57 protein-coding genes and 1 tRNA gene (2 of these 58 cut by a window edge) are annotated in these 55,146 nt (G+C 61.0%); 31 read left to right on the forward strand and 27 right to left on the reverse strand.

The features are described 5' to 3' along the window. On the reverse strand, positions 1-159 hold the beginning of the coding sequence (locus AB1E34_RS11545; protein WP_372572570.1) for a cytochrome P450. The gene continues 1,023 nt to the left of window position 1, outside the view; the window shows 159 of its 1,182 coding nt (coding positions 1-159); its start codon is at positions 157-159; its stop codon lies beyond the left edge, outside the window. A 49-nt stretch (positions 160-208) separates the two neighbouring features. Here AB1E34_RS11545 and AB1E34_RS11550 point away from each other — a divergent pair, with 49 nt between their 5' ends. The 7 genes from AB1E34_RS11550 to AB1E34_RS11580 all read left to right on the forward strand — a co-directional run bounded on the left by AB1E34_RS11550 (position 209) and on the right by AB1E34_RS11580 (position 8,413). Continuing rightward, positions 209-1,942 carry a sensor histidine kinase gene (locus AB1E34_RS11550; protein ID WP_372572497.1) on the forward strand — a complete coding sequence of 578 codons (1,734 nt, stop codon included), beginning with the start codon at positions 209-211 and terminating at the stop codon, positions 1,940-1,942. Further along, entirely contained in the window at positions 1,939-3,168 is a 1,230-nt protein-coding gene (locus AB1E34_RS11555) for a sigma-54-dependent transcriptional regulator (protein ID WP_372572498.1), read from the forward strand. Before AB1E34_RS11550 ends, AB1E34_RS11555 begins: the two co-directional genes overlap by 4 nt. A 102-nt stretch (positions 3,169-3,270) precedes the next feature. Continuing rightward, on the forward strand, positions 3,271-4,608 hold the full coding sequence (locus AB1E34_RS11560; RefSeq protein ID WP_372572499.1) for a hypothetical protein: 1,338 nt from the start codon (positions 3,271-3,273) through the stop codon (positions 4,606-4,608). A 52-nt stretch (positions 4,609-4,660) separates the two neighbouring features. Next, positions 4,661-4,969, forward strand: a complete 309-nt coding sequence (locus AB1E34_RS11565) for a hypothetical protein (protein WP_372572500.1) — start codon at positions 4,661-4,663, stop codon at positions 4,967-4,969. A gap of 286 nt (positions 4,970-5,255) precedes the next feature. Next, positions 5,256-6,251, forward strand: a complete 996-nt coding sequence (locus AB1E34_RS11570; RefSeq protein WP_372572501.1) for a DctP family TRAP transporter solute-binding subunit — start codon at positions 5,256-5,258, stop codon at positions 6,249-6,251. A 108-nt stretch (positions 6,252-6,359) separates the two neighbouring features. Beyond that, positions 6,360-7,037, forward strand: coding sequence for a TRAP transporter small permease (locus AB1E34_RS11575; protein WP_372572502.1), 678 nt, complete (start codon positions 6,360-6,362; stop codon positions 7,035-7,037). Beyond that, complete coding sequence (locus AB1E34_RS11580; protein WP_306194901.1) at positions 7,037-8,413, forward strand: TRAP transporter large permease; 1,377 nt, start codon at positions 7,037-7,039, stop codon at positions 8,411-8,413. The genes AB1E34_RS11575 and AB1E34_RS11580 overlap by 1 nt, the downstream gene beginning before the upstream one ends. 101 nt (positions 8,414-8,514) lie before the next feature. Here AB1E34_RS11580 and AB1E34_RS11585 read toward each other — a convergent pair whose 3' ends face one another. Continuing rightward, the gene (locus AB1E34_RS11585) at positions 8,515-9,501 is read right to left on the reverse strand and encodes an autotransporter outer membrane beta-barrel domain-containing protein (RefSeq protein WP_372572503.1); all 987 of its coding nucleotides are present in this window, start codon (positions 9,499-9,501) and stop codon (positions 8,515-8,517) included. 145 nt (positions 9,502-9,646) lie between these two features. Here AB1E34_RS11585 and AB1E34_RS11590 point away from each other — a divergent pair, with 145 nt between their 5' ends. Then, on the forward strand, positions 9,647-10,585 hold the full coding sequence (locus AB1E34_RS11590) for a DMT family transporter (protein ID WP_372572504.1): 939 nt from the start codon (positions 9,647-9,649) through the stop codon (positions 10,583-10,585). Between the two features lie 23 nt (positions 10,586-10,608). On the opposite strand, the gene AB1E34_RS11595 is transcribed toward AB1E34_RS11590, so the two are convergent. Beyond that, complete coding sequence (locus tag AB1E34_RS11595; protein ID WP_372572505.1) at positions 10,609-11,556, reverse strand: TAXI family TRAP transporter solute-binding subunit; 948 nt, start codon at positions 11,554-11,556, stop codon at positions 10,609-10,611. 124 nt (positions 11,557-11,680) lie between these two features. Next, positions 11,681-12,430, reverse strand: coding sequence for a triose-phosphate isomerase (tpiA, locus tag AB1E34_RS11600; RefSeq protein WP_372572506.1), 750 nt, complete (start codon positions 12,428-12,430; stop codon positions 11,681-11,683). 146 nt (positions 12,431-12,576) lie between these two features. Here tpiA and AB1E34_RS11605 point away from each other — a divergent pair, with 146 nt between their 5' ends. Both AB1E34_RS11605 and AB1E34_RS11610 read left to right on the forward strand, forming a co-directional pair. Then, the gene (locus tag AB1E34_RS11605; RefSeq protein WP_372572507.1) at positions 12,577-13,383 is read left to right on the forward strand and encodes a class I SAM-dependent methyltransferase; all 807 of its coding nucleotides are present in this window, start codon (positions 12,577-12,579) and stop codon (positions 13,381-13,383) included. An 81-nt stretch (positions 13,384-13,464) separates the two neighbouring features. After that, positions 13,465-14,745: a tetratricopeptide repeat protein gene (locus tag AB1E34_RS11610; RefSeq protein ID WP_372572508.1), complete on the forward strand. Its 1,281-nt coding sequence runs from the start codon at positions 13,465-13,467 to the stop codon at positions 14,743-14,745. Between the two features lie 3 nt (positions 14,746-14,748). On the opposite strand, the gene AB1E34_RS11615 is transcribed toward AB1E34_RS11610, so the two are convergent. From AB1E34_RS11615 to AB1E34_RS11625, 3 genes are all read right to left on the reverse strand, one after another. Continuing rightward, positions 14,749-15,114: a HesB/IscA family protein gene (locus AB1E34_RS11615; RefSeq protein ID WP_372572509.1), complete on the reverse strand. Its 366-nt coding sequence runs from the start codon at positions 15,112-15,114 to the stop codon at positions 14,749-14,751. Positions 15,115-15,237: 123 nt separating this feature from the next. After that, a complete protein-coding gene (locus AB1E34_RS11620; protein WP_372572510.1) occupies positions 15,238-16,446 on the reverse strand; it encodes a glycerophosphodiester phosphodiesterase family protein in 1,209 nt (402 codons plus the stop codon). 125 nt (positions 16,447-16,571) lie between these two features. Next, on the reverse strand, positions 16,572-16,934 hold the full coding sequence (locus AB1E34_RS11625; RefSeq protein WP_372572511.1) for an SUF system Fe-S cluster assembly protein: 363 nt from the start codon (positions 16,932-16,934) through the stop codon (positions 16,572-16,574). Between the two features lie 181 nt (positions 16,935-17,115). Here AB1E34_RS11625 and AB1E34_RS11630 point away from each other — a divergent pair, with 181 nt between their 5' ends. Beyond that, positions 17,116-17,298 (forward strand): hypothetical protein, encoded by a 183-nt coding sequence (locus AB1E34_RS11630; protein WP_306194884.1) that lies wholly within the window; start codon positions 17,116-17,118, stop codon positions 17,296-17,298. Positions 17,299-17,355: 57 nt separating this feature from the next. Here the strand turns inward: AB1E34_RS11630 and AB1E34_RS11635 are convergent, their stop codons facing one another. Together AB1E34_RS11635 and AB1E34_RS11640 are read right to left on the reverse strand one after the other, a co-directional pair. Further along, on the reverse strand, positions 17,356-17,634 hold the full coding sequence (locus AB1E34_RS11635; protein ID WP_372572512.1) for an NfeD family protein: 279 nt from the start codon (positions 17,632-17,634) through the stop codon (positions 17,356-17,358). Continuing rightward, the gene (locus AB1E34_RS11640) at positions 17,631-18,524 is read right to left on the reverse strand and encodes an SPFH domain-containing protein (protein ID WP_372572513.1); all 894 of its coding nucleotides are present in this window, start codon (positions 18,522-18,524) and stop codon (positions 17,631-17,633) included. Before AB1E34_RS11640 ends, AB1E34_RS11635 begins: the two co-directional genes overlap by 4 nt. A 206-nt stretch (positions 18,525-18,730) precedes the next feature. On the opposite strand from AB1E34_RS11640, the gene AB1E34_RS11645 reads away from it, so the two are divergent. The 6 genes from AB1E34_RS11645 to AB1E34_RS11670 all read left to right on the forward strand — a co-directional run bounded on the left by AB1E34_RS11645 (position 18,731) and on the right by AB1E34_RS11670 (position 24,680). Further along, positions 18,731-19,642, forward strand: a complete 912-nt coding sequence (locus AB1E34_RS11645; protein ID WP_372572514.1) for a nucleoside hydrolase — start codon at positions 18,731-18,733, stop codon at positions 19,640-19,642. A 67-nt stretch (positions 19,643-19,709) separates the two neighbouring features. After that, a complete protein-coding gene (gene tgt / locus AB1E34_RS11650) occupies positions 19,710-20,840 on the forward strand; it encodes a tRNA guanosine(34) transglycosylase Tgt (RefSeq protein WP_372572515.1) in 1,131 nt (376 codons plus the stop codon). A 99-nt stretch (positions 20,841-20,939) separates the two neighbouring features. Beyond that, a complete protein-coding gene (locus tag AB1E34_RS11655) occupies positions 20,940-21,347 on the forward strand; it encodes a DUF6636 domain-containing protein (RefSeq protein ID WP_372572516.1) in 408 nt (135 codons plus the stop codon). A 257-nt stretch (positions 21,348-21,604) separates the two neighbouring features. After that, positions 21,605-24,019: an endopeptidase La gene (lon, locus tag AB1E34_RS11660; protein ID WP_372572517.1), complete on the forward strand. Its 2,415-nt coding sequence runs from the start codon at positions 21,605-21,607 to the stop codon at positions 24,017-24,019. 178 nt (positions 24,020-24,197) lie between these two features. Further along, complete coding sequence (locus tag AB1E34_RS11665) at positions 24,198-24,587, forward strand: HU family DNA-binding protein (protein WP_372572518.1); 390 nt, start codon at positions 24,198-24,200, stop codon at positions 24,585-24,587. Positions 24,588-24,605: 18 nt separating this feature from the next. Next, positions 24,606-24,680, forward strand: a tRNA-Val gene (locus tag AB1E34_RS11670). 116 nt (positions 24,681-24,796) lie between these two features. Here the strand turns inward: AB1E34_RS11670 and AB1E34_RS11675 are convergent. The 9 genes from AB1E34_RS11675 to AB1E34_RS11715 form a co-directional block, all read right to left on the reverse strand. Then, complete coding sequence (locus AB1E34_RS11675; RefSeq protein WP_372572519.1) at positions 24,797-25,519, reverse strand: porin; 723 nt, start codon at positions 25,517-25,519, stop codon at positions 24,797-24,799. 181 nt (positions 25,520-25,700) lie between these two features. Next, positions 25,701-26,846, reverse strand: coding sequence for an iron-containing alcohol dehydrogenase (locus AB1E34_RS11680; protein ID WP_372572520.1), 1,146 nt, complete (start codon positions 26,844-26,846; stop codon positions 25,701-25,703). A 4-nt stretch (positions 26,847-26,850) separates the two neighbouring features. Beyond that, entirely contained in the window at positions 26,851-28,227 is a 1,377-nt protein-coding gene (locus tag AB1E34_RS11685) for an aldehyde dehydrogenase family protein (protein ID WP_372572521.1), read from the reverse strand. Positions 28,228-28,230: 3 nt separating this feature from the next. Continuing rightward, complete coding sequence (locus AB1E34_RS11690) at positions 28,231-29,595, reverse strand: glutamine synthetase family protein (protein ID WP_372572522.1); 1,365 nt, start codon at positions 29,593-29,595, stop codon at positions 28,231-28,233. A 32-nt stretch (positions 29,596-29,627) separates the two neighbouring features. Next, positions 29,628-31,271: a Na/Pi cotransporter family protein gene (locus AB1E34_RS11695; RefSeq protein ID WP_372572523.1), complete on the reverse strand. Its 1,644-nt coding sequence runs from the start codon at positions 31,269-31,271 to the stop codon at positions 29,628-29,630. A gap of 135 nt (positions 31,272-31,406) precedes the next feature. Further along, positions 31,407-32,441, reverse strand: a complete 1,035-nt coding sequence (locus AB1E34_RS11700) for a TRAP transporter substrate-binding protein (protein WP_372572524.1) — start codon at positions 32,439-32,441, stop codon at positions 31,407-31,409. Positions 32,442-32,504: 63 nt separating this feature from the next. Beyond that, positions 32,505-33,830: a TRAP transporter large permease gene (locus AB1E34_RS11705; protein ID WP_372572525.1), complete on the reverse strand. Its 1,326-nt coding sequence runs from the start codon at positions 33,828-33,830 to the stop codon at positions 32,505-32,507. Beyond that, positions 33,830-34,369, reverse strand: coding sequence for a TRAP transporter small permease subunit (locus tag AB1E34_RS11710; protein WP_372572526.1), 540 nt, complete (start codon positions 34,367-34,369; stop codon positions 33,830-33,832). The genes AB1E34_RS11705 and AB1E34_RS11710 overlap by 1 nt, the downstream gene beginning before the upstream one ends. Continuing rightward, positions 34,366-35,151: an N-formylglutamate amidohydrolase gene (locus AB1E34_RS11715; protein ID WP_372572527.1), complete on the reverse strand. Its 786-nt coding sequence runs from the start codon at positions 35,149-35,151 to the stop codon at positions 34,366-34,368. The genes AB1E34_RS11710 and AB1E34_RS11715 overlap by 4 nt, the downstream gene beginning before the upstream one ends. A 102-nt stretch (positions 35,152-35,253) precedes the next feature. Between AB1E34_RS11715 and AB1E34_RS11720 the strand changes: the two genes are divergently transcribed. From AB1E34_RS11720 to AB1E34_RS11735, 4 genes are all read left to right on the forward strand, one after another. Next, complete coding sequence (locus tag AB1E34_RS11720; protein WP_372572528.1) at positions 35,254-36,120, forward strand: MurR/RpiR family transcriptional regulator; 867 nt, start codon at positions 35,254-35,256, stop codon at positions 36,118-36,120. Positions 36,121-36,260: 140 nt separating this feature from the next. Next, positions 36,261-37,082 carry a bestrophin-like domain gene (locus AB1E34_RS11725; protein WP_372572529.1) on the forward strand — a complete coding sequence of 274 codons (822 nt, stop codon included), beginning with the start codon at positions 36,261-36,263 and terminating at the stop codon, positions 37,080-37,082. A 162-nt stretch (positions 37,083-37,244) separates the two neighbouring features. Beyond that, positions 37,245-38,519, forward strand: a complete 1,275-nt coding sequence (locus tag AB1E34_RS11730) for a Hint domain-containing protein (protein WP_372572530.1) — start codon at positions 37,245-37,247, stop codon at positions 38,517-38,519. A 68-nt stretch (positions 38,520-38,587) separates the two neighbouring features. After that, a complete protein-coding gene (locus tag AB1E34_RS11735) occupies positions 38,588-39,445 on the forward strand; it encodes a class I SAM-dependent methyltransferase (protein WP_372572531.1) in 858 nt (285 codons plus the stop codon). Positions 39,446-39,548: 103 nt separating this feature from the next. Here AB1E34_RS11735 and AB1E34_RS11740 read toward each other — a convergent pair whose 3' ends face one another. Continuing rightward, on the reverse strand, positions 39,549-40,163 hold the full coding sequence (locus tag AB1E34_RS11740) for a L,D-transpeptidase (protein ID WP_372572532.1): 615 nt from the start codon (positions 40,161-40,163) through the stop codon (positions 39,549-39,551). 149 nt (positions 40,164-40,312) lie between these two features. Further along, positions 40,313-41,812: a CoA-acylating methylmalonate-semialdehyde dehydrogenase gene (locus AB1E34_RS11745; RefSeq protein WP_372572533.1), complete on the reverse strand. Its 1,500-nt coding sequence runs from the start codon at positions 41,810-41,812 to the stop codon at positions 40,313-40,315. Between the two features lie 104 nt (positions 41,813-41,916). Between AB1E34_RS11745 and AB1E34_RS11750 the strand changes: the two genes are divergently transcribed. The 4 genes from AB1E34_RS11750 (at position 41,917) to AB1E34_RS11765 (ending at position 44,198) form a co-directional block, all read left to right on the forward strand. Beyond that, complete coding sequence (locus AB1E34_RS11750) at positions 41,917-42,813, forward strand: LysR family transcriptional regulator (RefSeq protein WP_372572571.1); 897 nt, start codon at positions 41,917-41,919, stop codon at positions 42,811-42,813. Positions 42,814-42,872: 59 nt separating this feature from the next. After that, positions 42,873-43,307 carry a CBS domain-containing protein gene (locus tag AB1E34_RS11755; RefSeq protein WP_372572534.1) on the forward strand — a complete coding sequence of 145 codons (435 nt, stop codon included), beginning with the start codon at positions 42,873-42,875 and terminating at the stop codon, positions 43,305-43,307. A 69-nt stretch (positions 43,308-43,376) separates the two neighbouring features. After that, entirely contained in the window at positions 43,377-43,871 is a 495-nt protein-coding gene (gene coaD, locus AB1E34_RS11760; protein WP_372572535.1) for a pantetheine-phosphate adenylyltransferase, read from the forward strand. Between the two features lie 12 nt (positions 43,872-43,883). Next, entirely contained in the window at positions 43,884-44,198 is a 315-nt protein-coding gene (locus tag AB1E34_RS11765; protein WP_372572536.1) for a hypothetical protein, read from the forward strand. Positions 44,199-44,201: 3 nt separating this feature from the next. Here the strand turns inward: AB1E34_RS11765 and AB1E34_RS11770 are convergent, their stop codons facing one another. Both AB1E34_RS11770 and gap read right to left on the reverse strand, forming a co-directional pair. Then, positions 44,202-44,345 carry a hypothetical protein gene (locus AB1E34_RS11770; RefSeq protein WP_372572537.1) on the reverse strand — a complete coding sequence of 48 codons (144 nt, stop codon included), beginning with the start codon at positions 44,343-44,345 and terminating at the stop codon, positions 44,202-44,204. Positions 44,346-44,417: 72 nt separating this feature from the next. Then, a complete protein-coding gene (gene gap, locus AB1E34_RS11775; protein WP_372572538.1) occupies positions 44,418-45,419 on the reverse strand; it encodes a type I glyceraldehyde-3-phosphate dehydrogenase in 1,002 nt (333 codons plus the stop codon). Between the two features lie 178 nt (positions 45,420-45,597). Between gap and AB1E34_RS11780 the strand changes: the two genes are divergently transcribed. Then, entirely contained in the window at positions 45,598-46,563 is a 966-nt protein-coding gene (locus tag AB1E34_RS11780; protein WP_372572539.1) for a DUF808 domain-containing protein, read from the forward strand. 223 nt (positions 46,564-46,786) lie between these two features. After that, on the forward strand, positions 46,787-47,224 hold the full coding sequence (locus tag AB1E34_RS11785) for a hypothetical protein (protein WP_372572540.1): 438 nt from the start codon (positions 46,787-46,789) through the stop codon (positions 47,222-47,224). A gap of 91 nt (positions 47,225-47,315) precedes the next feature. On the opposite strand, the gene tkt is transcribed toward AB1E34_RS11785, so the two are convergent. After that, entirely contained in the window at positions 47,316-49,337 is a 2,022-nt protein-coding gene (tkt, locus tag AB1E34_RS11790; protein WP_372572541.1) for a transketolase, read from the reverse strand. A gap of 254 nt (positions 49,338-49,591) precedes the next feature. Here tkt and AB1E34_RS11795 point away from each other — a divergent pair, with 254 nt between their 5' ends. From AB1E34_RS11795 to AB1E34_RS11805, 3 genes are read left to right on the forward strand one after another with little or no spacing between them, the layout of a single operon-like run. Continuing rightward, positions 49,592-50,374: a hypothetical protein gene (locus tag AB1E34_RS11795; RefSeq protein WP_372572542.1), complete on the forward strand. Its 783-nt coding sequence runs from the start codon at positions 49,592-49,594 to the stop codon at positions 50,372-50,374. After that, positions 50,374-50,772: a cell division protein ZapA gene (locus tag AB1E34_RS11800; RefSeq protein ID WP_372572543.1), complete on the forward strand. Its 399-nt coding sequence runs from the start codon at positions 50,374-50,376 to the stop codon at positions 50,770-50,772. The genes AB1E34_RS11795 and AB1E34_RS11800 overlap by 1 nt, the downstream gene beginning before the upstream one ends. Next, a complete protein-coding gene (locus AB1E34_RS11805; protein ID WP_372572544.1) occupies positions 50,769-51,077 on the forward strand; it encodes an MliC family protein in 309 nt (102 codons plus the stop codon). The genes AB1E34_RS11800 and AB1E34_RS11805 overlap by 4 nt, the downstream gene beginning before the upstream one ends. Here the strand turns inward: AB1E34_RS11805 and grxD are convergent, their stop codons facing one another. The 4 genes from grxD to purL form a co-directional block, all read right to left on the reverse strand. Continuing rightward, a complete protein-coding gene (gene grxD, locus AB1E34_RS11810; protein WP_306194814.1) occupies positions 51,078-51,440 on the reverse strand; it encodes a Grx4 family monothiol glutaredoxin in 363 nt (120 codons plus the stop codon). It abuts the gene before it with no gap. Next, positions 51,427-51,720: a hypothetical protein gene (locus AB1E34_RS11815; protein ID WP_372572545.1), complete on the reverse strand. Its 294-nt coding sequence runs from the start codon at positions 51,718-51,720 to the stop codon at positions 51,427-51,429. Before AB1E34_RS11815 ends, grxD begins: the two co-directional genes overlap by 14 nt. Before the next feature lie 183 nt (positions 51,721-51,903). After that, positions 51,904-52,140, reverse strand: coding sequence for a BolA/IbaG family iron-sulfur metabolism protein (locus AB1E34_RS11820; RefSeq protein ID WP_306194810.1), 237 nt, complete (start codon positions 52,138-52,140; stop codon positions 51,904-51,906). Positions 52,141-52,271: 131 nt separating this feature from the next. Beyond that, complete coding sequence (gene purL, locus AB1E34_RS11825; RefSeq protein WP_372572546.1) at positions 52,272-54,431, reverse strand: phosphoribosylformylglycinamidine synthase subunit PurL; 2,160 nt, start codon at positions 54,429-54,431, stop codon at positions 52,272-52,274. A gap of 237 nt (positions 54,432-54,668) precedes the next feature. Between purL and AB1E34_RS11830 the strand changes: the two genes are divergently transcribed. Continuing rightward, positions 54,669-55,146, forward strand: partial view of a hypothetical protein gene (locus AB1E34_RS11830; protein ID WP_372572547.1) — the 5' portion only. It continues 269 nt past the right edge of the window; the window shows 478 of its 747 coding nt (coding positions 1-478); it begins with the start codon at positions 54,669-54,671; its stop codon lies off the right edge, out of view.

The raw sequence follows: 55,146 nt of genomic DNA on the forward strand, positions 1-55,146 counted from the left end.
GTCTTTCAGCAAAGTCTGCACGGCCTCGTGGCTGAAGGCGGCGACCTTGCTGTACTCCTCCCAATAGGCCAGCGGGCCCGCGGCGCGCATCCGCGCGTAGAACGGGTAGGGGTTTTGCACAAAGGCGGCGTCGGTGGGGCTTTGGCGGCATGTCTTCATCTCGCGCACCCTTGCCTTGCGCCGCGCGCAATGCAAGACCCTATGGACGATGCGAAGGCTCTGGATCATCGTTGGTTTCCTCATACTGGTGGGCGTTCTGGCCGCCGGGGTCTGGACCTATGGCTATCGGCAGGCCGTCGGACAGTTGGCCGAGCGGGCCGAGGCCGATCTGAAACTGGCCAGCGACCGGCTCAGTGCGCAATTGCAGCGCTATCAGGAAACCGCCGTTCTGCTGGCCGAACACCCGGCGCTGGAATATCTCGACCTGCCCGGAGGCCGCGCCGCCGCGCGCGATCTGCTGCTGGATGTGGCCGACAAGACCTCGGCGCTGGATGTGATGTATGCGGATCGTTCGGGCCGTGTGCTGGTGGCCGCGCGCGATGAGACAGCGCATACGCTCAGTGGCGCGCCTTATTTCGAACGAGCGCTGCAAGGCGCGCTGGGCAGCGATCACGGGGTGATCGCGCCCTTTGATCAGCGGGCGTTCTACTACGCTGCGCCCGATTTCGGACCCGATGGCAAGGTGCGGGGCGCGTTGGTGGTTGTGGTGGATATCGACAATACCGAGTTCGACTGGCGCGGCAGCTCTCCGGCGGTTCTGTTCGTCGACGAGGCGGGCGAGGTTTTTATGTCCAACCGGCCCGAATTGCTGTTCTGGCGGCGTGACGGCGCGGAGGCTGGGCTGCAACCCGCCAAGGGGCCGCCGCGGCCTTTCGACACCGATCTGTTGGGCAGTTTCGAAATCTGGACGCTGGATTGGGGGCCGTATCTGCCGCGCCAGGCGCTGCATCTGGTGCAGGACCTGCCCGTCATCGGGATGAGCGGTGAGGTTGTGGTGGATCTTGCCCCGGCGCGGCGGCTGGCCTGGCTTCAGGCTGCGACAGTTGCGGCGATTTGTCTGGCCTTTGGTGCGCTGCTGTTTCTGGCCACCGAGCGCCGCCGCACCTTGGCCGAGGCCAATGCGGTGCTGGAAAGCCGGGTGGCCGAACGCACCCAGGCGCTGTCCGAGGCCAATACCCAACTGCGCCGCGAGGTGGTCGAGCGGCAGGAGGCCGAGGCCGCGCTGAAACAGGCGCAGGCGGAACTTGTGCAGGCGGGCAAACTCAGCGCGCTGGGGCAGATGTCGGCGGGGATCAGTCATGAGTTGAACCAGCCGCTGATGGCGATCCAGCAATTTGCAGATAATGGCAGCGCGTTTCTGGACCGGGGCAGGTCGGAGAAGGCGGGCGAAAACCTGGGCCGGATCTCGCAACTGGCCACGCGCATGGCGCGGATCATCAAGAACCTGCGCGCCTTTGCCCGCAATGAAAGCGAACCGATGGGCCGGGTTGATCTGGTTCAGGTCATCGACACCGCCGTGGAACTGACCGCCGCGCGGCTGACGAATGACGGAGTCGAACTGAAGTGGGCTGCGCCCTCAGCGCCGATCCCAGCATGGGGCGGTGAGGTGCGGCTGGTACAGGTCTTCGTAAATCTCATCAACAACGCCGCCGATGCCATGACCGGGCAGGACACACGCCGCATCAGCATTGATATCGAAGAGAGCGACAAGCTGACCGTAACCGTCCGCGATACCGGTCCGGGAATCGAAGACCCGGAAAAGATATTCGAGCCGTTTTATTCGACCAAGGCGGTGGGGTCCTCCGAGGGGATGGGGCTGGGCCTGTCGATCTCTTATGGTCTGGTGCAGAGCTTTGGTGGCAACATTCAGGGCAGCAATACCGATAGCGGTGCCATGTTCACGGTTCAGCTTGACCGGTTCAGAGAGGAAGAGGCCGCATGATCCGTACCGTTTTGCTGGTCGATGATGATGCCGCCGTGCGCGAGGCGCTGGGCCAGACGCTGGAGCTCAGCGATTTTCAGGCGATCACGGCGGGGTCTTTTGTGGCGGCCAAGGATCACATCACGCCCGGGTTTCAGGGCGTGATTGTCTCGGACATCCGGATGCCGGGCCGCGACGGGTTCCATCTGCTGAACTACGCGCGCGAGATCGACGCGGAATTGCCGGTGATCCTGTTGACCGGTGAAGGGGATATTCCAACCGCTGTCAGCGCGATGGGGCAGGGGGCGTTTGATTTTCTGGAAAAGCCCTGTGCGCCCGCCGATCTTGTGGCGGTGCTGCAGCGGGCTTTGAAAACCCGTGCGCTGGTGCTGGAGAACCGGTCCTTGAAGCAGCAGTTGGAGACCGGCGACCCGGCGGCGCGAATGCTCTTTGGCTCGTCACAACAGGCCGAAGCGCTGCGTATGCGCGTGCGTGCTGTGGCGGCAGCCGGGGCCGAAGTGCTGGTCACTGGTCCACCCGGCAGCGGAGTGTCCAAGGTGGCTGAGGTGGTGCACCTGATGTCCGCCGCTGCGCAGGGTCCGTTCGTGAAACGCTCCGCTGCGGATCTGACAACCGCCGATCTTGGCACCGCGATAAGTGATGCGGCGGGTGGGTCGCTGTTTCTGGATGAGGTTTCGGCCCTGCCGGGACCAACGCAATATGCCGCACTTGAGATGATCGAGCAGGAGATAGGCACCCGGTTGATCGCGGGCACAACCGCCGATCTGGCCGCTTTGGCTGAGGAAGGCCGCTTCAACCCCGAACTTTTCTACCGGCTTGACGGGATGCGTGTGCGCATCCCCGCGCTCTCTGAACGGCCCGACGACATTCCGGTGATCTTCCGCCATTACGTGGCGCAGGCCGCCGAACAGGCGGGGATCGAGCCGCCCGAGGTCACGCCGGACCATCTGGCGGCCCTTATGGCGCAGGACTGGCCGGGCAATGCGCGCTCGCTGATGTCGGCGGCGATGCGCTTTGTGCTGGGCATGCCCGAGGATGTGGCCCAGGCGGCAGAACTTGGTCTGGCCGAACAGATGGCGCGGGTGGAACGCTCTTTGCTGATCGCAGCCCTTGGGCGGCACAATGGCAAGGCGGCGCAGGCGGCGCAGGCCCTGAAACTGCCGCGCAAGACCTTCTATGACAAGCTGGCCAAATACGCGATCCGCCCTGAAACCTTCCGGCGTTGAAGCCCCCGCATGCAGGGTGGCTTTGCGCCGGGTTTTGTCTATTCTGACCCGGCAGGGGTGCCGTGACAGCGCCTCAGACCCGGTTATCTCAGAGAGGTTGGCGTGGCGAAGAAATCCAAATCCGAACTGGCGGTCGAAGCGAAAGAAGTTGCGAGCATCATCGCCGCCGCGCGCAAGGCCCGACACAATTTCGCGCTGTTTCACGGCAAGGACGACCTGATTTTCAAGGCCCACAAATCCAAGAACAAATCCGCCTGCCGAAAAATGGCGAAGGATGAGGGTGCCGGCGCCAAGGGCGCGGTGGGCGCGCTGGAGGTGGAGGAGAAATTCGTCAACCTCATCGTCGAAGACCCGGATTCGACCCCCGCCAATTTCGCCAAGACCTTCCGCGCGTACCTCTCTGCCCGCGGCCTGAAAATGAAAGTGCGCCTGCTGTCCGAAGACGGCGACGTGATCGATGATGGTGCCGAGGGTGATGAAGAGGCTGCGGACGCACCGCCCGAACTGGGCGATGACATCGAACAGGTGCTTGAAAAGATCGCAAAGCACTTCGAGGCGATGAAAACCTCTCTGCTGCGCTGCTTGAACTCTGCCCCGGCTGACTACCGCGAACGGGTCGTCAAGGCGGTCGAACTCTACAAGAAGGCCATGAAGGCCAAAAGCCCCGACACCGCGCTCAAGGCACTGGCGGCGCTGCGCAAGCTGGTGGCCGCAACGCCCTCGCCGGTGATCATCACCGACCGGCTCTCCAGCGCGGGCGACGATCCTGAGGCGCTGGGCAAGCTCGACGGGCTGGTCAATACCTGCGCGGCGCAGGTGACCAGCGACCCGGCCTTTATGGACCGCGCTTTTCCCGAGATGCGCGACATGCGCAAAGCGCTGAAAACCGCGATGAACAAGAAACCGCCGCCCTCCAACATTGCCGAACTCAAGGCGATGAAAGAGGCGCTGGACACGATGTTCTACGATCACGTCGACAAACCGCCGCGCGCGCATGGGCCTGAATGCCACGGTCCGGGCTTGACCACCCAGCAGCAGGAAGACCGCATCCTGAAAAAGAAGAATCCGCGCACCGGCAAGAAATTCAAAGGAAAGCCAGTGCACAAGGCATCGAACTTCCTCGACGAAGCGGCGTTTGTGGAAAGCCAGATGGTGCTGCGGACCCAGGCGCTGGATCATATCGACGATAACGGCATCAAGCCGCCGCCCAAAGGCGCCAAGCCCGTCAGGCTGCCCCCGATGAAGGCCAAGCTGGTCGATGTGCTTGGCCCGAATTGGCAGACCTCGGTGCAGGGCGTGAAACGCAAGAAGCAAAAAGGTCAGAAAGACACCTGCGTCGATGCGACCTGGGGCCCCGATAGCAACTGCAAGGCCATTTATGATCTGCTTGACGATGGCACCTTGCGTCTGGTGACACTTTATCCCAACCCGATCGCATAGCCGGTCCCGCCGAAAGGACCGGCCGTGAAACCAATTGATGGAGACCCCAGACATGGCTGACCGCACCCCCCAACAGGTTCTGAGCGATATGGCCAGCGGCTATCTCAACCCGCAGGCTTATGATGTTGAGGAGTTGAAGGGGTTTCTGGAAGAAGCCCATAACGCGGATGTGCGCACGGCCTTCCAATCCGCCCTTGCGGAGACCCTGAGCGGTAACGGCATCGGGCGGGGCGACTGGGAAGAGCTGACCGATGACGAGTTCGAGGATGATGCCGAATGGCGGGACTATCTGACCGCGCTTCAGGCGTTCCTGTTTGAAGATGGTCCATACCCGATCCCCGATGAGGACGACGAAAACTGAAGGGCTTGGTTTTTCCGCAAGGATCGAATCGCCGGGCCAAGGCGGATCCCGGGACTGTGCGGAAATCCGCACAAGCGGGGTCTGGCCTGTGCGAGAATCCGCACATCTGACAAATGCCCATCTTTGACGCACCTTCAGAACATCACGCAATAATCTGAATCCATTTAGGAAAAATCGTTTCGCTTATTCCCACGTTTCACAGGGTTGAGCAGGGAGTGGGGATTGGCTTCACTCGTACGCGATCAGGGCTGAGCCTCTGAATCGGACAATATACGGGAGGATACCGATGAAATTCCTGGCAACCGCCGCCACCGCGCTGGCACTGACTGCCACCGCCGCGTTTGCGGCCTGCGACGATGGTGAGATCGTGGTGAAGTTCGCCCACGTCACCAACACTGACAAACACCCCAAGGGCATTGCTGCCTCGCTGCTGGAACAACGCGTCAATGACGAGATGAACGGCACCATGTGCGTCGAGGTCTATCCGAACTCCACGCTCTATAATGACAATAAGGTGCTGGAGGCGATGTTGCAGGGCGATGTGCAACTGGCCGCGCCCTCGCTGTCGAAATTCGAGAAATTCACCAAGCAGTTCCGCCTGTTCGATCTGCCCTTCATGTTCGTCAATGTCGATGCCGTGGACGCGTTCCAGGCCTCGGATGACGGTCAGGCGATGCTGGACAGCATGCAGCGCCGCGGCCTGCAGGGGCTGGCCTTCTGGCATAATGGCATGAAGCAGATGTCGGCCAACAAGCCGCTGGTGGAACCCACCGATGCCGATGGTCTGAAATTCCGCGTCCAAAGCTCGGACGTGCTGGTCGCCCAGATGGAAGCGATCGGCGGCAGCCCACAGAAAATGGCGTTCTCGGAAGTTTATGGTGCGCTGCAGCAGGGCGTTGTGGACGGGCAGGAAAACACCTGGTCCAACATCTATGGCAAGAAGTTCTTTGAGGTGCAGGACGGCATCACCGAGACCAATCACGGCATCATCGACTATCTGGTCGTGACCTCGGTGGACTGGCTCGACAGCCTTGAGCCTGAAGTGCGCGAGCAATTCCTGACCATCCTTGGTGAGGTCAGCGATACGCGCAACAAAGAAGCAACCGCCGTGAATGATGCCGCCAAACAGTCGATCATCGATGCAGGCGGCACCATCCGCGTGCTGGAACCGGCTCAGCGCCAGGCCTGGGTCGATGCGATGAAGCCTGTCTGGGACAAGTTCTCGGATGACGTCGGTCAGGACAAGATCGACGCCGCACAGGCAATCAACGCCGGGTTCTGATCCGGCGCATCACGCGCGGCGCCGGTACTGGGGAGTGATCGGCGCCGCGCCCTTGCAAGTCCTTGGACGGACCTGCCACCAAACACACAAACAATCGGGGACAGTAAAATGTCTGGTTCGACTGCCGGTCCGTCCGGCTTCATCGACCAGATCGAGGAGACCGTGATCGCGGTGCTTCTGGGTCTGATGACGGCGGTGACATTCGCCAATGTGATCGCGCGCTTCGTATTCAACTCCAACATCCTCTGGGCGCTGGAACTGACCGTGTTCATGTTTGCCTGGCTGGTGCTGCTGGGCGCGTCTTACGCGGTCAAGAAACATGCGCATCTGGGCGTCGATGCAATCCTGAACATGCTGAGCCCCGCGCCGCGCAGGGTGCTGGCGCTGATCTCGGTCACCTGCTGCCTGCTGTTCTCGCTGCTGATGCTCAAGGGCGCCTATGACTACTGGGCCGTCTTTGCCGATCTGCCTCCGACCTCGGGCCGCTGGTTCCCTACCGGCCTTGACCTGAAAGCGCGCTCACAGAGTTTCTATGAGGTGCAGGACGTCCCGATGGTCGAATGGCTGCGCTGGCTGGAAGGCGCGATCAACTACGACGAGGCCTATGAGAAGCTGCCCAAGGTCGTCCCTTATATCGTGCTGCCGATCTCCATGCTGCTACTCGTAATCCGCTTCGTTCAGGCGGCCATTGCGATCTGGAAGGGTGAGACCGACCGGATCGTGGCCAGCCATGAGGTTGAGGATGAACTGGAAGAGGTACGCCAGCAGCAGGGAGGGCACAACTGATGGAAGTTGTCATTCTCTTCGGCATGGTCATTGGCCTGCTGCTGATCGGTGTTCCCATCGCGATCTCACTGGGCCTGAGTTCCACCATCTTCCTGCTGATCTATTCCGACAGCTCGCTTGCCTCGGTCGCAGGCACGCTGTTCGAAGCCTTCGAGGGCCATTTCACCCTGCTGGCGATCCCGTTCTTCATTCTGGCCTCGTCCTTCATGACCACTGGCGGCGTGGCGCGACGGATCATCCGCTTTTCCATCGCGTGCGTGGGGCACCTACCGGGCGGTCTGGCGATCGCGGGTGTCTTTGCCTGTATGCTGTTTGCCGCGCTTTCCGGGTCCAGCCCGGCCACCGTGGTCGCCATCGGTTCCATCGTGATCGCCGGGATGCGGCAGGTGGGCTACTCCAAGGATTTCGCCGCCGGTGTCATTTGTAACGCAGGTACCTTGGGCATCCTGATCCCGCCCTCCATCGTGATGGTGGTCTATGCCGCCGCGGTTGAGGTCTCGGTGGGCCGGATGTTCCTGGCTGGTGTCATTCCCGGTCTGATGGCAGGTCTGATGCTGATGGTTACGATCTATGTGATGGCCAAGGTCAAGAACCTGCCCAAGGGCGACTGGCTGGGCTGGGGCGAGATCTTTGCTTCGGCGCGTGAGGCGGGCTGGGGCCTGTTCCTGATCGTGATCATTCTGGGCGGCATCTATGGCGGGATTTTCACCCCGACCGAGGCCGCCGCCGTGGCCGCCGTCTATGCCTTCTTCATCGCGAGCTTCGTTTACAAAGACATGGGGCCGCTGAGCACTGAAGGAGAGGCACAGAACCTGTCGCTCATGCGCAAACCAATTGCACTGGTGACGGCCTTGTTCCACCCCGACACCAAGCACACGCTGTTTGAGGCGGGCAAGCTGACGGTCACGCTGCTCTTCGTGATCGCCAACGCGCTGATCCTCAAACACGTGCTGACCGACGAGCAGGTGCCCCAGCAGATCGCGTCTGCCATGCTGTCGGCGGGCTTTGGGCCGGTCATGTTCCTGATCGTTGTGAACGTAATCCTGTTGATTGGCGGTCAGTTCATGGAGCCTTCGGGCCTGCTGGTCATCGTCGCGCCACTGGTCTTCCCCATCGCGATCGAGCTGGGCATCGACCCGATCCATCTGGGCATCATCATGGTGGTCAACATGGAGATCGGGATGATCACCCCGCCCGTTGGTCTGAACCTCTTCGTCACCTCAGGCGTGGCGGGGATGCCGATGATGGCGGTGGTGCGCGCGGCCCTGCCGTTCCTCGCGGTGCTCTTCGTCTTCCTGATCATGGTGACCTATATTCCGTGGATTTCGACCTTCCTGCCCAACACTTTCATGGGCCCGGAGATCGTCACCCAATAGTGGTGAACCACAAGACCAAAAGCCCCTGCCGATGGCGGGGGCTTTTGAATGTTCGAGGGACGGCCCGTCCGTTGGAGGGCAAGGCCGCCCGCCGGTTCAAATCAGAAGCTGATGCCAATTCCGGCGCTGAACCCATCCACCGTGTCGCTGCCATAATACCGGACCATAAGCCGCGCGCTGGTGACCCAGGGCAGCTTCGTTTCCGACACATCGACCTCCATCCCGACGCCAACACGGGCCAGCCAATCCGTGCCCAGCACCTTCGCCTGATCCCCGATCAGATAAGACAGCGAGAGGTCGGTCACACCGCGCATCGGCTTGCCAAAGGCCTGCGCCCGGATCGGCCAGCGATAGCGGCTCCAGAGCACGGTATTTGCCGCTGTTGAGGTCACCAGCAGGTCCTCGTCATCACCGATGGGTTTATACTCGATATGCGTATAGCGCAGGCTGGCCTCCAACTGGTGACCGCTTTCGCGCCGCCGGTCATAAGCCAGCGTCGCCGATCCGCCCAGGCCACCGGCCCAGATGCCGCCGCTCTCCAGAAACTCCCGGTCCAGTCCGAGCCTGTTGGCAATGGCCTGCGCGCCGATAGAGGCATCCGATTGCGTACGCCCGACCGAGATATGCGCCAGCGGTCTGAACTTCCAATGCTCCCGGATGTCAAACTCCCAGCCGATCCCGCCGGTCGCGGCGAAACTGGTCCATTTCAGCGGCAGACGGCTGGTTTCGCCGCCTTGCTCAAAGACGAGAACCGGATCGTAGCGGGCGTAGCCGGCATATCCCTCAAGATAGAGCGGAAAGCCCTCGCCAACCCGGAACCCGCCGCCGAATTGCGCAGACCTGAAGTCATAGCTCCGATTGCCTTGTCCCGATTGCAGAAAGATCGTGCTGGCCGAGTCGTCGGGGATGCCCACGAGGCTCAGGATCGCAAGCGACCCGGCGGCGTTTTCGCGCTGGAGAGCCTTGAACAGGTCCTCGCCTGCCGTCTGTGCATGCGCGATCTGCGGCAGCAGCAATAGCATGAACAGCCTGATTATGAGTTTGCCCGCTGCCCCCATTGGTCCCATCCGATTAACTGGAAAGATCATGTTCTGCAGGCCTTGATAGGGTAAGCGGATGAGCCTGCATAGGCTCGGGCCTTCGCCGCGCGCACAAATGCGTCTGCCTGATGCCTATTGGTCAACATCCTTGGTTTTGCTGGTTGCCCGAAACCCCAGATATGAACTCCACGTTGTGGCGGACGCTGATATGCTGGTCAGGCTTGCACTGCGCGAAACACTTGGGGACAAGGATGTGATGTCGGGACAAAGTCTGAATCGGGGTCTGATTTTTGGTCTTCTGGCTGCCTTTTTCTGGGGCATGCACAGTGTCATCGTGCGCTATCTGACCAGTGATATGGGCGGGTTGCAGATCGCCGCGATGCGCCTCTTCATCGCCGCAGCTGCGATCTATGTCATCCTGCGGGCGCTGGGCGCTGCCGTGTCGATCAACCTGCGCGACTGGAACTTTCGACTGGCGGTGCTGTCGACAGTCGTGAATTACATCTTCTTCCATATGGGGCTGGAGCGCACAGGCGCGGCCAATGCGATGGTGCTGGAAAATACCGCGCCGGTCTTTGTGCTGATCTTCCTCTATTTCTTCGCCAAAGCCGCGGTGGGGTGGCGCGATCTGTTGGCCACGGCCATCGCGGTTTCGGGCGTGGCGCTGACCGTTCTGCCGGATTTCCAGACCGGCGGCACCCGCTTTATCGGCGATCTGCTGGAGATCGCCGCCGGGCTCAGCTGGGCGGTGTTCCTGATCTCAAGCAGCCGGGCGATGCAGGGGACAAACTCCACGCCCGAGAGGTTGAATTTCCTCTTTGGCATCTTCCTGTGTGCGGGCGTTTTGATGGCGCCGCTTGCGCTGATCAATCCGGTGATGCCAAGCGTCCGGGATGGCGTGTTCCTGATCCTGCTGGGCGTCCTGCCCACGGCGCTGGCCTATTACCTGTGGTACGAGGCCGCCGCCCGCGTCCCGACCCTGTCGGCCACGCTGATGTTTGCGCTGTCGGTGGTCTTCACCTTCGTGAATGCGGGGCTGTTCCTGGGGGCCGAGATCACCGGGGCGGGCCTGATCGGCGCGGCGATGATCGTGTTGGCGGTGATCCTGACCAGCCGCGAGAAGGCCGACTAGCGAACGCCCGCGATGCGGAAGGCCTATTTGATCCAGCCGCGTTCGCGATAGTACTTTGCTGCGCCGGGATGAAGGGGCGCGACCAAGCCATCTTGGGTCATTTTTCTGGGATGTAGCGCGTGCCAGGCGGGGTGATAGGAGCGAAGTTTGCTGGTGTCTTGCATCGTTGATTTGACAAATTCATAGACCACCGCATCGGGGATGTCGGCTCTGGTTACAACCGACGCGCGGTAACCGAAGGTTTCAACCGGATCGTCCACCCCGCGATACATTCCGCCGGGGATTGTGGCCCTGCTGAGCTCATCTGACGACTTGACGAGGCGGTTGATCGCGGGGTCCCCGGCGTCAACAAATCGCACCGGGCAGCTTTTTGTGAGTTCAAAAATGCTAAGAGATGGAAAGCCGACAGTGTAGATGATGGCGTCAAATTCACCCGCGCAAAGCAGCTTGCCCTGTTTCTTGGTCGTGGCCGGAACAACCTTGGCGAAATCTGAACTCTCCCAACCTTTTGCCCGCAGCAATCGTTGCACCAAAGGCGCGTCCCAGGACCCAAAGTTAACGCGTTTGCCCTTGAGATCATCCAGAGATCTGATGCCTGAGTCGCGTCGAGCGATTATGTTCAGGGGCTCGGCATGAAGGGAATAGAGCGATCTAAGATCCTTGTCTGGGCCTGCGCCATTGAACCTACCGATACCATTGACCGCCTGTGCTACCCAGTCGGACCGGGCAATGGCGAGGTTGATGGAATTACTGCGCAACTTGACAAGGTTGTCAAATGACCCACCAGAGGATTTGGCCCGACAGCGAAGGCCTGTGGCGGTCTGGTCGGACAAATCGCAAAGTGCCTCTCCCGCTCGAAAGTAAACCCCGGTTTTTCCTCCGGTGCCAATGGTGATCTTTGCGTCTTCTGCGTTTCCGGTACCCGCCAAGAGTGTCAGGGCAACCGCAAAGGGGCTGATTTTTTCCATCATGGCGTAGAATGGCTTTGCTATTTGCATCAGAAATCCCGGGATTGCGTGCGAGAGCAAGACTGGGTGCCATTGTTCACAGCACCCGCTCAAATGTCAGATTGCAGCTTAGAAACGGTTTAAGGTGTCAAGCACTCTCAAGTGCTGCGATGATGGGCGAGAAATCGGCTGATTTCAGGCTTGCGCCACCGACCAGCGCACCGTCCACATTGCTGACGGCGAAAATGTCGGCTGCGTTGCCCGGTTTGACCGACCCGCCATAGAGCAGGCGGATGCCGGATGCGGTTTCCGCGCCGAACCGCGTGCTCAGACGGTTGCGGAGGAAGCCATGTACCTCTTCGATCTGCTCCAGCGTCGGCACCTTGCCGGTGCCGATGGCCCAGATCGGCTCATAGGCGATCACCAGATCATGCGCGGTGCCGTGGTCGGGGACAGAGCCATCAATCTGCGCGCCGACCACGTCCAGCGTGCGGCCCGCTTCGCGGTCCTCCAGGCTTTCGCCGACGCAGATGATCGCGAGGAGCCCCTCGGCAATCGCGGCCTCGGCCTTGGCGCGCACCTGCGCATCCGTTTCGCCGTGGTCCTGCCGCCGTTCGGAATGGCCGAGGATCACCGAGGTGACTCCGGCATCCTTCAACATCTCGGCGCTCACATCGCCGGTATGCGCGCCCGAGCGTGCGGCATGGCAATCCTGCGCGCCGATGGTCACGGCGCTGCCCGCAACGGCGTCAGCCGCACGCGACAGAAGCGGCGCAGGCGGGCAGATCAGCACCTCGATCCCGGATGTGGCGTGCATCCCGCCGAGTGTTTCCAACTCGGCCAAGCTTGCGCCCAGCCCGTTCATCTTCCAATTGCCCGCTGCCAGTTTCCGATGCATCGCTCTGCCCACTCCCTGCCGTGATGTTCCAATGGTTGCATTCCCGATAGCACCCTCGGCACGGGCGCACAATTGCGCAACCCCAAAGCGAGACAGCAGCGCATGACCCGGCTACTCTGGCCTCGTCCTGTCATCGGAGGCCCCGCATGCCCCATTCTTACGTCCTCGGCGAAGACCGCAGCACCCTGCACCGGTATGAGTTGTTCAACGCGATCAACCAGCCCTTTACTGAACAGGGCTTTGCCCGGATCGATACGCGGCCCGATATGCAGATCCTCGAAATCGGCTGCGGCATCGGCGACACGGCTTGCTGGATGGCCCGGCATATCGTGCCCGACGGTCATGTCACCGCCTTTGACCAGAGCGCCGAACTGGTCGCTTTGGGCTGCGAGCGCGCCGCAGAGCAGGGCATTGGCAATATCCGTTTTGTTCAGTCGAGCGCCGAGGATTTCGACTATGGTGAAAGCCGATTCGACATCGCCCATAGCCGCTATGTTCTGACCTATCTGCGTGACGCGGGCGACGTCGTGCGCCAGGTGGCCCGAAGCCTAAGACCCGGCGGCTGCTTTTTCGGCGAGGAATGTGTCGAGGCCCATGTCAGCCACAACGAACCGGGCTGGCTGACCGATATCATGCAGTGGTTTCCGGCACTGGTCCGCAGCGCTGGTGGGGACCCGAATTACGGCCTTTCCGGGCTGCCATCGCATATGATCGAGGCGGGGCTGGAGGGCCTCTCTGTCGCCGCAGCGGCACCGCTGGAGCCGCAGGAGGCGATTGTCGAGATGTTGCACCTGTCGCTTGGCAATGAAATGAAACAGAACCTGATCAACGCAGGCATTGCGACCGATGAGGCGGTGGATGCAGCCATCAAGGCCAGCAGCCGGGCTGATCCGGGTGCCGTCATTGGCTTGCTCATGGTCTCTCAGTGCCTTGCGTATAAATCGATGGGCTGAACCACCCGCGCCAGAACAGTGGGCAAACGCGCCGGTCCTGCGTAATGTGCAGCAGGGGAAACGATGGCAGGGGGCGAGACTATGACCGTTCGGGATCACTACGGAAATCCACTCTCAACCGGTTTTCAGGACGCGCGCGACCACTACGACAAGGGCGTGGCGCTGTTTCTGAGTTCGAATTTCGGCGCGTCCAAGGCGTTTCAGGACGCCATTGATTCCGACCCCGGCTTTGCGCTGGCTTATGCGGGGCTGGCGCGGGCGCTGATGATGGAAGCGCGGATGGACGATGCCAAGGCGGCCATCAGCGAGGCAGCGCGGCTGGCCGAAAGCGACGATGATCGCGCGCGCGGGCACGTCGCCGCGATAGCGCTGCTGCTGGCGGGCAAACCGACCGAGGCGCGTGCCGCAGTCATGGCACATATCCGCGAGTATCCGCGCGACGCGCTTGTGGCGCAGCTTTGCGCCAATGTGTTCGGCCTGATCGGGTTTTCTGGCGAGGTCGGGCGCGAGGCGGAACTGCTGGCCTATACCTCGGCCCTGTTGCCACAGTATGGCGAGGATTGGTGGATGATGTCGATGCATGCGCTGTCGCTGTGTGAGACCGGTCAGATCGGTGCCTCGATGCGGTTGATGGACAAGGCGTTGGCGCTGAACCCCAGAAACGCCAATGGGTCGCATTTCAGGGCGCACGCGCAATATGAGGCAGGCGAAACCCAAGCGGGACGTGCCTATCTGGACGAGTGGCTGGCCGAGTATGATGACCGCTCCGTGTTGCACGGCCATCTCAGCTGGCACTGCGCGCTCTGGGCGCTGCATGCAGGCGATGCAGCGGCCATGTGGCAGGCGGTCGATGGTGGTGTCGCACCGGGGGCAGCCAAGGGGCTGCCGATCAACGTGCTGACCGATACGGCGGCGATCCTCTATCGCGCCGAGCTTGCGGGGATTGCGGTTGAACCGCACCGCTGGTCGGTGCTCAGCGACTATGCCGCGCAGAATTTCCCCGAAACCGGGCAGAGCTTTGCCGATATCCACGCGGCTTTGGCCCATGCGATGGCGGGCGAGGGCGCACGCCTGGCGAAGATCGCCGAAACGGCCAAGGGGTTCGCGGGTGATCTGGTACGCCCGGTCGCCCGCGCCTGGGGCGCGATTGCGCGCGAGGACTGGACGGGCGCGCTGGCCGATCTGTCGCAGACCATGGCGCGCACGGAACGGCTGGGCGGCAGCCGAGCGCAGCGGGATCTGCTGGAACTGACCTATGTGAATGTTCTGCTGAAACTCGGTCAGGTCGAAGAGGCGCGCCGCAATCTGACGACACGACGCCCGGTTCTGGCCGAAGCACCGCCGGTTGCTGCGTTTCCCTAAGCGTTACTTGGTCGCGGGCAGGCTTTCATCGAACTTGATCGACTCACCGCAGCCGCAGGCATCAACCACATTGGGGTTCTTGAACTTGAACCCCGATTCCAGCAGCGAGACCTCATAGTCGATCTCGGTGCCAAAAAGGAACATCTGCGCCATTGGAGCGATCAAAATGCGCGCGCCATCCTGTTCCACCACCTCGTCATGGGATTCGGCAGCATCGACATAGTCCATGGTGTATTCCATGCCGGCGCAGCCGCCTTTCTTGACACCGATACGCAGGCCCGAATGCCCGCCCTTGGCCATCAGCTTGGCGATCTGCGCTGCCGCGCGCGGTGTCATCGTCACCGCCTGTTTGCCGGGAATACCGAACATCTAAGAACTCCTTCGCGCGTGTCGCGCTCTTGCGGCTAATCTAGGTCGTCCACGCAGTGGGCTCAAGGGGTTGCCAGCGCAAAGACGAGCCCGCGCCGTAAGCGGGCCCTAACAGGTGACGGGTCAAAGGCCCATGCAGTTCGCGTAATAGGTGACCGTTGCGGGCCAGTCCGAAAACACGCCCTTCACCCCCACGTCCTGGGCCAGAACATCCAGCATTTGGTAATACATGCTGTCATCTTTCGTCAGATCCGCCACCGACTGAAAATACCAATCGCCGCCCGAAGCCAGTGGTCCCGACCGCTCCAGCGTCCAGGTGATCAGGTTCAGACCTGCCGCTTTGGCCTCGGTCGCATAAGGGGATGGGACGATCCTGCCGTCCTCGATTGTCAGCAGCATCCAGATCGGCGGCGCGAGATGGTTGACGCCGTTGGCATGCAACTCCGCGAAATCCAGCGGGAAGGTCGCGGGATCGGTGTGATCGAATCCTCCGGCCCTGTAGCTTGCGTCCAGAAATACAGCCTGTTTCCCGAATTCCGGCTCATTTTCAATCCAGTAGAGGATATCTTGCAAATCAAAACTCTGTGGCCAAACGTCGCTGGGCGGGATACCGGCGGCCTTGTACTCGTCGATCAGCTTTTGCGCATAGTCGGCCTGGGTGAAGCCGTTGAAGGGCATGTCTACGGCGGGCGATTTGAGCTCGGGCGTGAACTTGGCGCCAAGCGATTTGAACAGCGCAATCGATTCTGCGTGGGTCATCGTGCGGGCGTGATCGGCGTAGAGCGTGGTCCGGTACCCGGCAACACCGCCCTGATACTCCTCCGGCGTAGCTGCCGTGTCGTCTGCACTGTCCATCTTGGGGGTGAGCGTTCGGAATTCGGCAAGGGTCAATTCCGAGGTCCGGCACTCGGCGGTCGCGGGTGTGTCGCCAGTCGCCGGTGAGAAGGGGGTGACGCAGGTGGCCGCCAGATCGCTTGTCAGGATGTCGGTTGTTGTGTGCAGATCGTTCTGGGCATGACGGCAGATCAGCTCCAGATCTTTGGTGAAGGTCACGTCACATTCCAGAATGCCGGCCCCCATCCGCGCCGCCGCGACATGAGACTCGACGGTATGTTCGGGGAACAGCAGCGGCGCGCCGCGATGGCCGATGGAAAACGTGCTCGCCGCCGGGGTCTGTGCTGCGCAGGCTTGCAGCGTTGATTTCAGGGGGCCTTCTGGCAGCTTGTCGATCAGATAGGCAGGCCGCGGCCCATAACTGACATGCGGCGCAGCGTCGGCGATGAGCAGGGTCGGCGAGAGCGCGAGCAGGGCGCAGGCAAATGTCCGTCGCATGATAGGCCTTCCGTTTGTAGTTCGTTTGAAACAGGTCGGCCTTCTTGCTTAGACGTGCGACACGGGCATGACGCCGGTATTAGTGTTTTGTAACGCCGCTCCACAGCAGCGAGAACCGCCCGCGCTTACATGAAGCCCAGTTCCAGCCGCGCCTCGTCCGACATCATCTCCATGCCCCAGGGTGGCTCCCAGGTCAGTTCCACATCGACCTGTTTGACGCCAGCCAGCGGTTCGATCGCCTCAGCCACCCAGCCCGGCATCTCACCCGCCACCGGACAGCCCGGCGCGGTCAGGCTCATGATCACCTTCACCTCGTTCTGGTCGCTGATATCAATCGTATAGATCAGCCCCAGCTCGTAGATATTGACAGGGATTTCAGGGTCATAGACGGAACGGCAGGCCTCGACCACCGGCTCGTAAAGCGGGTGGCCAACGGAAGAGGGCGCAATCAGCGGCGTACCTTCCATATGTTCGTCGGTGTTGGTCATTCGGGCCTCGGTTTCTAACTTGAGTGATTATATAGGGAAAGCAGGGCGGGGCGTCCAGAGCGGGTGCGTTGTCTTTCCTGCGGTATTCCCCGTATGCAAACTGTGCGATTTTCGTGTTATGGTGGTCCCTGCGCGAGGGATGAACACGTAGCGCAGAACCAAAGCGGGAGGACAAACTGCGATGGATATGATCAAGACCACGGAATATGCACGCGCGCTTTATACCGCGCAGGGCCCCAAGGCCGAGGCCGAGATCGCCCGGAAAATACAGGATTGCAAGGATAAAGGGCAGGATGCCGAGGCGCAGGATTGGAAAGCGGTGCGCCGCGCCATCATCAGTATGCGCGGACCGCATCAAGGCTGAGCCCGAACACCACCTCTGATTGAGGGAAGGCCGCGCGCCTCAGCGCTGCGGCCTTCCTCAGTCGTTGATATCGCGGTCGAATTTCTTGACCTGCCCGCCGGGCAGCGCAAAGAAATGACGCAGGCCTAGCCAGGCCGCCAGCGACAGCCCCGCGAAGATCAGCAGCAGAACCGCTGCCCCTATGGTGAAGATCGAGAACAGTACCAGCAGCCCGGTGATTGCAGCGCCGATGGCAAAGCCCAGGAAGATGAAGCCGGGAATGGCGACCTCCAGGATCACCAGCACCAGCGCAAAGGCCATCCAGACCCACCAGAGCAGGACCAGATCAAGTATCATGCGCGGCCTCCTTTCAGCATCTTGAACGCGTCGCCGAAGGCTTCCAGCGCGTTTGCGGGCAGAACGATCGTCTGTTTGCCATCGCCATGACCGAGCGCATTCAGCGCCTCGACCTGCTTCAGCGCAACCTGATACTGCGCCGCTTCAAGGCCGTTATCCTTGATCGCGCGGGCCACGACCTCGGTCGCGTAAGCCTCGGCATCGGCCTGCACCCGGCGCGCCTTGGCGCTTTGTTCTGCGGCGTAAAGCTCGGCATCGGCCTGCAACTCGACCGCGCGTTTCTGGCCCTCAGCCTCGGTCACCTGCGCGCGACGGGCGCGTTCGGCGTTCAACTGCTGTAGCATTGCATCGCGGGTGGCCTGATCGAGATTGACGTCCAGAATTTCCGCCCTTGTCACCTCGATCCCCCAGTCATCCACGGCGGATTCCACGCTTTCCTGAATGCGCGAAATCAGCTGGGCGCGGTTCGACTGCACCTCGTCCAGATCCATCTTGCCGATCTCTGCCCGCACGATCCCGGCCACGGTGGTGGCGATGGCGCCATCCACTTCGCGGATGCGATAGACGGTCTTTTCCGGCTCCAGGATGCGGTAAAAGACCGAGGTGTCGATCTGCACCAGCACATTGTCCTTGGTGATCGCATCCTGGGTGGCATTGGGCAGTTGGCGTTCGAGGATGGATATCTTGTGCCGCGCAACATCCAGAAATGGCACGATAAAGTTGATCCCCGGTCCAAGCACAGAATGCAGCCGGCCGAACCGTTCGATCACGTATTTCTCGGATTGCGGCACGATCTTGATGCCCTTGAAAATCACCAGGATGATCAGGGCTGCAGCCAGCAGGTAAAGGATGTTGGACGATATCAATTCGAGGATCACATCTTCTGACATTGAGGCTCCTAATCTTTGTGTACTATTGTATACATTTGGGGGTTGAGTCGCCCGATTTCAAGACAGGTATGGCGGGTTTCGCGGTTGCTTCAAGCCCTAACCGCGTTTCGCAAATGACCTATGTTGCGTCTACATATAGCGGTCTTTTGCGCAGATCGCGCAAAATCAGGGTTTGAGAGTAACATACCCTGTCGTAAGTTGGCAGCATGAAGGTCATTCTCGACACCGATCCCGGCATTGATGACGCGCTGGCGATCGCCTATGCCGCCGCCGCGCCCGAGATTGATCTGGTCGGGCTGACCACGATCTATGGCAATACCAGCATTCACCAGGCCAGTCGCAACGCACGCTATCTGGTCGATCTGCTGCAGTTGGACATTCCGGTTGCGCGCGGGGCAGAGGCACCGTTGGGGGCCTCGGATTTTCGGTCAGCCGGGATTGGACATGGCAGCGAAGGCTTCGGAGATGTCATCGAAATCCCCGATCTGGGTGTCGATCATCCACAATCCGCTGCCGAGTACCTGGTGCAAATGGCGCGAGAGCATGGGGAGGGCCTGACAATCTGCACATTAGGGCCGCTCACCAATATTGCGGACGCGCTTGCTCTGGACCCTGAATTTGCGCGGATGCCGGGCCGGGTGATCGTGCTGGGCGGCGCGCTCGGAGGGGGCGGCGATGTGAGCGAAACAGCAGAGGACAATATGGCGCGCGATCCGCTTGCTGCGGATACGGTGTTCGCCTCGGGTCTGCCGATCACGCTTGTTGGGCTGGATGTTACGCTCAAGCCGCTCTATGGCATCGCGGATTTTGCTGTTCTCTCGGCGGCATCGCCCAGGGTTGGCGGATTTCTGAACCGGGCCGTGCAATCCCATCTGAACTTCTTTTGTGTCACTCTTGGGATCGACGGCTGTGGCTTGCAGGACCCGACCGCAGTGGTGGCCTGCACCCATCCACAGCTTTTCAAAACCATCGAAACGGGCCTGCGCGTCATCACCGAAGGTGCGCGCTGTGGTGCCACGATTCCCGATCCTGACCGCCCGCCGGTCGCCGTTTGCCGGGATATGCAGACGCAGGCGGTGATGCAGGAGCTCACCAGCCGGATCGCGTCACTGCACTGAGGGGCGGTCTTGCATTGGCGCGTGTGATCGGGCACATCCCGCCCGGTTGAGCGATCCGGAGGCAGGTATGAGCGACAGAATTTCCTTCCAGTTGAACGCGACTGACGGCAAGGCGCGCACCGGCGTGATCGCGACACCGCGCGGGGATATCCGCATTCCTGCTTTCATGCCGGTGGGCACGGCGGCGACGGTCAAGGCGATGATGCCGGAAAGCGTGCGCGCCACCGGGGCCGATATTCTGCTCGGCAACACCTATCACCTGATGCTGCGCCCCACCGCCGAGCGGATTGACCGGCTGGGCGGGCTGCACAAGTTCATGAACTGGGACCGTCCGATCCTAACCGATAGCGGCGGGTTTCAGGTGATGAGCCTCGCCGGGCTGCGCAAGCTGACCGAGAAGGGCGTGACCTTCAAATCCCATATCGACGGGTCGAAACACGAATTGACGCCGGAACGGTCGATGGAGATCCAGCGCCTTCTGGGCTCGGATATCGTGATGTGTTTCGACGAATGCCCGGCACTGCCAGCCGACCGAGACCGGATCGCAGAGAGCATGCGGCTGTCGATGCGGTGGGCGCAGCGCTCGCGCGATGCCTTTGGCGACCGGCCCGGCCATGCTCTGTTCGGTATCCAGCAGGGCGGTCTGGAGCAGGATTTTCGCGAGGAAAGCGCTGCGGCCCTGCGTGAGATCGGTTTTGATGGCTATGCAGTGGGCGGGCTGGCCGTGGGCGAGGGGCAGGAGGCCATGTTCGGGTGTCTCGATTATGCGCCCGATATGCTGCCCGAGGACAAGCCGCGCTATCTGATGGGGGTGGGCAAGCCCGACGACATCGTGGGCGCGGTGGCGCGCGGCATCGACATGATGGATTGCGTGCTGCCGTCGCGCTCGGGCCGTACCGGGCAGGTCTTTACCCGCTTTGGCGTCGTCAACATCAAGAACGCCCGCCACGCCGACGACCCGCGCCCGCTGGACGAGGCCTGCACCTGTCCGGCCTGCTCACATTATTCCCGCGCCTATCTGCATCACGTGTTCCGCGCCAATGAGATGATCTCGGGCATGCTGCTGACCTGGCACAACCTGCATTATTTTCAGGAGATCATGGCGGGCATGCGCGACGCCATCGCTGCGGGCAGCTTCGAGGCGTGGCAGGCGGGTTTTCACGACCAGCGCGCGCGAGGCGATATCGACCCGCTATAGGCGCGCCACAGCCAGAGTGACAAATACGTGATCCCCGGATAAACTGGCTGTGAATTTCAGCCGGTTTTTTCCGCGTGTCTTTTGTATTGGAGGGGTCGCATGTTTCGCATTTTATCCTTTTGTTTTCTGGTCTTGGCCGCGCCGGTTTCGGCGGATGTCTGGACCTTTGAAACGCCATCGGAAAACATTCAATGCGTGGTGGGTCAAGGGCCCAATTCCTCGGATTTGGAATGCAGGATCATTGAGCGCTATGGGCCGCCCGCCTTGCCGCGCCCGGCAAGCTGTGCCTCGGATTGGGGGCACAGTTTTCTGATGTATGATACCGGGCCGGTACAGATGCTCTGCGCGCCGCTCAGCCACAACAGGGGTGGGTTTGATCGGGCCGAATATGGAGTTACCGGCCAGTTTGGCGGGTTTACCTGCCATTCCTCACGCAAGGGGCTCGATTGTCGCAATCTGGATGGTCACGGGTTTTTCCTGTCGCGCGCGGTGCAGTCAGTGTTCTGATTTTGTGGGGACTGCGGGACGCCGCTCCCGCGCGCTGCGCGGATCGCCCCGCCCACCGTCCCGTCTTGCGGGGTTTTGCCCGAATGTGACGCGTTATCGCCTTGCGGCCCCCTGGGCTTCACGCCATTGTGTGCCGCAAACAGGTAAGGTTGAAATGTGAGCGCTCATGCCCCATTTCACCTCTCTTAGACCGGAGATGGCCACAGGTTGCCTAATTGCAGGGACCCGCGCCGTCTTGCCAACGATAAGGAAAGAGCATGCAAGAGCCTCTCAACTCGTCCTACCCCGTCCTGCCTTTGCGCGACATCGTGGTGTTTCCGCATATGATCGTGCCGCTTTTTGTGGGCCGCGAGAAATCGGTCCGCGCGCTGGAAGAGGTGATGCAGGACGACAAGCAGATTCTGCTGTCCAGCCAGATCGACCCGGCGGTGGATGACCCGGATAGTGATGGCATCTTTACGGCGGGTGTTCTGGCCAATGTGCTGCAATTGCTGAAGCTGCCTGATGGCACCGTGAAGGTGCTGGTCGAGGGGCAGGCACGGGTGCGCATCACCGAGTTTCTGGAAAATGAGGATTTCTTTGAAGCGCGCGCCGAGTATCTGACCGAAATCCCTGGCGACGTGACCACCACCGAGGCACTGTTGCGCTCGGTGGGCGATGAGTTCGAGCGTTATGCCAAGGTACGCAAGAACATCCCCGAAGAGGCGCTGGCGGCTGTGGGTGAATCCTCGGAACCTGCCAAGCTGGCCGACCTTGTGGCCGGTCATCTGGGCATTGAGGTGGATCAGAAGCAGGATCTTCTGGAGACGCTCAGCGTCAGCGAGCGGCTGGAGAAGGTTTATGGCCTGATGCAGGGCGAAATGTCTGTCCTGCAGGTCGAGAAGAAGATCAAGACGCGGGTCAAATCCCAGATGGAGAAGACCCAGCGCGAATATTATCTGAATGAGCAGATGAAGGCCATTCAGAAGGAATTGGGCGATAGCGAGGATGGCGGCAACGAGGTTGCTGAACTGGAAGCCAAGATCGCCGAGACCAAGCTTTCTAAAGAGGCCCGCGAAAAGGCTGAGGGCGAGCTTAAAAAGCTCAAGAACATGAGCCCGATGTCGGCTGAGGCTACCGTGGTACGCAACTATCTCGACTGGATTCTGTCGATCCCGTGGGGCACCAAGTCGCGGGTCAAGAAAGACCTTGGCAAGGCGCAGCAGATTCTCGATGACGACCATTACGGGCTTGAGAAGGTCAAGGAGCGGATCGTTGAATACCTCGCTGTGCAGCAGCGCTCGAAAAAGCTGAAAGGCCCGATCCTGTGCCTTGTCGGCCCTCCGGGTGTGGGCAAGACCTCGCTTGGGAAATCCGTTGCCAGGGCGACGGGGCGCGAGTTCATTCGTATCAGCTTGGGTGGCGTGCGGGATGAGAGCGAAATTCGCGGTCACCGCCGGACCTATATTGGCTCCATGCCCGGCAAGATCATTCAGGCGCTGAAAAAGGCCAAGACCACGAACCCGCTCATCCTGCTCGATGAGATCGACAAGATGGGGCAGGATTTCCGGGGCGACCCGGCCTCGGCCATGCTGGAGGTTCTGGACCCGGAACAGAACAACACGTTCATGGATCACTATCTGGAGGTTGAATATGACCTCAGCAACGTGATGTTCCTGACCACGTCCAATAGCTACAACATGCCCGGGCCGCTTTTGGACCGGATGGAGATCATTCCGCTGGCAGGTTATACCGAGGATGAAAAGCGTGAGATCGCCAAGCAACATCTGATCAGCAAGCAGGTCAAGAACCACGGGCTAAAGAACAAGGAATTCGCGCTGACCGATGCCGCGCTGACCGAGATGATCCGCACCTATACCCGCGAGGCGGGGGTGCGGAACCTTGAGCGTGAGATCGCCAAGGTCGCGCGGAAATCGCTGACCAAGATCATCAAGAAAGAGGCCGAGTCCATCGAGGTGACGCCCGACAATCTGGATGATTTCCTGGGCGTGCCGAAGTTCCGCTATGGTCTTGCCGAGAAAGAAGATCAGGTCGGTGTTGTCACCGGGCTGGCCTATACCTCGGTTGGGGGTGAATTGCTGAGCATCGAGGCGCTGCGCCTACCTGGCAAGGGCCGGATGAAGACCACCGGCAAGCTGGGCGATGTGATGAAGGAATCCATCGAAGCAGCGTCAAGCTATGTCCGCTCGATCAGCCCTCAGCTCGGCATCAAGCCGACGCGGTTCGACAATTGGGACATCCATGTGCACGTGCCCGAGGGTGCGACGCCCAAGGACGGCCCAAGTGCCGGTTTGGCCATGGTGACCTCGATCGTGTCGGTGCTGACCGGTATTCCGGTGCGCAAGGATATCGCGATGACCGGCGAGGTTACCTTGCGGGGCAATGCGCTGGCCATCGGCGGGCTCAAGGAGAAACTGCTTGCGGCTTTGCGCGGCGGCATCAAAACGGTGCTGATCCCGCAGGAAAACGAGAAAGACCTGCCTGAAATCCCCGACAACGTGAAAGAAGGCCTTGAGATCATTCCCGTGGCCCATGTTTCGGAAGTGCTGAAACATGCGCTGATAGCCGAGCCTGAGCCCATCGAATGGGACGAAGCTGCCGAAGAAGAGGCGGCCGCTGCTCGCGCCGCGACGGCGGCGTCCGGAGAGGGGCCGGTTGCGACCGCGCACTGAAGCAGCACCTGTTTAGCAAAAACGGGGCGGGCCGGCTGGCCCGCCCCGCGTTGTTTCCGGCGGCCATGTTGCACTTGGGGACCAGAGACCCACAAAGATGGCTCAATCACTAGCAGTTGTGGCAATTACCCGTCTCGCCCTCTAAACTTGCCTCAAAAGTCACTCAGTGAGGCAGGCAATGGCACGGAAATCCACCAAAACACCCGGCGACGCGCGCAAGACATCCACCGCACCCAAACCGGCCGACACGACCGCGCCAAATCCGAAAGTGGTCGCCTCGACCCCGGTTGTGGCAGGGCCCGAGCTGCGCAAGAAGGAACTGATCGATCAGGTGGTTGCCCGCTCCGGCGTCAAGAAGAAGGATGCCAAACCGGTTGTTGAGGCTCTGCTCGCCATCCTGGGTGAAACGGTCGCGGAAGGGCGCGAACTGAACCTACAGCCATTCGGAAAGCTCAAGATAAATCGCAGCGAGGAAAAGGCAAATGGTCGCGTCGTGATCTGCCGGTTGCGGCAACCCGCAGCGGCTGCGGGCAAGGAAAAAGAACCTCTTGCGCAGCCTGCCGACTAGCGCTAATACCGCGCGCACGGGTGATTAGCTCAGTGGTAGAGCGCTTCGTTCACATCGAAGATGTCAGGAGTTCAAATCTCTTATCACCCACCACTCTTTCCAGAATAACTGATCCGGATTCGGGCGCAGCGTTGGCCATGACTCCGAACGCAAATGGTGTCGCGCCGCCTATTTCGCGCCCGGCGGCATGGCCACCGGGCGCACTTTGATTACGCGCCGGGGAGCTTGTCGAGCAAGCCGCGACGGCCAAAGGTCGTGCCGCGTTTGGCACCGAAGTTGAGGCGAATGCCTGCCGCAACAAAGGCCTCGGAATCGCTCAGACCGCCGAGTTCAACCTTGGCGCTGCCCACCTCGCCGTAGATATGCGCGCCTTCGCCAAGATTATAGTCGGCACCAAGACTGACCCGGGTCAGGTCGATATCGCTGGGACCATTCAGGTAGTCCACCGAGGCGGACAAGGTGAATAGCGGTGCAACCTCGCCATCGATCCGGACACCAAGCAACGTGCCATCATCACTATCCGCATCCACGAAATCGATGCGCGAGACATAGCCTTCGAGCCCGATCGCGCCGACCTCGTAACCGGCCTCGATTCCGTAAGTGTTCGAGTCGTTGTCACCGTCCAGATCGTCACGGTTGTAAAAGGCGCCCAAGGACAGGTTGTCGTTGGTGTGGAAGATAGCGTGCAGGGTACCGTTATATCCGGTCTCGCTGATTTCATCGAAGCGATACACGCCCACATCCGCCTGGACGCTGAAATTGCGCGTGAAGCCCAATTCACCCGAACCGGCCCCGTAGAACTTGGACCCGTTATCGCTGTCGGTGAAGGTTGAATACCCGAGGTCAAAGTAACCGCCGGTCAATTCCGCTGCGCTGGCTGCACCAACACAAAACCCCGAGGCCAACGCCCCGGCTACGATGATGTTTTTCATCAAACTGCTCCTGTTTGCGGGCGTTTTGTCCGCGTTTGGCGCTGTTGCGCTCTGGCGTCAATAATAGGGGCTTCGCGGCAGAATAAGAAGTGCAAAACAGTCACAGGATGAGAATTGTTCAACTCAAGGCAGAACACCGCCAATGGCCTCCGGACGGCATCAGCGGTGTTTGCGACGGGGTCTACAACGCCGCTTCGAACAGTTTGCGGGTGTTTTCAGCCGTCATTTTCACCGGATTGCCACCGGTTGAAGGGTCGTTGAGCGCGTCGCGCACAAGGGTGTCGATATCGGGGTCGCGCACGCCCAGATCGCTCAGCCTGCGGGGGATGCCCAACTCTGCGTTCAAGCCGTCCACATAGGCGCAAAACCCGTCGAAGTCGCCCTCAATACCGAGATAGGCGGCGGCCTGGGTCAGTACGCCTTCGGCGGCGGGGCGGTTGAATTTCAGCACGGCAGGCATGCAGACCGCGTTGGTGGTGCCGTGATGGGTGTGGTGATGCGCGCCGATGGGATGGCTCATCGCGTGGATTGCGCCCAAGCCCTTCTGGAACGCGGTCGCGCCCATGGCCGCAGCCGACATCATATGCGCGCGTGCCTCAAGATCGCTGCCATCGGCATAGGCGCGGGGCAGGTACTCCTTGACCAGCCGCATGCCTTCCAACGCCATGCCCTGAGACATCGGGTGATAATGCGGCGAGCAATAGGCCTCGACACAATGGGCAAAGGCATCAAGGCCGGTTCCCGCCGTGATGGCCCTGGGCATGCCAACGGTCAGTTCCGGGTCACAGATCACCTGCAAGGGCAGCATTTTAGGATGAAAGATGATCTTCTTTTCATGGGTTTCAGAGTTGGTGATCACACCTGCACGCCCGACCTCAGACCCGGTTCCGGCAGTTGTGGGCACTGCCACGACCGGGTGGATGCCTGCCGGGTCGGCGCGGGTCCACCAATCGCCGATATCCTCGAAATCCCACAGGGGGCGTGTCTGGCCTGCCATGAAGGCCAGCACCTTGCCGAGATCCAGCCCCGAGCCGCCGCCAAAGGCGATCACCCCGTCAAACCCGCCCTCGCGGTAGACGGTCAGCCCGGCGGCGACATTCTTTTCGTTCGGATTGGGGTCCACGTCCGAGAACATGGCCCGTCCCAGCCCTGCCGCCTCGATCAGGTCGAGCGTGGTTTGGGTCACCGGCAGATCGGCCAACCCCTTGTCGGTCACCAGCAGCGGCCTGGTGATCCCGGCGGCGGCGCAGGCCTCGGCAATTTCAGAGATACGTCCGGCGCCGAAGCGGATCGCGGTGGGGTAGGACCAGTTTCCAACTAGTTTCATGGGCTCACGCCTTCTTCAGATGGTAAGATTTCGGACGGGTCAGGGCGTGAAAGCCCAGCACCGAGAGGCCCGCGCCGCGCCCGGTATCCTTGCAGCCGGTCCAGCACAGGCCGGGGTCGAGATAATCGCAACGGTTCAGGAACACGGTGCCGGTTTCCAGCCGCGCGCCGATCTCTTCGGCCTTGGCCGCGTCGCGGGTCCAGATCGAGGCCGTCAGCCCGAACCGGCTGTCATTCATCAGCGCAATCGCTTCCTCGTCATCGTTTACCGGCATGATGCCGACGACCGGGCCAAAGCTCTCTTCGCGCATCACGTCCATGTCGTGAGTCACGTTGGTCAGGATTTGCGGCGTCAGATAAGCGCCGCCATCATCTTCGGCAAAGCGGTCAATATGGGCAGTCGCTCCCTTTGCCATCGCATCCTCGATATGGTCGTGCACCACGCGCGCGAAGCGCGTATGCGCCATGGGTCCCAGCGTGGTCTCGGGGTCCAGCGGGTTGCCCAGCTTGTAGCCATTCACCAGCGCCACGGCCTTTTCCACGAAATCGTTGAACAGCGTGCCATGCACATAAATCCGCTCGATCCCGCAGCAGCATTGGCCAGAGTTGAACATCGCCCCGTCGATCAGCGTCTCGACGGCAGCATCCAGATCGGCATCCGCCCGCACATATCCCGGGTCCTTGCCGCCAAGCTCGGTCGAGACCGGAATGAAGGTGCCAGCCGCCGCGCGTTCCATCGCCTGTCCGCCGCCGACCGAGCCGGTGAAAATGACGAAATCCACGTGCCGCGCCGCGATCAGGTCCGAGGTTGTGTCGTGATCCAGTACCAGGTTCTGGAACACATCCTCGGGTACACCCGCAGCGTGAAACGCCTCGGCCAGCCGTTCGCCAACCTGCAACGTTTGCGCCGCATGTTTCAGCAGAACCGTGTTGCCCGCGATCAGAGCGGGGGCCACGGTGTTGATCGCGGTCATGTAAGGGTAGTTCCACGGCGCCACCACCAGCACGACGCCATGCGGCTCGCGGGTGATCTTGCGCAGGAACGCATCGCTGTCTTCAACGATGATCGGCGCGAGGGCCTCGTCGGCGATCTTGGCCATATGCAGCGCACGCTCTTCGAACCCGCCGAATTCACCGCCATAACGCACCGGGCGGCCCATCTGATGGGCCAGTTCCACTGCCATTCGGTCGGTGGTCTTGCCTACCTCGGCCACGCCGGCCTGCACCAGCGCGATCCGTTCAGCGAGGGGGCGCGCCGCCCAGTCACGCTGCGCCTGCCGCGCGTGGGCGGCGGCGGATCGGGCCGCGTCGGGCGGCAGAACCGGTCGTTCCAAGTAGACCGACCCGTCGATCGGAGAGATACATCGCGTTGTCTTTGTCATGTCTCAGGCCTTTTCGAACCCCCGGGCGATTTCCCAGTCGGTCACCACACGGTCAAACTCTTCCTGCTCCCATTCGGCGCAGCGGGTGTAGTGGTCAACCACCCAATCCCCCATCGCTGCGCGCAGCATGTCCGAGCCGCGCAGCGTCTCGACCGCATCGCGCAGGGTGCGGGGGATTTCGCGCGCCTCGGTATCCTCATAGAGGTCGCCAGAGGTGGGCGCGGCCAGCTCCATCTTGTCCTCGATCCCCTTGAGGCCCGCCGCCAGCAGTGCGGCCTGCGCCAGATAGGGGTTGAAGTCCGACCCGCCGATCCGGCATTCCATCCGCACCGCCTTGGTCCCTTCGCCACACAGGCGGAACCCGGCGGTGCGATTGTCCACCGACCAGACCGTTTTGGTCGGCGCGAATGTGCCCTTCATGAAGCGTTTGTAGCTGTTCACATAAGGGGCCAGAAACGCGGTGTAGTCGGGCGCATAAGCAATCATCCCCGCACAGAACTGCCGCCCCAGCTCGCTCAGGCCATGGGGGGCTTCCGGGTCATGAAACGCCGCTTCATCCCCGCGCCAGAGCGACAGGTGCACATGGCTGGCCGAGCCGACGCGCGAGGCATGCCATTTGGGTAAGAAACTGGCCGCATGTCCTTGAAGATGCGCGATTTCCTTGGTGGCATGTTTGGCAATCGTATGGTGATCAGCGCAGGCCAGAGCGTCTGCATAGCGGATGTTCAGCTCTTCCTGACCGGCCTCGGCTTCACCCTTGGTGTTTTCCACCGGAATGCCGGCAGCAAAGAGGTGATTGCGCAGCGGGCGCATCACATGTTCTTCCTTGGTGGTCTGCAGGATGTGGTAATCCTCGTTATAGCCCGAGATCGGGGTCAGATCGCGAAAGCCCCCGGCGCGGATCGCATCATAGGTCTGCTCGAACAGGAAAAATTCCAGCTCGGTTGCCATCATCGGCGTCAGCCCCAGAGCTTCGGCGCGGGCGATCTGGCGTTTCAGCACCTCGCGCGGGGAATGCGGCACCGGCTCATGCGTGTGATGATCCAGCACATCGCAGAGCACCATCACCGTGCCTTCCAGCCAGGGCATCGGGCGCAGAGTGCTGAGATCAGGCTTCATGACATAGTCGCCATAGCCCGCCTCCCAAGAGGTCGCGGCATAGCCGTCGGGTGTCGCCATTTCCAGATCGGTGGCCAGCAGATAGTTGCAGCAATGGGTTTCCTGCCAGGCGCTGTCGAGGAAGTTCTGCGCGTGGAACCGCTTGCCCATCAGGCGGCCTTGCATGTCCACAAGGCAGACCAGAACCGTGTCCACCTCACCACTGGTCACCTTGGCCGAAAGCTCTTTCAGAGCAGATGCATCACTCATGGTGTCAATCCGTTTTGTATCGTTTCAGGGGATCAGTCATTGACCCGCTCGCTTTTCATTTCGGTTACAAGCCGGGTTTCCAGAATCTGGCCCGAGCGGTAAAGGATCGGGTAGGCGACCGAGGCGATATGTCCGTGCAGGTCGCGCAGCGCCCGCAAGGTTTCCAGATGCAGGTCGCTGGACTGGAAGCTTTCCGTTGTGCCGCGTTCCAGACGTTTCAGATGCGCCTTGCGGCTGGCGCGCTCCATGCGCTTGATCTCGGCCTTGTCCAGCACCAGGCGGCGCGCGCAATCCAGATCGTCCACCAGCAAGACGTGGCGCGCCAGCGCAAAGCTCTCCGTCACTGCCTGGTGCAGGTCCGACAATTCTTTCCAGCCGGGGGCCGAGAATTGCACCCGCTCCTCATGGCGCGCCTTGGCGAAACCGGTCATGCGTTTCGAGACGATATCGCCTGCGGCTTCGACGCGGATGGCGTATTCGACAAGCGACCGCGCCGCCTTGATCTCGGATTTGCGCATGTTCTGGCGCGGCATCTTGGCGACATAGCGACGGATATCGGTGAGTTGGGTGTTCACCTTCTCGTCTTCCTGCAACAGCGCGTCGATCGCCTCGGCATCGTTGTCTTGATAGAGGTCCAACACGGGCCGCATCATCCGCTCGACCCGCGCCACCATCTGCAACAGTTCCTGTCGGACCGAGGACATCGCCACCGCCGCCTGCGCGCCATGCGGGTCATCAAGCGGGCTGAGCGGTTCCAGCAACTCCGATCCCGCCGCCTCGCTGTCGTCCTGTTCTGGTAGGAGCCAGCTCATGGGCTGTTCAAGGTGACGCACGATGCCAAGCGCGCTCAGCGCCAGCAGCAGGTTGAACCCGATATGGGCGCTGACCAGCGACTGGCCGGGTTGTCCCAGCAGCAGTGCGTCAGACAGGCCAAACAGGTTGATGACCATCAGGCACAGAAACGCCGCCGATCCGCGCAGCAGGAAATTGGCCAGCGGGATGCGCTTGGGCACGGGCGGCAGGTCGCGGGTCAGCCAGATCGGGATCAGGGCGCCACCCAGATTGGCACCCAGCATCAGTGACAGACCAGCGGCAAAGGGCAGGGCATCGACCTGCACCAGCGCCACGCACATCAGGATCGCGGCCACGCTGGAATGCATCACAAAAGCCAGAGCCGCGCCAACCAGGAAGGCAGCGAAATAGTCGGTGCTCAGATACCCGGCCACGGCGGGCAGAAAGGCGCTTTCGCGGATCGGGTCGACCGCCTCGCGCAGAAATTGCAGGGAGATCAGGATAAAGGCGATGCCCAGAATGATCCGCCCGTTCAGCCGCACATGGCTGCGGTCGGATTTCAGATAGAGCCAGCCGCCAATCGCCAGCAGGAACGGCATCAGCCAGCGCAGGTCAAAGGACAGAAGTTGCACCACCAGCGCCGAGCCCAGATCAGCCCCCAGCACACCAGCCAAGGCAAAGCCGAACCCCACCATGCCCGCCGCCGCAAAGCCGGTCAGCAGCAGCGCCACCGCGGCCGAGCTTTGGATCACCACCGCCAGCGCAGTGCCCGACAGACCCGCTAGCGCCGTGTTGGTATGGCCCGTGAGCAGCCGTTCGAACATCGCACCAAAGCGCCGCTCGATGCCGGTGCGCACGAAGCGCACGGCAAAAAGCAGCAACATGGTTGCCGCAAAAATCTCGACTATGAAACCCGCGATTGCCAGTTCTATTTCCTTTCAACACGCGTTCCGAGTTTCGGAAGCGAAGCACCCCGGCGCGACCAAAACCGCGCCGAGGCAAGTGCCAATCCCGACGGATCAGCCGTAGCGATAGGGCCGTCCGGCCTTTTGCATCACTTCATTATATTGCTTGAAGATGTTGACCACCTTGGCCTTGGTTTCGCTTTCGGCGGCGATTTCATCCCAGAACTTCACGGCGGCCTGTTCGACTTGCGCCCATTCCTCGTCCGGGATGGTGGTCAACTGCATCTTGGTGCCGTTGACGCGCAGATTTGCCTCGCCGCCCCAATACCACCACTGGCGGTAATAATGCGACTGGTCGCAGCAGACCTTGAAGAGAGTCTGCAGATCCTCGGGCAGCTCGTTCCAGCGGTCCATATTGGCAAAGAAGTGCCCCGCCCACGCGCCCGACACGTTGTTGGTCAGGAAGTAGTTGGTCACGTCTGCCCAGCCGACGGTGTAATCCTCGGTGATGCCGGACCAGGCGATACCGTCCAGCTCGCCAGTCTGCACCGCGACCTCGATATCTTCCCAGGGGAGGGTGACGGGAACCACGCCGAACTGGCTGAGGAAGCGCCCGGCGGTGGGGAAGGTGAAGATGCGCTTGCCCTTCATGTCCTCTAGCGAGTTGATCGGGTCCTTGGTGGCGAAATGGCAGGGGTCCCAGGCCCCGGCGCTGATATGTTTCACGCCGACCTTGGAATATTCCTCGTCCCAGATCTCGTTCAGACCGTATTGGTTGAACAGCACCGGCACGTCCAGCGAGTAGCGCGAGGCAAATGGGAAATAGCCGCCAAACACGGTCACCTCGGTGGGTGAGGCCATCGAGTCATCGTCCGACTGCACCGCGTCAATGGTGCCGCGCTGCATGGCGCGGAACAGCTCTCCGGTGGGCACCAGCTGATCGGCATAGAACAGCTCGATCTGCATCCGGTCGCCGGCGATCTGGTTGAACATCTTGATCGCCGGGTCGATCACATGCTCGGCCAGCGCCGCGCCCGCATAGGTCTGCATCCGCCATTTGATCTGGCCCTGCGCGAGCGCGGGTGTGGCCAGTGCTGCGGCGGCTGGGGCGGCAGCGGCGCCTTTCAGGAATGTACGTCTGTTGGTCATACTCTCTCTCCGTTGGTCTGTGTTGTTACTCGAACGGTCGTCTCCGCCCCGGTTTGGCCGGGGTCACTTGTTGTAGATATAGTCGGGCAGCCACAGCGCGATCTGCGGAAATGTCATGATGATGCTCAGGGCCAGTACCATCACCAGCACAAACGGCAGGATCGAGCCATAGATGTCGCGCAAGGTGATCTCGGGCGGGGCCATGGCCCGCATCAGAAACAGGTTATAGCCGAAGGGCGGCGTCATATAGGCGATCTGCGTGGTGATCGTATAGAGCACCCCGTACCAGATCAGGTCGAACCCCAGCGCGCCCACCAGCGGCACATAAAGCGGGGCGACGATCACCAGCATGGCGGTGTCGTCCAGAAACGTACCCATCAGGATGAAGCTCAGCTGCATAAGGATCAGAATCATCCAGGGGTTCAGGCCCAGCCGTTCGGTAAAGAGGTTCTCGATCGCCTTGACCGCGCCCAGCCCGTCAAAGACCGCACCAAAGGCGAGCGCGGCCAAGATGATCCACATGAACATGCAGGTGATGCCCAGCGTTGAGCGCACCGAGGTCTCGAACACCTGACGCGTCATCCGGCCCTTCAAAACAGCGGCGGCAAAGGCGGTCAGCGCGCCGATCGCCGAGCTTTCCACCAGCGAGGTCCAGCCATTGACAAACGGCACCATCATCGCCGCGAAGATGCCGATGGGCAGCAGTCCCGCGCGCAGCAGCGCCAGCTTTTCACCCAGCGGCAAGTCGCGTTCCGCGGCAGGCAGAACCGGCCCAAGCGACGGGTTCAGCCGGCAGCGGATCGCGATATAGAGGATGAACATCGCTGCCATCATCAGCCCCGGCACCACGCCTGCAAGCCACAGCTGCCCCACGGGCTGGCGCGCGATCATTGCATAAAGCACCAACACCACCGAAGGCGGCACCAGAATGCCCAGGCTGGACCCGGCCTGAATGACGCCGGTGACCATTCGCTTGTCATAGCCGCGTTTCAAGAGCTCGGGCAGGGCGATGGTTGCCCCGATGGCCATGCCTGCTACGCTCAGCCCGTTCATGGCTGAGATCAGCACCATCAGGCCAATCGTGCCGATGGCCAGCCCGCCATTCAGACCGCCCATCCAGACATGGAACATCTTGTAGAGGTCATCCGCGATCTTCGATTCGGACAGGACGTAGCCCATGAAGATGAACATCGGCAGTGTCAGCAGCGGATACCATTTCATCAGCTTCATCGCCGCCGAGAAGCCCAGATCATAGCCGCCCCGGTCCCCCCAGAGCAGCAGCGCCGCCACCACGGCCACGAACCCGATCGCCCCGAACACCCGCTGTCCGGTCAGCAGCATCAGCATCATGGTGGAAAACATCAGGATGGCGATCAGCTCATACGGCATCAGATCACCTCGCGCGGGATGTCGTCGCCGTGCAAGCGCAGGAGGTCCTTGAACAGCTCCGACACCGCCTGCAGCAGCATCAGGAACAGCCCGACGATCATGATCGACTTGATCGGCCACAGATAGGGCCGCCAGGCGGTCGGGCTGCGCTCGCCATATTGCAGCGAATAGCTCAGCGAGTCGTAGCCGCCATAAAGCATCACGATCAGATAGATGATCAGGAAGAAGACGGTGATCGCATCGGTCCAGGCCTTGCGCCGGTTCGACCATTCTCCGTAAAGCAGGTCCATCCGCACATTGCTGCCCATCTGGATCGAATAAGGCCCGCCCAGCACGTAATAGGCGACCATGGCAAACTGCGCCATTTCCAGCGTCCAGAGCGAGGGCAGAAAGAAGGTTTTGGAAATCGACGACCAGAGCAGGATGCCCATCATGACAAAGATGCCATACATCACCACCCGTCCGATCCAGCGATTCAGCCGGTCGATGACGCGGACATATTGCCTCAGAAAATGCAGACCCCCAGCCCCTTTTGTCATGAGGATGCCGCCTCGGGTGTGAGTTCAGCGACCAGCTCTGCCAGCATCGGCGACAGCAGCCCGGCGATGCGATTGACGCCGGCGGGCGTGTCGATCAGATCGTTGCGAACCTCCAGCATCACATTATGCAGACCGTTGCGGACGCCATGTTCGCGCAGTGTGTGGGTGACGCCGTCGTGGGCTGAATAGGGCTGGTTCAGCGCCACGCGCAGCCTGCAAGGTGAGGCCTTGCCGAGAAGAGCCCGGGCCGCCCGATCATCTGTATCGTGCAGAATTCCAAGATCAATATCGCGATGTATGCCGTTGTAAACAGGCGTAAAGCTGTGGATAGTGATCATCAAGGGTGGGTCGTTGCGCCCCGCAAGCACATCTGCCAGAAGGTCGCGGAACGGCGCATAGACATCGCGCACCCGCTGGGCGTGATGTGCGGCGCTGAGGCCCTGATTGCCGGGTATCTCAAACCGCTCGCTGCGCGCCAATACCGCACCCGTTGCTTCGGGCGGGCGGTTGCAGTCATAGACCAGACGGCTCACCCGGGAATGGACCAAAGGCGCATCCAGCGCACCCATCAGTTCCACCGCCAGTTCCATCGCGCCCACATCCCAGGCTGCATGTGACATTGCCGCCTCGTCGTCCAGCCCGAGCCGGTGCAGCGCCGCCGGGATGAACCGGCTGGCATGTTCGCACACCAGCACAGCCGCACCAGCCCCACGCGCGTTCAGCACGCGCGCTGCCGGAGCTTCCAGCGCGGACAGCAGAGGGGACTCGGGATCGATTGCCATGTGAAACATTGGTTACAGCTTCGCATCTCCTGTCAACAATTTTTCTGTAGACATGATTACAGAACCGCCTAGGCTGTAGAAATCGTAATCAGGTAGCGTCTCGTGACCCCGACCACCAAGCTTGTCAAACAGCAGATACAGGAAGAGATGGAGGCGCTGACGCCGTCCGAGCGGCAACTGGCCTCGATCCTCTTGCAAGACTATCCGATGGGCGGTTTGCAATCGATCACCAAACTGGCCAACGCGGCCAGCGTCTCGACCCCCACGGTGATCCGTATGGCGCGCAAGCTGGGGTTTGACGGCTTTCCGGCACTGCAGGATGCGCTGCGGGACGAGGTGGCCGCACAGATCAAGAAACCGATCGCCAAGCGCGACGCCTGGGTGGTGGATGAGGGGGCCGAGCATCCGCTGACACGGTTTGCCCAGACCGCCTGGACCAATATGCGCCACACGCTAGACCGGATCGACACAGACATGTTCGATGCGGTGGCCAGGCTGCTCGCCGATACCGCGCGCCCGCTATATGTGGTCGGCGGGCGCATTACGCGGTCCAATGCCGATTACCTCTACAACCATATGCAGATCATCCGGCCCAACGTGACCATGCTGGGCAATTCCGCCAATGTCTGGCCGCAATACCTGCTGGACATGGACGAAGCCTCGGTGCTGGTGATCTTCGATATTCGCCGATACGAGGCGCATTTGGCTAAACTAGCGCAGATCGCCTCGGAACGCGGGGTGACGGTGGTGCTGTTCACTGACCAATGGGGATCGCCCATTGCGCGCTCGGCCCGTCATACGTTCAACTCGCTGGTCGAGGCCCCCTCAAGCTGGGACAGCACCATTGCGCTGATGCTGATCGTCGAGGCGCTGATCGCCGAGGTTCAGGATGCCCGCTGGGAGCAGAGCAAGGAGCGGATCGAGGAACTGGAGGCCATGTTCTCATCAACGCGGCTGTTCCGGGGGTAGGGGTAGCGACGCACAGGGTTTTTGCATGCCTGGCTGCAATGCTTGGTTGTGCACGCGTCTGGAAAATTCCGGCCAGACCCTGTTAAGCTCTCTACAGGGCAGGCCTTTTGAGGTCCGTCAATTCGGAGAATGGCGGTTTCATGAACGAGCAAGAAAGCGGACAGGCGCTGGATTGGATGCTGTATCATCCCTGGGCCAGCATTGCCCTGATCATCCTCTTGATGTCAGCGATCAGTGTGCTGCCCTACTATTTCATACACCGGATCAGGCAACGCCCACCCTCGGACGACACCAAGGAAATGGCCGTCAATATCGGGTTCCGCATCGGGACGCTGCATGCGCTGATCCTGGCGCTGATCTTTTCCGGCGCCCAGGAACAATATGAACAGGCACGGGAAACGATCGCGGCCGAGGTCATTATCCTGTCCGAAGCGGCACATGAAATTGCCCGGCTGCGCAACCAGGATATTGATCCGGTGCGTGCCAAGTTTTTCGAATATATCGACGTGCTAGAGCAAGACGACACACCTGCGATCGATGTTCACAACATCGGCAATTCGGACCTGATCTTCCGCGAGGCGTCACAAGTCTCCAGTGAGATCTATCAGGCTCTGCTTGCGATCGAGCCAAAGGAAGAGCAGCAGAGCATCACGCTCGACCGGATTGTCAGCAAGCTCGACCAGGCTTTCAGCCTGCGGCTGGAACGTGTTGCGTCGACCGCGCGGGGTGTATCCAACTTGTTTTGGACCCTGTCCGTTGTCGGATATATCTTTCTGCTGCTTGTGTTTTTCGTAACGCCGTTTTCTTGGGTCCGGTCGGCTCTTGTTGCGCTTTACAGCATTTATACCGGGCTTACCCTTTTCTTCATCATCGAGATGAGCAACCCCTATCTGGGATTGTCATCGATCGATCTCAGCAATTTGAGTGCGGCGTTTGATACCATTGAAACACAAGTAGACTAGGTCGGCGAGCTAGCTGCCGGGATCGCCAGTAACCCTGGCTCGGCGGTTTCTCCCCATATTGGTGATGTCGGCGCATTCCGGTGGCTTTGATCCAGCAGGCACGCTATTCTTACTGCTGTGGGTCAAGCCCATACACGTAATGATTGCAAGGCTGGACGCGAGATGCCTGTTTTTCTGACGTTAACCGATGCCGATATCAACAACGCCGCCTTCTGGGCCGGGCTGGATATCGGGCCGGACAGCACCATTGATGTGTCCGGGATCAGTAACTCGATCCAGATCACGATGACGGGCAGTTCGATCACCTTCACCAACAACAGCGGTGCGGTTACCACCTATACCGATGCCGATATCGCCTCGGGCTCGTTTAGCGAATTTGTCGAATATACCGGCAACAACAATGACGACAATGTCAGCGGCTCGGTCGGGCTGAATGCAGGGGGCTATTCGGGGGGGCGTGGCAATGACACCTTTACCGATGATGGCAACCTCGGCGGCTCAATCAACGGTGGGCGTGGCAATGACACGTTGCAAGGTGGATCGGGCGACAACAACATCGTCGGTGCTCGTGGCAATGACGTTCTGCTGGGCGGCTCGGGGAACAATAACCTCTTGGGTGGCGTCGGGCGCGACACGCTTTTTGCGCAGGATGGCAGCGGCAATCTGGAGGGCGGTGCCGGAAATGATGAAATCCATGCCGGGCTTAACACGAGCTTCGTGGATGGAGGTAACAATAACGACACGCTGATCGTGCCCAAGGGCTCGACCGTCACACCGTTCTTTCCGGGTGCCACTGGCGGTACGGTCGATTTGCCGGGCGGCGCAAACAGCTTTACCTACACAAATATCGAGAATGTCGAGATTGCCTGTTTCACCGAGGGCACGATGATCCGAACGCCGGGCGGTGAGCGCGCGATTGAAACGCTACAGGTCGGCGATCTGGTGGATACGCTGGATCATGGACCGCAACCTATCCGATGGATCGGTAGGCGCAGCGTGGCCGGGCGGGGTCGGCATGCACCGATCCGATTTGCGCCAGGTACGATCGGGAATGACCGGCCCGTCCAGGTCTCGCCCCAGCATCGCGTGTTGCTTTCGGGCTGGCGGTGTGAGCTGTTCTTTCACGCACCCGAAGTGCTCTGTGCTGCAAAGCATCTGTGTGACGGCGATCGTATCCATCGCGCGCCCTGCGATCAGATCACCTATTTCCATCTGATGTTTGATCGGCACGAAATCGTACTGGGTGAGAATGCGCTGCTGGAAAGCTTCTACGCAGGCGATCATATCCTGCAGGCCGATCGCGCGTGTTACGACGAATTGATCGAGCTGTTTCCTGAACTCGCCGATGGCGCGCCCATCGCCGCAGCCCGCCCTTTTGTCGGCCACGCAGAAGGGGCACTGCTGCAGGTGCAGCAGGTTTCCGCTGGGCGCGCCTGATAGCGTGGGTTTGAAATCCCGGAAAATCCCGATATTGACCCGGAAACCCGCAGGATCAGGAGCAGGGCGTGAAGAAGAAAAAGCGGAAATTCCCGAAACTCAATGCCTTGCTCGACCCGTTTGATGTGAAACTCATCGACCGGATGGACGAGATGGCCGAGACCGAGCGGTTGATCGCGTTCGAGCGGCGCGGCGGGTTGACCCGTCCTGCCTATGCTCTGTCTCCGGGGATGGAGGGGTTCGATATCGCGCCTCTGGTGGCGGAATATGACGCCCATGCCGAGAGCCTGCGCGGCTTGCAGGACCCCGACCGGAACCAGACCGGCTATCTGCCCCATAACGGCTACTACGACCGCCCGGATGCGGATGCGCTCTATCTGATGATCCGCCGCTACGCGCCCAAGCGGGTGATCGAGGTGGGTTGCGGCAACTCGACCCGCGTGACCCGGCAGGCGGTGCTGGATGGCGGGCTGCAGACGCAGATCACCGCCATTGATCCCTATCCGCGCGCCGATATCGCCCATGTGGTGGACGCGTTCGAACAGAAGCGGGTGGAAGAGGTCGATCCGGCGCTGTTTTCAACGCTGGAGGCGGGGGATGTGCTGTTTATCGATTCCAGCCATCAGGTGCGCCTTGGCAATGATGTGGCGCACCTGTTCTGCAACATCATTCCGCAACTCGCGGCGGGTGTGGTGATCCATGTGCATGATGTCTTTTTGCCTTATGAATACCCCAAGCGGTTCTTCTACGATTGTCCCTCTTGGGGTGAGCAGTACATGCTGCATGCGCTGTTGCAGGGCGGGGGGTATGAGATGCTCTGGCCCGGATATCACCTACAGCAGGATCGACCCGATGCGGTGCAGGCGCTGCCGTTCCTGCAGGGTGGGCGGGCGCAGAGCCTGTGGGTGCGCAAGCTTCAGGCGTGATCCAAAGGAGCGCCTGCGGCGCACAGTTTTTGTTTGCGTTCACGCCACGCAGGCGCTGGGGCTTCGCCCCAGACCCCGCAGCGTTTTCAACCGTCGGAGCGGATCAGATCAGGCGGACCTGGGTGCCGACCTGCACCAGCGGGTAAAGCTGTTCCACATGCTCGTTATAGAGGCCTATGCAGCCCGACGAGCTCATTCGTCCGATCTTGCGGGTGTCATGGGTGCCATGCACCAGATAGGCGGGCCAGCCGAGATACATGGCGCGGGTGCCCAGCGGATTGCCGGGATCGCCACCTTCGATGCGGATCGGTAGGGTCGGGTCGCGCTCGCGCATGTTGGCGGTGGGCGTCCAGCTTGGGAATTCGGTCTTGCGCACCACTTTGGTGTAGCCGCGCTTGGTCAGTTCCTCGCTCATCGGGACCGATGAGGGAAAGAGGCGATAGGTTTCGCCATCAGGACCCCAGTAATGCACCGCCCGGCTGGTGATGTCGGCCAGGAGTGCGCCGTTGCCCAGCGTGTCGAAATGATCCTGCCAGTTCTGGCGCCGGAAGGAGGAGACATTGCGGTTCACCGGCACCTGGGTGCTGATGGGTTGCTCGGTCTGCGGGAAGGCGTCGCTGCTCTGGGCGCGCAGCAGGGCCGGGGTCGCAAGTGTGGCGGCAACGCCCAACAGGGTGCCACGGCGGGTGATCTTGGAGTTGGGCAAGGGTGCCTCCATCATCTGCTCAATTCTTCGCCGCGAAAATAGGGGTTCGAGGGGCGTCTGACCAGAGGGGGCTGTTGAAAACTGCGTGATTGAGGCTTGATTTGCTAAATCAGCAGGGGGTGCTGCCCGACCTGATGGCCGGACAGCATGTGATTTGGGGGTCAGTCCATGGGCTTGAAGTTGAACTCGCCGCCTTCCTTGATTCCGCTCGGCCAGCGCGAGGTGATGGTTTTGGTTCGGGTGTAGAACTTGAACGCGTCCGGTCCGTGCTGGTTCAGATCGCCGAAGACCGATTTCTTCCAGCCACCGAAGGTGTGATAGGCCAGCGGTACCGGGATCGGGACGTTGATGCCGACCATGCCGATATTGATCCGGTTGGCGAAATCACGGGCGGTGTCGCCGTCGCGGGTGAAGATCGCGGTGCCATTGCCATATTCGTGGTCCATGGCGAGGCCGATCGCTTCTTCGTAGCTTTGCGCGCGCACGGTGGAGAGGACGGGGCCGAAGATCTCGGTCTTGTAGATGTCCATGTCACGGGTCACGTTGTCGAAGAGGTGCGGACCGACAAAGAAGCCGTCCTCATAGCCCTGCAAGCTGAAGTCGCGGCCATCAACCACCAGTTTCGCGCCCTGATCGACACCGGTCTGTACCAGACGCTCGATATTGGCCTTGGCGGCGGCGGTCACAACCGGGCCGTAATCCACATCGTTGCCCGCAGTATAGGGCCCCACTTTCAGCTTTTCGATGCGCGGCACCAGCTTGTCGATCAGGCGATCGGCGGTTTCATCGCCCACCGGAACCGCGACTGAGATCGCCATGCAGCGTTCGCCCGCCGCGCCATAACCCGCGCCGACCAGCGCGTCGGCGGCCTGATCCATATCGGCATCCGGCATCACGATCATATGGTTTTTGGCGCCACCGAAACACTGCACGCGTTTGCCCTGGGCGCAGCCGGTGCCGTAGATGTATTCGGCGATCGGGGTGGAGCCGACAAAGCCGATTGACTGGATCACCGGGTGATGCAGGATGGCGTCGACCGCCTCTTTATCACCGTTGACCACTTGCAGGATGCCCTTGGGCAGGCCAGCCTCTTCCATCAGTTCAGCCAGCATCAGCGGCACGGACGGGTCGCGCTCGGACGGTTTCAGGATGAAGGCGTTGCCGCAGACGATGGCGGGGGCGAACATCCACATCGGGATCATGGCGGGGAAGTTGAAGGGCGTGATGCCAGCCGTGACACCCAGCGCCTGGCGCATGGAGTACATGTCGATGCCGGGGCCTGCGCTGTCGGTGAACTCGCCTTTCAGAAGCTGTGGCGCGCCGATGCAATATTCGCAGACTTCAAGCCCGCGTTGAACGTCGCCCTTGGCATCGGGGACGGTTTTGCCGTGCTCGCGGCTGAGCGCCTCGGCCAGCTTGTCCATGTCGCGGTTCAGCAGATCGACAAATTTCATCATGACCCGCGCGCGGCGCTGCGGGTTGGTAGCGGCCCAGGCAGGTTGCGCTGCGGCGGCGATCTCGACGGCCTTGGCGACCTCGTCCGTGCTGGCCAGCGGCACTTTCGCCTGCACTTCGCCGGTGGCGGGGTTGAACACATCGGCAAAGCGGCCCGAGCCGCCTTTGACATGTTCACCGTTCATATAATGGGTCAGCTCCTGCATGGGGTCTCCTCCGATCAGATTTGGAGGCAGGATAGGCTTGCAAAAATCCACTGAACAGAGGCAAGATTTCAAAAAGGTTTTGCAAATTTGCAGAGGGGTGCGTGATGGAGCCGCATTGGGACGATATGAAGGTGTTTCTGGCGGTCGCCCGCGAGGAAAGCCTGTCAGCGGCGGGGCGTATCCTGAAGATGGACCCGGCCACTGTGGGCCGCCGCATTGCCCGGCTTGAGGCGGCGCTGGAAGCTCCGCTCTTCGTGAAATCACCGCAAGGCTATGCACTGAGCGCGGCGGGCGAGCGGCTGCTGAGCCATGGCGAGCAGGCCGAGGAGGCGATGCGAGCGGCCGCAGAGGCGCTGACCGGTCCGGCCGACCGGCTGAGCGGGCAGATTCGCATCGGTGCGCCGGATGGCTGCGCCAATTATCTACTGCCGCAGGTTTGCACCCGGATCAGCGCCACCAACCCCGATCTCGATATTCAGATTCTTGCCTTGCCGCGGGTCATAAACCTGTCGCGGCGCGAAGCGGATATGGCGATCACGGTCAGCCCGCCCACGGCCGGGCAGTTGCTGGTGCAGAAGATCACCGATTATAAGCTGCATCTAGTGGCCCACCGCCGTTACCTGCGCCGCTATCCAGACATAAACGCGATTGAAGATCTGAGCGGGCACCCGATGATCGGCTATATTCCAGACATGATCTTTGACCGCGAGTTGGACTACCTGAGCGATCTTGGCATCAAGCGAGTGGCGCTGGCTTCAAATGCGGTTTCGGTGCAATTGCGTCTGGTGGCGGGAGCCACTGGCCTATGTGTGGCGCATGACTTCACGCTGCCGTCGCATGGGCGGTTGACCAAGGTGCTGCCGGACCAGATCAGCCTGACGCGCAGTTTCTATCTGGTCCGCCATCAGGGGGACCGGCGCAGCGAGCGGCTGAACCGTTTTGCCACCGCGCTGAGCACCGGAATTCGCGACGAAGTGGCCCGGTTGGAAGGGCTGACTTGACAGAACGCGGCCAAGGGGCAACGCTCCGGGGATACAGGAATAATACCGAGGTACCGCAAATGCTTGTCCAGGCAATCCTGAAATCCAAGGCCGATTCCGGCGTGGTGACCGTCAAGGCATCGACATTGGTGTCCGAAGCGGCACAGGTTCTGGCCGAGAAACGTATCGGCACGGTGATGGTCTCTGATGATGGGGAAACGCCGGACGGCATCCTGTCGGAGCGCGACATCGTGCGGGAACTTGGCGCCAGCGGCAGCGGGTGTCTGAACCAGCCAGTAAGCGCATACATGACCAGCGACCTCGTCACCTGCACCCGCGATTCCAGCGTTCAGGGCATTCTGGAGCAGATGACCGAAGGGCGGTTCCGCCACATGCCGGTTGTCGAGGATGGCAAGCTGATCGGTATCGTGACGCTGGGGGATGTGGTCAAGGCGCAATTGTCTGAACTGGCGATGGAAAAGGACGCGCTTCAGGGCATGATCATGGGGCACTGAATTGGCGTATTGCGCTCAGGGGCCGCATGTGGTTCTTTGCCGCGCAATTTTGTTGCGCAAAGGCCTGCCATGAGAACTGCTTTATATCCCGGAACCTTTGATCCCATCACTTTGGGCCATGTCGATATCATCCGCCGGGCGGCTCTGATGGTGGATCGGCTGGTGATCGGGGTGGCGATCAACCGCGACAAGGGGCCTCTGTTCACGCTGGAAGAGCGCGTCGCCATGATCGAGGCGGAATGTGCCACGCTCAGCCAGCAGACCGGCGCTGAAATCGTGGCGCATCCGTTTGAAAACCTGCTGATCGATTGCGCGCGGGATGTTGGGGCCCAGACCATTGTGCGCGGACTGCGCGCTGTGGCGGATTTCGAGTATGAATATCAGATGGTTGGCATGAACCGGGCACTGGATGACACGATCGAGACCGTGTTTCTGATGGCGGATCTGCGGCATCAGGCGATCGCCTCGAAACTGGTCAAGGAAATCGCGCGGCTGGGCGGAGATGTCTCGAAATTCGTGCCGCCCCGCGTCAAGACCGCGCTGGACGAACGGCTGGCGCGCTGATCGCCCCGGCTGGTGTCCGTGACCGAGAGCTGGACCCGCATCCACACCCGCGCGGCCTTTTGCGCCTTCATCGCAGATTGCCGCTTCGAGGGGCCGGGCTTGCGCTTTGTAATCCATCAGGACGGACGTCTGGACGGAACCGCGGAGGGCGTCGCATTTGAGGGGAGTTGGGAATGGAAGCAGGGCTGTTTCTGCCGTATCCTGAATCACCCGGATACGCCCGGGGAACGTGAGTGCGAGATCATCGAAACGCGCGGCGCTCAGATGCGCTATACGCGGGATGGGGGGCAGTGCGACGCCCATGTGGTACGCAAGGTCCCGCTCTGACCCTCAGCGCCAGAAGGCCAGCCATTGCAGCAGATCATATAGTTTGCGGCCCAGAAACAGAAGATGCTCGGTCCCGTACAGCATGACATTCCCGGCCAAGGCGACCAGCAGGAGACCCGCAAGCCAAATGGCGATCTGATTTGTCATTAAGGCTCCCGGAATGCAAAACGCCCGCCCAGATAACCTGAGCGGGCGTTTTTTCTCAAGTGCTTAATAGGTTCAATTCAAGCGACCCATGGCGACTGCGACATCTGCCATGCGGACCGAAAAGCCCCATTCATTGTCATACCAGGCCAGCACCCGCACCATGCGCTTGTCGACCACGCGGGTTTGATCGGGCGCAAAGATCGAGCTTTCCTCGGAATGGTTGAAATCGACCGAAACCAGCGGCGCGGGCTCATAGCCCAACACGCGCGACATCGGACCCCGCGCGGCTTCGGCGACGATGGCGTTCACCTCTTCGCGGGTCACGTCGCGCGAGGCGCGGAAGGTCAGATCAACAGCCGAGACATTGGGCGTCGGCACGCGAATGGCGGACCCGTCCAACCGGCCCTTAAGGTTGGGCAACACCTCACCCAGCGCCTTGGCGGCCCCGGTTGAGGTCGGGATCATTGCCATCGCGGCAGCGCGGGCGCGGTAGAGGTCCTCATGGCGGCGGTCCAGCGTCGGCTGGTCGCCGGTATAGGCGTGGATCGTGGTCATGATGCCATGCTCGATCCCGATGGCGCGGTCCAGCACCTTGGCCAGCGGGGCCAGGCAGTTGGTGGTGCAGGACCCGTTCGAGATCATCCGGTCTTCGGGCGTCAGCGTTTCGTCGTTCACGCCATAGACGATGGTCTTGTCCACATTCTTGCCCGGCGCCGACAGCAGCACCTTCTGTGCGCCGCGCTCGAAATGGGTCTTGGCCTTGAGACCGTCATTGAACTTGCCGGTGCATTCCAGCACCACGTCGCAACCTTCCCAGTCCAGCTGGCCCATGTCATAGGTCGAGAACATCTGCATCGGGCCGCGGCCCAGATCCATGGTTTTCTCGTCGATGATGATGTCGCGGGGGAAGCGGCCATGGATGCTGTCATATTTCAACAGATGTGCCGAGGTTTCCAGCGGGCCGGTGGCGTTGACCTTGATCACTTCGATATCGTTACGGCTGGATGCCGCGATATGGGACAGGGTGCAGCGGCCGATGCGACCGAACCCGTTGATACCTACTTTGATGGTCATATGTAACTCCGACGACGTGTAACTTGCTGCCATATAGCCAGACGTGACCTTCAGGTGAAGGGCAAAAAGTCAACAAAACGAGACTGTTAGCGCAAACCAGCCCCGATTGCGCTAACGCTTGTGCTAACAGTGTGAACAGATAACCTGCCTGCGGTCGGATTGATCAGGAGAATCGGACATGAGCGGATTATTGGCCTTGCTGGACGACGTGGCAGGCATCGCCAAAGTGGCGGCGACCTCGGTCGATGATGTGGTCGCTGCGGCGGGCAAGGCGGGGGCCAAAACGGCGGGCGTGATCATCGACGATGCCGCCGTGACGCCGAAATACGTTCAGGGCTTTGCGCCTGCCCGAGAGTTGCCGATCATCTGGCGCATCGCGCGTGGATCGGTGTTCAACAAGCTCGTTCTGTTGCTTCCTGTGGCGCTGCTGCTGGCCAATTTCGCGCCCTGGCTGATCACGCCCTTGCTGATGATCGGCGGGTCTTACCTGTGTTTTGAGGGCGCGGAGAAGATCTTCCACCTGCTGTTCCCGCATGGCAGTCACGTCATCGACGAGGACATGAAGGAGCGCGATCCCGGCCATCTGGAGGAGCAGAAGGTCAGAGGCGCAATCAAGACCGACTTCATCCTGTCCGCCGAAATCATGACCATCGCCCTCGCCGCCATTGAGGCCCCCAATGTCTGGATGCAGGGCGCCACACTGGCGGTTGTGGGTCTTGGCGTGACGGTTGCGGTCTACGGCTCTGTCGCGCTGATCGTGAAGATGGACGATGTGGGTCTCTACATGGCGAAGAACGCCCCAACGCTCATCGGGCGCGGGCTGGGGCGGGGGCTGGTCAAGGCGATGCCCGGCGTGATGAAGACGCTGTCCATCGTCGGCACCGCCGCCATGCTCTGGGTCGGCGGGTCCATCGTGATCCACGGGATGGAGGTGCTGGGCTTCGGCTGGCTGGGCCAACACATCCACGACTGGGCTTATGCGCTGGGGCATATGCTGTCCGAACAGTGGACAGGCGCGGTTGAATGGGTGTCCAAGGCCACGATGGACGGCATCTTTGGTCTGGCCTGGGGCTTTGTTCTGATCCCGGTCGCGACCAAGGTGATCGGGCCGGTTATGGGTGCGTTCTCTGGGAAGTCTGCTTAGTGCTGGATATGTTTGATAACTATCATGACTAAAAGGTTGGACATAAGCCGAATACGCCAAGATGCCTGCCAAATATAGGCGCAAAGTACATCAATGAATGCTCAATAAAGCAGAAGTTGAATGGTCAAGACCGATAACCCGACAGCGCCGCCACGCAACTCGGCGTTGAAGCTGCATTGAGAAGGTAAACACCATGTTCCTTCGAAAAGGAAAAAACTGACACATGTTTAGGTTCAAATACCTACTTCTCCCGGCATTGTTGTCTCTCTGTTTAGGAGCAAGCGATGCGGCAGCGAAAGTTGAGTGCGAAATGCTTGATGGCAGCGTACCTGAACTCGAGAAGATTAAGGCGGTCTTTGCTCAAGGAAACTACAAATTCTTTTTTGAGCTTACGGACAAGTTTGCTTCTGAGGAGTTGCCAGAAACGGAAACCATTATTGATAAGCTGTTTGAGGCGTTCCCCTCCGGCTTTCGCTATTGCACAACCATGTATTCCAAGATGGAGTCGCCTAAACTTGTGAACCAGATAACGTTCTTTGAATCTCCTTCGGGTGACGGGATTTTCGTAGCGTGGTCGGCATTCTTGTACAGAGATCAGTGGGCAATTCTTAAATACGTAGTTTCTACTGAGTTTGGTGAAGTCCTTTGGGCTATAAATTAGCGTGCAGCCAAATCAATCAGATTGTCAGACGTCAAAACAAAAAAGAGCGCTCAAATGAACGCCCTTTCTGATCTTCTTATAGGCCGCTGGGTTAGCCCAACAGTTCCTTGACTTTCGCCACTGTCGCATCCGCGGTGATGCCGAAATGCTTGTAAAGCTCGCCGGCGGGGGCGGAGGCGCCAAAGCTGGACATGCCGATGAACCCGGCCTTGGCCTCGCGGCCGCGCTCGCCCAGCAGCCAGCGGTCCCAGCCGCCCAGACGCACGGCAGCTTCGATGCCGACGCGGACCGGCCCGCCGGGCAGGACGCGTTTGCGATAGGCTTCGTCTTGGGCCGCAAACAGCTCCATGCAGGGCATGGAGACGACGCGGGTGCCGATGCCCTCGGCTTCCAGCTTGGCCTTGGCCTCCAGCGCGATGGACACTTCCGAGCCGGTGGCGATCAGGATCGCCTGGCGTTTGGCCTCGGCATCGGCCAGCACATAGGCGCCTTGTGCGGTCAGGTTCTTGGTCTTGTGCTCGGTCCGCACGGTGGGCAGGCCCTGACGGGTCAGGGACAGGACCGAGGGCGTGTCTTTGGAGGACAGCGCCAGTTCCCAAGCCTCGGCGGTTTCCACCATGTCGGCGGGGCGGAACACATGAGTGTTGGGCGTCGCACGGGAAATCGCCAGATGCTCGACCGGCTGGTGGGTCGGGCCATCCTCGCCCAGACCGATGGAGTCGTGGGTCATCACGAAGGTGGTTGGGATCTTCATCAGCGCAGCCAGACGCATCGCCGGGCGGGCATAGTCGGTGAACGCCATGAACGTGCCGCCATAAGGGCGGATGCCGCCATGCAGCGCCATGCCGTTCATCGCCGAGGCCATGCCATGCTCGCGGATGCCGTAATGGATATAGCGGCCCTTGCGGTTTTCCGGCAGGAACACGCCCAGATCGGCGGTCTTGGTGTTGTTCGAGCCGGTCAGGTCGGCCGAGCCGCCCACGGTTTCGGTCAGGATCGGGTTCACGACGCCGAGCACCTTTTCGGACGCTGCGCGGGTGGCGAGTTTCGGCTGATCTTCGGAGATCTGCTTTTTCAGTGCACGGATGGCGCTGGTCAGCTTCTTGGGGGTGTCTCCGGCATAGGCGCGGGTGAACTCACCCTGCTTGCGCTCGGAAAGCTGGGCGAACCGCTCTTCCCAGGCGGCACGGGCGTCAGCGCCACGGGCGCCAATCTCTTCCCAAGCCGATTTCACATCCGCCGGGATTTCAAACGCGCCGTGCGGCCAGCCATAGGCCTCTTTCGCAGCCTCAAGCTGTGCCTGATCGGTCAGCGCGCCGTGGCCCTTCGAGGTATCCTGCGCCGCATGTCCCAGCGCGATATGGCTTTCGCAGGCGATCATGGTGGGCCGGTCGGATTTCTTGGCTTCGATGATGGCGGCGTCGATGGCGGCGGGATCATGCCCGTCGATCTCGATCACATGCCAGTTCGAGGCGCGGAACCGTTCGACCTGATCGGTGCGGTCGGCGATATCCACCGTGCCGTCGATGGTGATGTTGTTGTCGTCCCAAAACACGATCAGCTTGCTCAGTTCCAGACGACCCGCGAGGCCGATCGCCTCCTGGCTGACGCCTTCCATCAGGCAGCCATCCCCGGCGATCACATAGGTGTAGTGATCAACGACCTTCTTGCCATAGTGAGCCCGCTGCACTTCTTCGGCGATGGCGAACCCCACGGCATTGGCGATACCCTGACCCAGCGGGCCGGTGGTGGTTTCGATCCCGTCGGCCAGGAAGTTTTCCGGATGGCCTGCGGTCTTGGCGCCCAACTGGCGGAAGTTCTTGATCTCGTCCAGCGTGATATGCGGGTTGCCGGTGAGATAGAGCAGCGAATAGATCAGCATCGAGCCGTGACCTGCCGACAGGATGAACCGGTCGCGGTCGGGCCAGGTCGGGTTGGCGGCGTCGAAATTGAGGTGCTTTTCGAACAGCACGGTCGCGACATCGGCCATCCCCATGGGCATGCCGGAATGGCCGGAATTGGCGGCGGCGACGGCATCGAGGGTCAGGGTACGAATGGCCGTTGCCTTGGCCCAATGTTCAGGGTTCGCTTTGCGCAGCGCAGTCAGGTCCACGAGGCTTGTTCCTTTGGGTTAAGGGCGGTTGCGGCGCTCAATACCATCCAGTCCCCGAAGTGCAAGCAGAACCGGGATTTGCGTCTTTTCGCGCATGAACTGCAGGTCTCAAGTGATTGAAAGCAAAAGGGGGGTATTTTCGCCCCGCTTTCGCTAGAGTAATTTCAATCGAACCGGTGCCCGATTCGTGTGGTTTCTGATGCGGGGTCAGCCGGGATGAAGAACAAGAACCGCAGGAAGATTGGGTGAGGGGCATGAGCCAGATTGAGGAATTGCAACGCCGTATTGCCGCCGCGATGGATCGGATCGGTGCCGGGGTTGAAACATTGTCAAGATTGCCCGAACCGGCGGCAGTGGATGCCGAGGCAGAGGGCGTGCTCGATACGGATCTGCTGGCGGCGCTGGAAGACGAAAAACTGGCCAATGCCCAGCTTGAGGAGCGGATCAAGACCCTGAAGGCGCGCCACGAGGTCGAGATAGCGCAACGGGCTGGCGGAGGCGATGAAGAAATCGCTGCCCTGCGGGCGCAACTGGATGATGCGCAGGCGCTGCTGGCCGAACGGGCCGGGGCCGAAGAGGCGGCTGCCTTTGCTGCCAATACGGTCGAAGAGCTGCGTGCCGAGAATGAAGTGTTGCGGATCCGGCTGCAGAGCGTTGAGGATACCGAGCCGCTGAAAGCCGAAATCGAGAGGCTGCACGCGGCTCTGAACGAAACCGAGCAGGCGGGCGATCTGCGCTCCGAAAATGACATGCTGCGCGCTGAGCGGGTCAGCCATGGCGCGGCAATGGCGCGGCTGGACGATGATCTGCAACGGCTGCGCAAGGCCAATGCGCAGCTGCGCGAGGTCAATGGCGCGCTGCGCGAGGCCAATGCCGCCGGGGTCGGCGATCCGACCCTGATCAATCAGGCGCTTCAGGCCGAGCTTGAGGCGCTGAGTTCGGCACGGGCCACCGACCTGGCCGAAGCGCAGGCCGTGCTGGCGCAGCTTGAGCCGCTGCTGGCCCAGGCGGAACTGGTCGAAGGGGAGGAAGCGTAATGCCCAATATTACCATCACCATTGGCGGTCGCGCCTTCGAGGTCTCCTGCCAGCCCGGCGAAGAGCAGTTCCTGCACTCGGCTGCCGCGATGCTGGATGACGAGGCGCAGGTGCTGTCGGATCAGATCGGCCGCATGCCCGAGGGGCGGATGCTGCTGATGGCGGGGCTGATGCTGGCGGACAAGACGGCCGGGCTGGGCGACCGGGTCAAAGGGCTTGAGGCGCAGCTGGCCGAGCAGGAGCACGAGTTGGCGCAGCTGCGCAACATGCCCCTGCCGGAACCGGAACAGATCGAGGTGGCCGTGGTGCCGCCCTTTGTCACCGATACTCTGGCCGAACTTGCCGCGCGCGCGGAATCGCTGGCCGCCGAGGTTGAGGAAAAGGCGCAGGCGTCGTGAAGATCGCGACCCTTGCTTGTGGCCTCGCAGTCTTGGCCACGCCGTGTTTTGCCGATGAATTTACCACCGCGACCTATGAGTGTGAGCGCGGGGCCAAAGTTCTGGCGACTTTTGTATCAGAGGGCGTAGTTTTGACTGTTGAAGGTCAGCAGGTTGCGCTGGGGCAGCTGCGTTCCGGTTCGGGTGTCCGTTTCGGCAATACCGGAACCAGCTATATTTGGTGGATCAAAGGCAAGTCTGCGACCCTCGATTGGGTCGCAGGAGACAATAGCATACGAATCTACGACGCATGCGAGACTGAGTGATCAGGCGTTGGCTTCGCGGATCTTGTCAGCGGCGTCCTTATCATAGGTGACGCCGTTTTCGTCGAAAAGCGTGTCCAACTCACCCGAGAGGGTCATCTCGGTGATGATGTCGCAACCACCGACGAATTCGCCTTTGACATAAAGCTGCGGAACGGTGGGCCAGTCGGAGTAGTCCTTGATGCCCTGACGGATCGCTTCATCGGCCAGCACGTTCACATCGGAATAATCCACACCCATATAGTTCAGCACCCCCGCCACACGGGACGAGAACCCGCATTGCGGCATCTCCTTGGTGCCTTTCATATAGAGCACCACATCGTTGGCTTTGACGGTCTCGTCGATCTGGGTCTTAACGTCGCTCATCTTGCTTTTCCTCTTCGCGCGCGGTCGCGTGTTTTGTGTCCGTGTTCGGATGGTCCTTGAACCAACCTTCTGTTTCAAGCCGCCGATGCTCGGCCTGCGCCAGTGTCACCGGGTCCATACCGTGCCGTTCAATGCCCGCGATCTTGCTGATCTTGTCCGGATCGGGTCGCATATCCAACAGGCGTCGTTTTCTGTTCCGCTTCACATAGGCCTCTGTCAGCGCGGCGGCAACCACCAGAGTGGCAATTCCGCCTGCGATCCAGATGAACCATGTGGTCATTTTCCAGCAATTACCCCTTGCGTCGTTTGTAGGAGTGGCGGCGCATCTGCCGTGTGACACGCCAATATCTGGGTCCGTATTTTAGAAACTTTGGCAGGTCACAAAACAAGATCGCAAGGGCGCTGACGAGATCGAACACCAATCCGGCTAGTCGCATCAGCACCCATCCGAATGGCTGATCCACTATTCAGGCGCTTTGGTCGTCAACGCCAACGCATGCAACTCGCCATCCGGCCCGTCCATCTTGCCTTTCAGCGCGGCATAGACTGCGCGTTGCTGCTGGACGCGGTTTTTGCCGCGAAAGCTCTCGTCCACCACCATGGCGGACATGTGAACGCCGTCGCTGCCGCCGACCTGGATGTCGGCATCCGGGAACGCCTCGCGCAGCAGATGTTCGATTTCATGGGCGCTCATTGGCATATGGGTCGTCTCCTGATGGTCACTGTTCAAGAAGTAGAGCGGAGTGGGGGCGCGTGCAAGGGAGGCACGCGCCCGGATCACGCTAAATCCGGCGCCTGCCTCGGGTGCTGGATGTGCCTGTTTTGCGCGACTCAGGCGACCGCTGCGGCAAAGCTCTCGCGATAAGTGCCCGCCAGATCGTCCAGCGCCGCCTCAGCTCCCCCGATACGCACGCTGCTGCCGGTGAAACGGCCCACGGTTTCGACGGCGACGCCTGCCTGTCCGGCGGTGATCATCAGCGCCTCGGCCTGATCGAAATTGCAGGCCACCAGATAGCGCGCCTGATCCTCGCCAAAGAGCTTTTCGGTGGGCGCATCGTCAAGCTGCACGCCGACGCCAGCAGCCTCGGCCAGTTCAAAGGCGGCCAGCGCCAGACCGCCATCGCTGAGATCGGTGCAGGCTTTGATCAGCGCGCGATTGGCGCGGATGAAATCGCCATTGCGTTTTTCCGCTTCCAGATCGACATGGGGGGCGTCGCCGTCCTCGCGGTTGAACACTTCGGCCAGCAGGGCGGATTGACCCAGATGGCCCGCTGTCTCGCCAATCAGCAGCGCCAAGTGGCCCTCGCGCACCTCATTGCCGATGATATCGTCGGTATGGCTGAGCAGCCCGACCGCGCCGATGGTCGGTGTGGGCAGGATACCCTGACCGTCGGTTTCATTGTAAAGCGAGACATTGCCCGACACGATCGGCATGTCGAGCGCGGCGCAGGCGGCCCCGATGCCTTTGATAGCGCCGACGAACTGGCCCATGATTTCGGGCTTTTCGGGGTTGCCGAAATTCAAATTGTCGGTGGTGGCCAGCGGTGTGGCCCCCACGGCGGTCAGGTTACGATAGGCTTCGGCCACCGCCTGCTTGCCGCCCTCAACCGGGTTGGCACGCACATAGCGCGGGGTCACGTCAGAGGTGAAGGCCAGCGCCTTGTCGGTGCCATGCACCCGCACCATGCCGGCACCCAGACCCGGCGTGCGGGCGCTGTCGGCCATGACCATGGTGTCATATTGCTCATAAACCCACTGCTTGCCCGCATAGTTGGGCGAGGCGAGCAGGGCGCGCAGCCCATCGATCGGATCGATCTGGGGGACGTCGGCGAGGTCCTCGGCCTGAGGTGTCGGTTCCCACGGGCGGTCATATTCCGGGGCGGTCGAGGACAGCTTGGACAGAACCAGATCGGCTTTGACCTCGCCGTTATGGACGATCAGGAAGCGGTCTTCGGCGATGGTTTCACCAACGATGGCGAAATCCAGGTCCCATTTTTCGAACACAGCGCGGGCTTCGGCCTCAAGCTCGGGCTTCAGCACCATCAGCATGCGTTCCTGGGATTCCGACAGCATCATCTCATAGGCGGTCATGTTGTCTTCGCGCTGGGGCACGTTTTCCAGATCGAGACGCACGCCCAGACCGCCCTTGTCGCCCATCTCCACAGCAGAACAGGTCAGTCCAGCAGCGCCCATATCCTGGATCGAGATCACCGCGCCGGTCTGCATCAGTTCCAGCGTCGCCTCCATCAGGCGCTTTTCGGTGAAGGGGTCGCCGACCTGAACGGTGGGGCGCTTTTCCTCGATCGTGTCGTCGAATTCCGCGCTGGCCATGGTGGCGCCGCCGACGCCATCGCGTCCGGTCTTGGCGCCCAGATAAACCACCGGCATGCCGACACCGGAAGCGGCCGAGTAGAAAATCTTGTCGCTGTCAGCGAGGCCCGCAGCAAAGGCGTTCACCAGGCAGTTGCCGTTATAGGCCGGGTGGAACCGCACTTCGCCACCCACGCAAGGAACACCGAAACAATTGCCATAGCCGCCGATCCCCTCAACCACGCCATTGACCAGCTGTCGCGTCTTGTGGTGACCCGGTTCGCCAAAGCTGAGCGCGTTCATCGATGCAATCGGTCGCGCCCCCATGGTGAACACGTCGCGAAGGATGCCGCCCACGCCGGTCGCCGCGCCCTGATAGGGTTCGATATAAGAGGGGTGATTGTGGCTCTCCATCTTGAAGACCACCGCCTGACCGTCACCGATATCGACGACACCGGCATTTTCACCGGGGCCGCAGATCACCTGGGGACCGGAGGTGGGCAGGGTGCGCAGCCATTTCTTGGAGGATTTGTAAGAGCAGTGCTCGTTCCACATGGCCGAGAAAATGCCCAGCTCGGTAAAGCTCGGTTCGCGGCCGATGATGTCGAGGATCATCTCGTACTCATCGGGTTTCAGCCCGTGGCTTTCGATCAGTTCCGGCGTGATGGCTGGCTCTTGCATCCTGTCTGGGTCCCCGAGATGGCAAAGTTTCGCGCCTTTTAGGCGAAGGCAGCGCCGGGGGGAAGGGGGCGAATGCGCTGAAGAGCAAGCCCGCTTCGAATGCTTGGCCTGTCCACCTGTGTGATTGCGAAACGCTGGCTGCCATGTTTCTGTTGCGGTGTGCCCGCGATGTACCACCCCATCGGTCGCCACGGGTCGGTGTCAATCGTCGTTCCACAAATACCCCGAGGAGATATCATGCAAGATCAGCCGGATCGCCCCAATGTTGTCACGCCCGAGTTCATGGCAAGCTATGATCATCTGACCCCTAGCGGACATATGCATCCGGCGTGCAAGTTGAACCGGCTTGCCAATATCGGCCTTGATTGCCGAGCGGAGGTCAGCCCGCAGATCGACCTGAACCTGCTGACCGACCGCAGTTACACCCATCTTTGCGAAACCAGCGACGATGGCTGGCTGATCGGGGGCGGGGACAACACCAAGCTGGAGCGTCCCGACACCGCGCATGCGGAAATCTGGCGGTTCGGGCCGGATAACAAGGCGGATGGCGGGTTGGCCTTCGACTATGTCGAGGCTGTCATGCGCGCGATCAAATTCGCGCCGATCCGAGTCATGCCGTCGCGGGTGAACCTGACGCCGTCAAATGAGTTGGAGCTGCTGCTGGAATACGATCCGGACTCGGTGATCGGGCAATTGCTGGGGATATTCAGCACCG

Source organism: Ruegeria jejuensis (assembly GCF_041537905.1).
Classification (GTDB): Bacteria; Pseudomonadota; Alphaproteobacteria; order Rhodobacterales; family Rhodobacteraceae; genus Ruegeria_C.

What these genes read in the sequence shown, in the direction of transcription:
- AB1E34_RS11605 (WP_372572507.1), top strand. Translation starts at nt 12,577, where the DNA reads ATGCCCCATTCTTACGTCCTCGGCGAAGACCGCAGCACCCTGCACCGG.
- AB1E34_RS11780 (WP_372572539.1), top strand. Translation starts at nt 45,598, where the DNA reads ATGAGCGGATTATTGGCCTTGCTGGACGACGTGGCAGGCATCGCCAAA.
- AB1E34_RS11740 (WP_372572532.1), bottom strand. Translation starts at nt 40,163, where the DNA reads ATGGAGGCACCCTTGCCCAACTCCAAGATCACCCGCCGTGGCACCCTG.
- AB1E34_RS11645 (WP_372572514.1), top strand. Translation starts at nt 18,731, where the DNA reads ATGAAGGTCATTCTCGACACCGATCCCGGCATTGATGACGCGCTGGCG.
- AB1E34_RS11620 (WP_372572510.1), bottom strand. Translation starts at nt 16,446, where the DNA reads ATGCGACGGACATTTGCCTGCGCCCTGCTCGCGCTCTCGCCGACCCTG.
- grxD (WP_306194814.1), bottom strand. Translation starts at nt 51,440, where the DNA reads ATGAGCGACGTTAAGACCCAGATCGACGAGACCGTCAAAGCCAACGAT.
- AB1E34_RS11685 (WP_372572521.1), bottom strand. Translation starts at nt 28,227, where the DNA reads ATGACAAAGACAACGCGATGTATCTCTCCGATCGACGGGTCGGTCTAC.
- AB1E34_RS11705 (WP_372572525.1), bottom strand. Translation starts at nt 33,830, where the DNA reads ATGCCGTATGAGCTGATCGCCATCCTGATGTTTTCCACCATGATGCTG.
- AB1E34_RS11800 (WP_372572543.1), top strand. Translation starts at nt 50,374, where the DNA reads ATGCCCAATATTACCATCACCATTGGCGGTCGCGCCTTCGAGGTCTCC.
- lon (WP_372572517.1), top strand. Translation starts at nt 21,605, where the DNA reads ATGCAAGAGCCTCTCAACTCGTCCTACCCCGTCCTGCCTTTGCGCGAC.
- AB1E34_RS11710 (WP_372572526.1), bottom strand. Translation starts at nt 34,369, where the DNA reads ATGACAAAAGGGGCTGGGGGTCTGCATTTTCTGAGGCAATATGTCCGC.
- AB1E34_RS11680 (WP_372572520.1), bottom strand. Translation starts at nt 26,846, where the DNA reads ATGAAACTAGTTGGAAACTGGTCCTACCCCACCGCGATCCGCTTCGGC.
- tgt (WP_372572515.1), top strand. Translation starts at nt 19,710, where the DNA reads ATGAGCGACAGAATTTCCTTCCAGTTGAACGCGACTGACGGCAAGGCG.
- AB1E34_RS11585 (WP_372572503.1), bottom strand. Translation starts at nt 9,501, where the DNA reads ATGATCTTTCCAGTTAATCGGATGGGACCAATGGGGGCAGCGGGCAAA.
- AB1E34_RS11635 (WP_372572512.1), bottom strand. Translation starts at nt 17,634, where the DNA reads ATGATACTTGATCTGGTCCTGCTCTGGTGGGTCTGGATGGCCTTTGCG.
- AB1E34_RS11615 (WP_372572509.1), bottom strand. Translation starts at nt 15,114, where the DNA reads ATGTTCGGTATTCCCGGCAAACAGGCGGTGACGATGACACCGCGCGCG.
- AB1E34_RS11675 (WP_372572519.1), bottom strand. Translation starts at nt 25,519, where the DNA reads ATGAAAAACATCATCGTAGCCGGGGCGTTGGCCTCGGGGTTTTGTGTT.
- purL (WP_372572546.1), bottom strand. Translation starts at nt 54,431, where the DNA reads ATGCAAGAGCCAGCCATCACGCCGGAACTGATCGAAAGCCACGGGCTG.
- AB1E34_RS11730 (WP_372572530.1), top strand. Translation starts at nt 37,245, where the DNA reads ATGCCTGTTTTTCTGACGTTAACCGATGCCGATATCAACAACGCCGCC.
- AB1E34_RS11665 (WP_372572518.1), top strand. Translation starts at nt 24,198, where the DNA reads ATGGCACGGAAATCCACCAAAACACCCGGCGACGCGCGCAAGACATCC.
- AB1E34_RS11695 (WP_372572523.1), bottom strand. Translation starts at nt 31,271, where the DNA reads ATGTTGCTGCTTTTTGCCGTGCGCTTCGTGCGCACCGGCATCGAGCGG.
- AB1E34_RS11700 (WP_372572524.1), bottom strand. Translation starts at nt 32,441, where the DNA reads ATGACCAACAGACGTACATTCCTGAAAGGCGCCGCTGCCGCCCCAGCC.
- gap (WP_372572538.1), bottom strand. Translation starts at nt 45,419, where the DNA reads ATGACCATCAAAGTAGGTATCAACGGGTTCGGTCGCATCGGCCGCTGC.
- AB1E34_RS11610 (WP_372572508.1), top strand. Translation starts at nt 13,465, where the DNA reads ATGACCGTTCGGGATCACTACGGAAATCCACTCTCAACCGGTTTTCAG.
- AB1E34_RS11565 (WP_372572500.1), top strand. Translation starts at nt 4,661, where the DNA reads ATGGCTGACCGCACCCCCCAACAGGTTCTGAGCGATATGGCCAGCGGC.
- AB1E34_RS11815 (WP_372572545.1), bottom strand. Translation starts at nt 51,720, where the DNA reads ATGACCACATGGTTCATCTGGATCGCAGGCGGAATTGCCACTCTGGTG.
- AB1E34_RS11745 (WP_372572533.1), bottom strand. Translation starts at nt 41,812, where the DNA reads ATGCAGGAGCTGACCCATTATATGAACGGTGAACATGTCAAAGGCGGC.
- coaD (WP_372572535.1), top strand. Translation starts at nt 43,377, where the DNA reads ATGAGAACTGCTTTATATCCCGGAACCTTTGATCCCATCACTTTGGGC.
- AB1E34_RS11580 (WP_306194901.1), top strand. Translation starts at nt 7,037, where the DNA reads ATGGAAGTTGTCATTCTCTTCGGCATGGTCATTGGCCTGCTGCTGATC.
- AB1E34_RS11625 (WP_372572511.1), bottom strand. Translation starts at nt 16,934, where the DNA reads ATGACCAACACCGACGAACATATGGAAGGTACGCCGCTGATTGCGCCC.
- AB1E34_RS11725 (WP_372572529.1), top strand. Translation starts at nt 36,261, where the DNA reads ATGAACGAGCAAGAAAGCGGACAGGCGCTGGATTGGATGCTGTATCAT.
- tpiA (WP_372572506.1), bottom strand. Translation starts at nt 12,430, where the DNA reads ATGCATCGGAAACTGGCAGCGGGCAATTGGAAGATGAACGGGCTGGGC.
- AB1E34_RS11550 (WP_372572497.1), top strand. Translation starts at nt 209, where the DNA reads ATGCGAAGGCTCTGGATCATCGTTGGTTTCCTCATACTGGTGGGCGTT.
- AB1E34_RS11750 (WP_372572571.1), top strand. Translation starts at nt 41,917, where the DNA reads ATGGAGCCGCATTGGGACGATATGAAGGTGTTTCTGGCGGTCGCCCGC.
- AB1E34_RS11655 (WP_372572516.1), top strand. Translation starts at nt 20,940, where the DNA reads ATGTTTCGCATTTTATCCTTTTGTTTTCTGGTCTTGGCCGCGCCGGTT.
- AB1E34_RS11755 (WP_372572534.1), top strand. Translation starts at nt 42,873, where the DNA reads ATGCTTGTCCAGGCAATCCTGAAATCCAAGGCCGATTCCGGCGTGGTG.
- AB1E34_RS11640 (WP_372572513.1), bottom strand. Translation starts at nt 18,524, where the DNA reads ATGTCAGAAGATGTGATCCTCGAATTGATATCGTCCAACATCCTTTAC.
- AB1E34_RS11715 (WP_372572527.1), bottom strand. Translation starts at nt 35,151, where the DNA reads ATGGCAATCGATCCCGAGTCCCCTCTGCTGTCCGCGCTGGAAGCTCCG.
- AB1E34_RS11770 (WP_372572537.1), bottom strand. Translation starts at nt 44,345, where the DNA reads ATGACAAATCAGATCGCCATTTGGCTTGCGGGTCTCCTGCTGGTCGCC.
- AB1E34_RS11575 (WP_372572502.1), top strand. Translation starts at nt 6,360, where the DNA reads ATGTCTGGTTCGACTGCCGGTCCGTCCGGCTTCATCGACCAGATCGAG.
- AB1E34_RS11555 (WP_372572498.1), top strand. Translation starts at nt 1,939, where the DNA reads ATGATCCGTACCGTTTTGCTGGTCGATGATGATGCCGCCGTGCGCGAG.
- AB1E34_RS11630 (WP_306194884.1), top strand. Translation starts at nt 17,116, where the DNA reads ATGGATATGATCAAGACCACGGAATATGCACGCGCGCTTTATACCGCG.
- AB1E34_RS11785 (WP_372572540.1), top strand. Translation starts at nt 46,787, where the DNA reads ATGTTTAGGTTCAAATACCTACTTCTCCCGGCATTGTTGTCTCTCTGT.
- AB1E34_RS11690 (WP_372572522.1), bottom strand. Translation starts at nt 29,595, where the DNA reads ATGAGTGATGCATCTGCTCTGAAAGAGCTTTCGGCCAAGGTGACCAGT.
- AB1E34_RS11820 (WP_306194810.1), bottom strand. Translation starts at nt 52,140, where the DNA reads ATGCCAATGAGCGCCCATGAAATCGAACATCTGCTGCGCGAGGCGTTC.
- AB1E34_RS11795 (WP_372572542.1), top strand. Translation starts at nt 49,592, where the DNA reads ATGAGCCAGATTGAGGAATTGCAACGCCGTATTGCCGCCGCGATGGAT.
- AB1E34_RS11570 (WP_372572501.1), top strand. Translation starts at nt 5,256, where the DNA reads ATGAAATTCCTGGCAACCGCCGCCACCGCGCTGGCACTGACTGCCACC.
- AB1E34_RS11595 (WP_372572505.1), bottom strand. Translation starts at nt 11,556, where the DNA reads ATGATGGAAAAAATCAGCCCCTTTGCGGTTGCCCTGACACTCTTGGCG.